Source organism: Klenkia terrae (genome assembly GCF_900491935.1).
In the GTDB taxonomy this organism is placed as follows: Bacteria; Actinomycetota; Actinomycetes; order Mycobacteriales; family Geodermatophilaceae; genus Klenkia; species Klenkia terrae.
The window spans coordinates 788,524-844,696 of the sequence record NZ_UEXK01000004.1 but is presented as its reverse complement, the minus strand read 5'-3'; the positions used below and the strand labels follow the sequence as shown (position 1 = coordinate 844,696).

The 56,173-nt window shown below is 74.3% G+C and carries 55 protein-coding genes, 1 tRNA gene and 2 pseudogenes (2 of these 58 running past the window's edge); 33 read left to right on the top strand and 25 right to left on the bottom strand.

The genetic code is table 11. The features are described from left to right. On the top strand, positions 1–249 hold the 3' portion of the coding sequence (locus tag LFA75_RS04340) for an LLM class flavin-dependent oxidoreductase (RefSeq protein WP_225232465.1). The gene continues 924 nt to the left of window position 1, outside the view; the window shows 249 of its 1,173 coding nt (coding positions 925–1,173); the start codon falls outside the window, past its left edge; its stop codon occupies positions 247–249. Then, the gene (locus LFA75_RS04335; RefSeq protein ID WP_225232464.1) at positions 246–1,655 is read left to right on the top strand and encodes an amidase family protein; all 1,410 of its coding nucleotides are present in this window, start codon (positions 246–248) and stop codon (positions 1,653–1,655) included. The genes LFA75_RS04340 and LFA75_RS04335 overlap by 4 nt, the downstream gene beginning before the upstream one ends. Here the strand turns inward: LFA75_RS04335 and LFA75_RS04330 are convergent. The 5 genes from LFA75_RS04330 to LFA75_RS04310 form a co-directional block, all read right to left on the bottom strand. After that, positions 1,630–2,700, bottom strand: coding sequence for an acetamidase/formamidase family protein (locus tag LFA75_RS04330; RefSeq protein ID WP_225232463.1), 1,071 nt, complete (start codon positions 2,698–2,700; stop codon positions 1,630–1,632). The genes LFA75_RS04335 and LFA75_RS04330 overlap by 26 nt on opposite strands. Then, a complete protein-coding gene (locus LFA75_RS04325; protein WP_225232462.1) occupies positions 2,697–4,073 on the bottom strand; it encodes an amidohydrolase family protein in 1,377 nt (458 codons plus the stop codon). Before LFA75_RS04325 ends, LFA75_RS04330 begins: the two co-directional genes overlap by 4 nt. Next, complete coding sequence (locus tag LFA75_RS04320) at positions 4,070–5,152, bottom strand: Rieske 2Fe-2S domain-containing protein (RefSeq protein ID WP_225232461.1); 1,083 nt, start codon at positions 5,150–5,152, stop codon at positions 4,070–4,072. The genes LFA75_RS04325 and LFA75_RS04320 overlap by 4 nt, the downstream gene beginning before the upstream one ends. An 85-nt stretch (positions 5,153–5,237) precedes the next feature. Further along, a complete protein-coding gene (locus LFA75_RS04315) occupies positions 5,238–5,759 on the bottom strand; it encodes a hypothetical protein (protein ID WP_225232460.1) in 522 nt (173 codons plus the stop codon). Next, positions 5,660–6,799, bottom strand: coding sequence for a phytoene desaturase family protein (locus tag LFA75_RS04310; protein WP_225232459.1), 1,140 nt, complete (start codon positions 6,797–6,799; stop codon positions 5,660–5,662). Before LFA75_RS04310 ends, LFA75_RS04315 begins: the two co-directional genes overlap by 100 nt. 128 nt (positions 6,800–6,927) lie before the next feature. Here LFA75_RS04310 and LFA75_RS04305 point away from each other — a divergent pair, with 128 nt between their 5' ends. After that, complete coding sequence (locus LFA75_RS04305) at positions 6,928–7,899, top strand: isopenicillin N synthase family dioxygenase (RefSeq protein WP_225232458.1); 972 nt, start codon at positions 6,928–6,930, stop codon at positions 7,897–7,899. 81 nt (positions 7,900–7,980) lie between these two features. On the opposite strand, the gene LFA75_RS04300 is transcribed toward LFA75_RS04305, so the two are convergent. Beyond that, positions 7,981–9,264: an amidohydrolase family protein gene (locus LFA75_RS04300; RefSeq protein ID WP_225232457.1), complete on the bottom strand. Its 1,284-nt coding sequence runs from the start codon at positions 9,262–9,264 to the stop codon at positions 7,981–7,983. Positions 9,265–9,357: 93 nt separating this feature from the next. On the opposite strand from LFA75_RS04300, the gene LFA75_RS04295 reads away from it, so the two are divergent. Genes LFA75_RS04295 through LFA75_RS04275 form a run of 5 tightly spaced genes read left to right on the top strand, consistent with a single transcriptional unit; the run spans position 9,358 to position 13,679 of the window. After that, on the top strand, positions 9,358–10,137 hold the full coding sequence (locus LFA75_RS04295) for a creatininase family protein (RefSeq protein WP_225232456.1): 780 nt from the start codon (positions 9,358–9,360) through the stop codon (positions 10,135–10,137). Further along, positions 10,134–10,889 carry an SDR family NAD(P)-dependent oxidoreductase gene (locus LFA75_RS04290; RefSeq protein ID WP_225232455.1) on the top strand — a complete coding sequence of 252 codons (756 nt, stop codon included), beginning with the start codon at positions 10,134–10,136 and terminating at the stop codon, positions 10,887–10,889. Before LFA75_RS04295 ends, LFA75_RS04290 begins: the two co-directional genes overlap by 4 nt. Before the next feature lie 17 nt (positions 10,890–10,906). Further along, positions 10,907–11,626, top strand: coding sequence for a cysteine hydrolase family protein (locus LFA75_RS04285; RefSeq protein ID WP_225232454.1), 720 nt, complete (start codon positions 10,907–10,909; stop codon positions 11,624–11,626). Positions 11,627–11,634: 8 nt separating this feature from the next. After that, the gene (locus tag LFA75_RS04280) at positions 11,635–12,072 is read left to right on the top strand and encodes a cupin domain-containing protein (protein WP_225232453.1); all 438 of its coding nucleotides are present in this window, start codon (positions 11,635–11,637) and stop codon (positions 12,070–12,072) included. Continuing rightward, positions 12,069–13,679: an AtzH-like domain-containing protein gene (locus tag LFA75_RS04275; RefSeq protein WP_225232452.1), complete on the top strand. Its 1,611-nt coding sequence runs from the start codon at positions 12,069–12,071 to the stop codon at positions 13,677–13,679. Before LFA75_RS04280 ends, LFA75_RS04275 begins: the two co-directional genes overlap by 4 nt. Positions 13,680–13,683: 4 nt before the next feature. On the opposite strand, the gene LFA75_RS04270 is transcribed toward LFA75_RS04275, so the two are convergent. Continuing rightward, a tRNA-Arg gene (locus tag LFA75_RS04270) sits at positions 13,684–13,759 on the bottom strand. A 176-nt stretch (positions 13,760–13,935) separates the two neighbouring features. Between LFA75_RS04270 and LFA75_RS04265 the strand changes: the two genes are divergently transcribed. Both LFA75_RS04265 and ettA read left to right on the top strand, forming a co-directional pair. After that, positions 13,936–14,409 carry a single-stranded DNA-binding protein gene (locus tag LFA75_RS04265; protein WP_225232451.1) on the top strand — a complete coding sequence of 158 codons (474 nt, stop codon included), beginning with the start codon at positions 13,936–13,938 and terminating at the stop codon, positions 14,407–14,409. Between the two features lie 148 nt (positions 14,410–14,557). Then, positions 14,558–16,228, top strand: coding sequence for an energy-dependent translational throttle protein EttA (gene ettA, locus LFA75_RS04260; protein WP_225232450.1), 1,671 nt, complete (start codon positions 14,558–14,560; stop codon positions 16,226–16,228). A gap of 80 nt (positions 16,229–16,308) precedes the next feature. Here the strand turns inward: ettA and LFA75_RS04255 are convergent, their stop codons facing one another. After that, positions 16,309–16,716, bottom strand: a complete 408-nt coding sequence (locus LFA75_RS04255; RefSeq protein ID WP_225232449.1) for a protein-tyrosine phosphatase family protein — start codon at positions 16,714–16,716, stop codon at positions 16,309–16,311. Between the two features lie 42 nt (positions 16,717–16,758). On the opposite strand from LFA75_RS04255, the gene LFA75_RS04250 reads away from it, so the two are divergent. The 3 genes from LFA75_RS04250 to LFA75_RS04240 all read left to right on the top strand — a co-directional run bounded on the left by LFA75_RS04250 (position 16,759) and on the right by LFA75_RS04240 (position 19,401). Continuing rightward, the gene (locus LFA75_RS04250) at positions 16,759–17,175 is read left to right on the top strand and encodes an acyl-CoA thioesterase (protein ID WP_225232448.1); all 417 of its coding nucleotides are present in this window, start codon (positions 16,759–16,761) and stop codon (positions 17,173–17,175) included. After that, complete coding sequence (locus LFA75_RS04245) at positions 17,172–18,182, top strand: acyl-CoA synthetase family protein (protein WP_225232447.1); 1,011 nt, start codon at positions 17,172–17,174, stop codon at positions 18,180–18,182. Before LFA75_RS04250 ends, LFA75_RS04245 begins: the two co-directional genes overlap by 4 nt. Before the next feature lie 136 nt (positions 18,183–18,318). Further along, a complete protein-coding gene (locus tag LFA75_RS04240) occupies positions 18,319–19,401 on the top strand; it encodes a thiolase family protein (RefSeq protein WP_225232446.1) in 1,083 nt (360 codons plus the stop codon). A 2-nt stretch (positions 19,402–19,403) separates the two neighbouring features. Here the strand turns inward: LFA75_RS04240 and LFA75_RS04235 are convergent, their stop codons facing one another. The 3 genes from LFA75_RS04235 to LFA75_RS04225 are packed head-to-tail and all read right to left on the bottom strand — an operon-like array spanning position 19,404 to position 21,315. After that, positions 19,404–20,021 carry an energy-coupling factor transporter transmembrane component T gene (locus LFA75_RS04235; RefSeq protein ID WP_225232445.1) on the bottom strand — a complete coding sequence of 206 codons (618 nt, stop codon included), beginning with the start codon at positions 20,019–20,021 and terminating at the stop codon, positions 19,404–19,406. After that, positions 20,018–20,752 carry an energy-coupling factor ABC transporter ATP-binding protein gene (locus tag LFA75_RS04230; RefSeq protein ID WP_225232444.1) on the bottom strand — a complete coding sequence of 245 codons (735 nt, stop codon included), beginning with the start codon at positions 20,750–20,752 and terminating at the stop codon, positions 20,018–20,020. The genes LFA75_RS04235 and LFA75_RS04230 overlap by 4 nt, the downstream gene beginning before the upstream one ends. Beyond that, on the bottom strand, positions 20,749–21,315 hold the full coding sequence (locus LFA75_RS04225) for a biotin transporter BioY (protein WP_225232443.1): 567 nt from the start codon (positions 21,313–21,315) through the stop codon (positions 20,749–20,751). Before LFA75_RS04225 ends, LFA75_RS04230 begins: the two co-directional genes overlap by 4 nt. A gap of 414 nt (positions 21,316–21,729) precedes the next feature. Here LFA75_RS04225 and LFA75_RS04220 point away from each other — a divergent pair, with 414 nt between their 5' ends. Then, positions 21,730–22,098 carry a hypothetical protein gene (locus tag LFA75_RS04220; RefSeq protein ID WP_225232442.1) on the top strand — a complete coding sequence of 123 codons (369 nt, stop codon included), beginning with the start codon at positions 21,730–21,732 and terminating at the stop codon, positions 22,096–22,098. 127 nt (positions 22,099–22,225) lie between these two features. On the opposite strand, the gene LFA75_RS04215 is transcribed toward LFA75_RS04220, so the two are convergent. From LFA75_RS04215 to LFA75_RS04190, 6 genes are all read right to left on the bottom strand, one after another. Then, positions 22,226–23,758 (bottom strand): ATP-binding cassette domain-containing protein, encoded by a 1,533-nt coding sequence (locus tag LFA75_RS04215; RefSeq protein ID WP_225232441.1) that lies wholly within the window; start codon positions 23,756–23,758, stop codon positions 22,226–22,228. 112 nt (positions 23,759–23,870) lie between these two features. Next, positions 23,871–25,448 (bottom strand): glycoside hydrolase family 13 protein, encoded by a 1,578-nt coding sequence (locus tag LFA75_RS04210; RefSeq protein WP_225232440.1) that lies wholly within the window; start codon positions 25,446–25,448, stop codon positions 23,871–23,873. A 25-nt stretch (positions 25,449–25,473) separates the two neighbouring features. Continuing rightward, the gene (locus LFA75_RS04205; protein ID WP_225232439.1) at positions 25,474–25,899 is read right to left on the bottom strand and encodes a globin; all 426 of its coding nucleotides are present in this window, start codon (positions 25,897–25,899) and stop codon (positions 25,474–25,476) included. Beyond that, a complete protein-coding gene (locus LFA75_RS04200; protein WP_225232438.1) occupies positions 25,896–27,131 on the bottom strand; it encodes an MFS transporter in 1,236 nt (411 codons plus the stop codon). The genes LFA75_RS04205 and LFA75_RS04200 overlap by 4 nt, the downstream gene beginning before the upstream one ends. 53 nt (positions 27,132–27,184) lie before the next feature. Continuing rightward, the gene (locus tag LFA75_RS04195) at positions 27,185–28,135 is read right to left on the bottom strand and encodes a mechanosensitive ion channel family protein (protein WP_225232437.1); all 951 of its coding nucleotides are present in this window, start codon (positions 28,133–28,135) and stop codon (positions 27,185–27,187) included. A gap of 149 nt (positions 28,136–28,284) precedes the next feature. Beyond that, positions 28,285–30,366 (bottom strand): prolyl oligopeptidase family serine peptidase, encoded by a 2,082-nt coding sequence (locus LFA75_RS04190; RefSeq protein WP_225232436.1) that lies wholly within the window; start codon positions 30,364–30,366, stop codon positions 28,285–28,287. Positions 30,367–30,565: 199 nt separating this feature from the next. Here LFA75_RS04190 and LFA75_RS04185 point away from each other — a divergent pair, with 199 nt between their 5' ends. Next, positions 30,566–31,090, top strand: a complete 525-nt coding sequence (locus LFA75_RS04185; RefSeq protein ID WP_225232435.1) for an HNH endonuclease — start codon at positions 30,566–30,568, stop codon at positions 31,088–31,090. Between the two features lie 4 nt (positions 31,091–31,094). Here the strand turns inward: LFA75_RS04185 and kynU are convergent, their stop codons facing one another. After that, a complete protein-coding gene (kynU, locus tag LFA75_RS04180) occupies positions 31,095–32,360 on the bottom strand; it encodes a kynureninase (protein ID WP_225232434.1) in 1,266 nt (421 codons plus the stop codon). Positions 32,361–32,418: 58 nt separating this feature from the next. Between kynU and ctaJ the strand changes: the two genes are divergently transcribed. After that, a complete protein-coding gene (gene ctaJ / locus LFA75_RS04175; protein ID WP_225232433.1) occupies positions 32,419–32,733 on the top strand; it encodes an aa3-type cytochrome oxidase subunit CtaJ in 315 nt (104 codons plus the stop codon). Positions 32,734–32,821: 88 nt separating this feature from the next. Continuing rightward, positions 32,822–33,262, top strand: coding sequence for a DUF5130 family protein (locus LFA75_RS04170; RefSeq protein ID WP_225232432.1), 441 nt, complete (start codon positions 32,822–32,824; stop codon positions 33,260–33,262). 117 nt (positions 33,263–33,379) lie between these two features. On the opposite strand, the gene pepN is transcribed toward LFA75_RS04170, so the two are convergent. After that, complete coding sequence (gene pepN / locus LFA75_RS04165; RefSeq protein WP_225232431.1) at positions 33,380–35,938, bottom strand: aminopeptidase N; 2,559 nt, start codon at positions 35,936–35,938, stop codon at positions 33,380–33,382. A 146-nt stretch (positions 35,939–36,084) separates the two neighbouring features. Here pepN and LFA75_RS04160 point away from each other — a divergent pair, with 146 nt between their 5' ends. The 4 genes from LFA75_RS04160 to LFA75_RS04145 are packed head-to-tail and all read left to right on the top strand — an operon-like array spanning position 36,085 to position 38,582. Continuing rightward, the gene (locus tag LFA75_RS04160; RefSeq protein WP_225232430.1) at positions 36,085–36,750 is read left to right on the top strand and encodes a DsbA family oxidoreductase; all 666 of its coding nucleotides are present in this window, start codon (positions 36,085–36,087) and stop codon (positions 36,748–36,750) included. A gap of 26 nt (positions 36,751–36,776) precedes the next feature. Further along, positions 36,777–37,538, top strand: coding sequence for an SDR family oxidoreductase (locus LFA75_RS04155; RefSeq protein ID WP_225232429.1), 762 nt, complete (start codon positions 36,777–36,779; stop codon positions 37,536–37,538). 20 nt (positions 37,539–37,558) lie between these two features. Further along, positions 37,559–38,026, top strand: coding sequence for a ribose-5-phosphate isomerase (locus LFA75_RS04150; protein ID WP_225232428.1), 468 nt, complete (start codon positions 37,559–37,561; stop codon positions 38,024–38,026). A 1-nt stretch (position 38,027) separates the two neighbouring features. Next, positions 38,028–38,582: a hypothetical protein gene (locus LFA75_RS04145; protein WP_225232427.1), complete on the top strand. Its 555-nt coding sequence runs from the start codon at positions 38,028–38,030 to the stop codon at positions 38,580–38,582. Between the two features lie 19 nt (positions 38,583–38,601). Here LFA75_RS04145 and LFA75_RS04140 read toward each other — a convergent pair whose 3' ends face one another. Further along, positions 38,602–39,867, bottom strand: coding sequence for a GNAT family N-acetyltransferase (locus tag LFA75_RS04140; RefSeq protein ID WP_225232426.1), 1,266 nt, complete (start codon positions 39,865–39,867; stop codon positions 38,602–38,604). Between the two features lie 137 nt (positions 39,868–40,004). Here LFA75_RS04140 and LFA75_RS04135 point away from each other — a divergent pair, with 137 nt between their 5' ends. Further along, a complete protein-coding gene (locus LFA75_RS04135; RefSeq protein WP_225232425.1) occupies positions 40,005–41,498 on the top strand; it encodes a hypothetical protein in 1,494 nt (497 codons plus the stop codon). 13 nt (positions 41,499–41,511) lie between these two features. After that, positions 41,512–42,540 (top strand): sigma-70 family RNA polymerase sigma factor, encoded by a 1,029-nt coding sequence (locus tag LFA75_RS04130; protein WP_225232424.1) that lies wholly within the window; start codon positions 41,512–41,514, stop codon positions 42,538–42,540. A 25-nt stretch (positions 42,541–42,565) separates the two neighbouring features. Here the strand turns inward: LFA75_RS04130 and LFA75_RS04125 are convergent, their stop codons facing one another. The 3 genes from LFA75_RS04125 to LFA75_RS04115 form a co-directional block, all read right to left on the bottom strand. Then, complete coding sequence (locus LFA75_RS04125) at positions 42,566–43,453, bottom strand: cytochrome c oxidase assembly protein (RefSeq protein WP_225232423.1); 888 nt, start codon at positions 43,451–43,453, stop codon at positions 42,566–42,568. Positions 43,454–43,744: 291 nt separating this feature from the next. After that, positions 43,745–45,283 (bottom strand): apolipoprotein N-acyltransferase, encoded by a 1,539-nt coding sequence (gene lnt / locus LFA75_RS04120; RefSeq protein ID WP_225232422.1) that lies wholly within the window; start codon positions 45,281–45,283, stop codon positions 43,745–43,747. Between the two features lie 466 nt (positions 45,284–45,749). Further along, complete coding sequence (locus tag LFA75_RS04115; protein WP_225232421.1) at positions 45,750–46,487, bottom strand: ZIP family metal transporter; 738 nt, start codon at positions 46,485–46,487, stop codon at positions 45,750–45,752. Positions 46,488–46,716: 229 nt separating this feature from the next. On the opposite strand from LFA75_RS04115, the gene LFA75_RS23775 reads away from it, so the two are divergent. From LFA75_RS23775 to LFA75_RS04090, 5 genes are all read left to right on the top strand, one after another. Continuing rightward, the gene (locus LFA75_RS23775) at positions 46,717–47,058 is read left to right on the top strand and encodes an ArsR/SmtB family transcription factor (protein WP_318249960.1); all 342 of its coding nucleotides are present in this window, start codon (positions 46,717–46,719) and stop codon (positions 47,056–47,058) included. After that, positions 47,055–48,020 carry a cation diffusion facilitator family transporter gene (locus LFA75_RS04105; protein WP_225232420.1) on the top strand — a complete coding sequence of 322 codons (966 nt, stop codon included), beginning with the start codon at positions 47,055–47,057 and terminating at the stop codon, positions 48,018–48,020. Before LFA75_RS23775 ends, LFA75_RS04105 begins: the two co-directional genes overlap by 4 nt. A 721-nt stretch (positions 48,021–48,741) precedes the next feature. Beyond that, the gene (locus tag LFA75_RS04100) at positions 48,742–49,365 is read left to right on the top strand and encodes a M23 family metallopeptidase (RefSeq protein ID WP_225232419.1); all 624 of its coding nucleotides are present in this window, start codon (positions 48,742–48,744) and stop codon (positions 49,363–49,365) included. Next, positions 49,362–49,613, top strand: coding sequence for a hypothetical protein (locus LFA75_RS04095; RefSeq protein ID WP_225232418.1), 252 nt, complete (start codon positions 49,362–49,364; stop codon positions 49,611–49,613). The genes LFA75_RS04100 and LFA75_RS04095 overlap by 4 nt, the downstream gene beginning before the upstream one ends. An 8-nt stretch (positions 49,614–49,621) precedes the next feature. Further along, complete coding sequence (locus LFA75_RS04090; RefSeq protein WP_225232417.1) at positions 49,622–50,296, top strand: class I SAM-dependent methyltransferase; 675 nt, start codon at positions 49,622–49,624, stop codon at positions 50,294–50,296. A gap of 242 nt (positions 50,297–50,538) precedes the next feature. Here the strand turns inward: LFA75_RS04090 and LFA75_RS04085 are convergent, their stop codons facing one another. Next, on the bottom strand, positions 50,539–51,189 hold the full coding sequence (locus LFA75_RS04085; protein ID WP_225232416.1) for a TlpA family protein disulfide reductase: 651 nt from the start codon (positions 51,187–51,189) through the stop codon (positions 50,539–50,541). Between the two features lie 401 nt (positions 51,190–51,590). Between LFA75_RS04085 and LFA75_RS04080 the strand changes: the two genes are divergently transcribed. Further along, the gene (locus LFA75_RS04080) at positions 51,591–52,910 is read left to right on the top strand and encodes a multicopper oxidase family protein (protein WP_225232415.1); all 1,320 of its coding nucleotides are present in this window, start codon (positions 51,591–51,593) and stop codon (positions 52,908–52,910) included. A 699-nt stretch (positions 52,911–53,609) separates the two neighbouring features. Continuing rightward, complete coding sequence (locus tag LFA75_RS04075) at positions 53,610–54,515, top strand: prolipoprotein diacylglyceryl transferase (protein ID WP_225232414.1); 906 nt, start codon at positions 53,610–53,612, stop codon at positions 54,513–54,515. A 14-nt stretch (positions 54,516–54,529) separates the two neighbouring features. On the opposite strand, the gene LFA75_RS04070 is transcribed toward LFA75_RS04075, so the two are convergent. Further along, positions 54,530–54,943 carry a rhodanese-like domain-containing protein gene (locus LFA75_RS04070; RefSeq protein ID WP_225232413.1) on the bottom strand — a complete coding sequence of 138 codons (414 nt, stop codon included), beginning with the start codon at positions 54,941–54,943 and terminating at the stop codon, positions 54,530–54,532. A 127-nt stretch (positions 54,944–55,070) separates the two neighbouring features. Between LFA75_RS04070 and LFA75_RS23990 the strand changes: the two are divergent. The 3 genes and pseudogenes from LFA75_RS23990 to LFA75_RS04055 all read left to right on the top strand — a co-directional run. Further along, a pseudogene (locus LFA75_RS23990) lies at positions 55,071–55,283 on the top strand (HAMP domain-containing protein); the annotation flags it as partial. Continuing rightward, positions 55,190–55,471: pseudogene (locus LFA75_RS23985) on the top strand (histidine kinase dimerization/phospho-acceptor domain-containing protein); the annotation flags it as partial. The pseudogenes LFA75_RS23990 and LFA75_RS23985, both read left to right, overlap by 94 nt. A 105-nt stretch (positions 55,472–55,576) precedes the next feature. Further along, positions 55,577–56,173, top strand: the 5' portion of a protein-coding gene (locus LFA75_RS04055) for a sensor histidine kinase (protein WP_225236123.1). It continues 351 nt past the right edge of the window; 597 of the gene's 948 nt are visible here — the first part of the coding sequence; its start codon is at positions 55,577–55,579; its stop codon lies off the right edge, out of view.

Below are 56,173 nucleotides of genomic sequence, written 5' to 3'. Positions count from 1 at the left end.
TGGACGTCGAAGCCGGTGGACTTCGCGCCCACGCTGGAGGAGTCGGTGCGGCAGCGGATCTGGGCGGTCGGCACGGCCGACGACGTCGCCGAGGTCATCGACGAGTACCGGCAGAAGCTGGGGATGACGACGATCTCGGTCGCCGTCGACGGCCCGGGCACCACCCGGGAGAGCGTCGAGGAGCAGCTGACGCTCGTGGCCGAGGAGGTCGCGCCGCGGCTCGGCGTCACCATGGCCGGCCCGGCGTGACCGCGACCGTCCCCGACACCCTCGCCGACGGGACGGCGATGCTGGCCGCCCTGGCCGCCGGCGAGGTGTCGGCGGTCGAGCTGACCCGCGCCCACCTGGACGCGATCGCCGGCCCGGGCGCGGTGCTCAACGCCGTGGTCGTGGTGGACGCCGAGGGCGCGCTGGCCGCGGCCGCGCAGGTCGACGCCGACCGGGCCGCCGGCCGGCCGGTGGGCCCGTTGGCCGGGCTGCCGATCACCGTCAAGGACTCCGTCGACGCCCGCGGGCTGCCCTCCTCGCACGGTCGGGCGGTGGACCGCCGGGTCGCGACCGCCGACGCACCGGCGGTCCGCCGGCTGCGGGACGCCGGGTGCGTGGTCCTCGGCAAGACCAACGTGCCGGTCTGGCTGGCCAGCATGCACACCGAGAACGAGCTGTTCGGCGCCACGCTCAACCCGTGGGACACCACCCGCTCCAGCGGCGGCTCCAGCGGCGGGGCCTCCGCGGCGGGGGCCGCCGGGCTGGCGGTGGCCGACCTGGGCAGCGACCTGGCCGGTTCGCTGCGGGTGCCGGCCGCCTGGTGCGGCCTGTTCGGGCACCGGCCCAGCAACGGGGTGGTCTCCAAGCTGGGCAACCTGCCCTGGCCGGACGGCGGCCTGCTCGAGCCCATGGTCTCGGCGATCGGACCGTTCACCCGGTCGGCCGCGGACACCGAGCTGTTCACCGAGGTGCTGATGGGCGCCGAGGGCCTGGAGGCCGTGGGCTGGCAGCTGCGGCTGCCGCCGTCCCGGGTCACGGCCCTGGCCGGCACCCGCGTCGCGGTGTGGACCGACGACCCCGCCTGCCCGGTCGACCCCGAGGTGCGGACGACGATCCGCGGCCTCGCCGACCGGCTGGCCGACGCCGGTGCCCGGGTCACCGAGCTGGTCGTGCCGCCGGTCGGCGGGGCCGAGGACCTGGCGCTGTACCAGCGGCTGCAGGCGGCGGAGGTCGTGCACGGCTTCTCCGCCGCTGACCTCGCGGACGCCCCCGAGCAGTACCACCAGACGGTATGGGCGGCGCTGCGCGACCTGGAGGCCCAGCGGGCGGCGACCGCGCGGTGGGCCGAGGTGTTCGGCGGGGTGGACGTCGTCCTGTGCCCGGCGGTGTCCCGGACGGCGACCGTCTACACGCCCGACCGGCACGCGCCGGAGCTGGTCGAGGTCGACGGCCGCCGGCTGCCGATCGACACGGTCTGCGACTGGGCCCGGCTGTCCAGCCTGGGTCGGCTGCCGGCCACCGTCGTCCCGCTGGGGCCCGGTGCCGACAGCGGGCTGCCGGTCGGGGCGCAGCTGCTGGGTGCCTACCTGGAGGACCGGACCCCGCTCGCCGTCGCCCGCCTCTCCGAGCAGGCCGGGCTGGTCAGCTTCCGAAGTCCGCTTTCCTGATGGTGGCGTGCACGCCCTTGACCACGTCGACGACCTGGCTGATCCGGAAGTCGGTGGCCGCCGACAGGTAGGCGTAGGCCAGCGAGGGGTCCATCCCGAACCGGGCCTGCAGCAGCGCCACGGCGGCCCGCACGCAGGCGGCCACCGCCAGGTCGAGGTCCTCGTCGAGCCCGGTCGGCACCAGGTGCTCGGTGGTCTCGGCCAGCGGACCGACCAGCTCGCCGAACCGGGTCAGCGCGTCCTCGCGCGGCACGACGTCGAACCGGACGGTGGCCCGCAGGCTCGCCTCCATCGCGGTCAGCGACACCTCGCCGTCGCCCTGTGCGAAGTGCGGATCACCGACGTAGGCCAGCGCGCCGTCGACCTGGACCGGCAGGTACAGCGTGCTGCCGGTGGTCAGCAGCGCGATGTCCAGGTTGCCGCCGTGCCGTCCCGGCGGCACCGAGTGCGGTCGCACCGACCCGGGGACGGCGACGCCCATGATCCCCAGGAACGGCCGCAGCGGGAACCGCACGGTGGCCGGTGCGCCGGGGGTCAGCGGCAGCAGCCCGTGCCCGCCGTCGTCCGAGACCGCGGCGAACGCGCTGAACACCGGAGCGCCGCCGAGCGGGTGCTCCCCGGCCAACGCCCCCTTGCCGTGCCGGTTGGAGATGACGCCGTAGGGCACCCGGGGCGTGGTGTCGAGCACCGTCATCGCGAGCAGGTCGCCGACCCGGGCGCCGTGCACCGCGACCGGGCGGCTGACCACGTGCGGGCCGTCCACGCCGAACCGGTGCGGGTGCGCGCTGGCGGCCAGGGCGACGGCGTCGTCCAGGACCTCGGTGACCCCGTGCCGGCCGAAGAAGGTGGCCGGGTCGCGGCCCTGGTCCTCCAGGATGCCCTCGTGGCTGACCGTGTCGAGGGTGACCGCCGTGCCGGGCTCGACGGTCAGCGCCGGTTCGTCGGTCGCGCACGGCAGGCGGCCCCACAGCACGTTGTCCGGGGTGGAGGGCAGGTAGGTCGCCGCGGCGACCGGACCGGACCCGGGCTGCAGCGCCGGCCTCACCCGGCTGCGACCTCGGCGGCCAGCCGGGCCATCCGCTCGTGCACCTGGTCGACGACCTCGTCGGCCTGCGGGTCGGTCAGCTCCGCGCCGTCGGCGACCATGCGGCCACCGACCCACACCGACCGCAGGTTCCTCAGCGAGCACGCCAGCACGTAGGTGCCCACGGCGTCCCAGACCGGCCCGGTGTCCGGACGGCGCGGGTCGACGACGCAGAAGTCGGCGAACCGGCCCACCCGCAGCGAGCCGACGTCGCCGTCCACGCCCAGGGCCTCGGCGCCGCCGCGGGTGTGCATCATCAGCACGTCGGCGACCGGGGCGGCCAGCGGGTCCTTGTACTGCGCGCGCAGCATCGCGATGCCGGTCCGCATGTTGTTCCACGGGTCGGCGACGTCGGTGCACGACTGGTCGTCCAGGCCCATGCCGACCCGCATGCCGGCCGCCCGCAGCTCGGGGATCGAGGCCACGCCGCTGGCCAGCCGGCCGTTGCTCATCGGCTGCCAGCTCATCCCGCAGCCCCCGGCCGCGGCGGCGGCGATGATCTCCGGCGTCGTCTGGATGAAGTGGCCGAACACCAGCTGCGGGGTCAGCGCCCCGGCCTCGGCGTACCAGGCGAACTTGGACCGCTGCAGGTCCAGCATCTCGGCGGTCTCCAGGAAGTGCGCCTGGTTGACCAGCCCGTACCGCCGCATCACCTCGACCTCCAGGGCCGCGGTGTCCGGGGTCGGCGCCCACTGCACCGCACCGCTGACCGCCACGCCGAGCAGCAGCGAGGGGTCGGCGTCCGCCGCGGCCGCGACGGTGTCCTCCACGTGCGCCAGGGCGTCGGCCCGCGGGACGTCGCCCTGGGCCAGCATCACCGAGTGCAGGCTGCGCAGGCCGGCGTCCAGCTTGGCCCGCAGCTGGGCCTCCTGCCGGGCCAGCGAGGGGATCCGGTCGCCGAAGCTGGCGATGGTCTTGTCGAACTGCAGGCCGCCGTCGGTGAAGTCGTAGGCGGTGGTGATGCCGTTGCGCAGGAAGTCCTGGGCGCCGTGCCGGGTGGACCAGTACATGTCCTCGGGCGTGGCCGGCATGACGTAGCGCAGCATCGCCTCGATCCAGCCGTACAGCGTCTCGTCCATGCCCAGGCCGCGGCTGCCCGAGGTGAACAGGTGGCTGTGGGCGCTGACGAACCCGGGTCCGACGAGCGTGCCGGTGGCGTCGAGGACCTGGTCGGCGGCGGCGAGCTGATCGGCGGTCGGCGTCCCCTCCTCGACGGCGGTCAGCCGGCCGTCGGCGCCGACGGCGAACCAGCCGACGAACGGGGCCGGCCGGTCGGGGTCGACGGTGAGCAGGGTGGCGCCGTGCACGAGCAGGGCGGTGGTCGGGCTGGTCATGCGGGGTCTCCCGGGGTCCACTGGCCGGTGACCAGTTCGGTGTACATGCGGCGCAGCAGCAGGCTGTTCTTGTCCGCCTTGGCGTGCGCGTTGAGGTGCTGGGCCAGCGGGAACCCGTCGGGCAGCCGGTCCAGCAGGGTCTTGTCCTCCAGCTCGACCTGGTGGTCGAAGGCACGGATGTCGGCGGCCGGGCGGTCGGCCTCGGTGTCGGTGCGCAGCACCACCTGGTGGATCACGCAGCTGCGGTCGTCGACCGGGGTGATGGCCTTGAGCATCACGTGCCCGAGCCCGTCGGGGTACCGGATCAGCAGGTGCATGGAGAAGGGCAGGTGCACCTGGCTCCAGGTGTGCCGCACCGTCGCGCCGGTCTCGCCCGGCCGGCCCTCGACCGGGACGTCGGTCCAGGTGATCAGCCCGTACGGGGTGCGCGCCACGTTCTGGTCGGTGAGCTCGGGGTTGTCCGGGTTGCCGAAGGAGTTCATGTGCACGAACGCCACGTGCCCGGGGTCGATGTTGTTCTCCACCAGGTGCATGGCGGTGCAGTCGAAGTCCCAGGACCCCTCGGGCACCCGCCGCCAGGCCGGGTCGTCCCACTCGGGCACCGCGGGGACGTCGGTGATCGGGCCGCCCTCGTCGGGTCCGGCCAGGCAGACCCAGACCAGGCCGTAGCGCTCGGTGCTGGCGACCATCGTGAGCCCGGACTTGGTGGGGTGCGGGGAGTCGGGGAACTGCGGGATCCGCCGGGTCGTGCCGTCGGCGTCCCACTCCCAGCCGTGGTAGGCGCAGACCAGGCGGCAGTCGGCCACCCAGCCCATCGACAGCGGGGCGTCCCGGTGCGCGCAGCGGTCGTGCGCCACGCTGACCGGCCCGGCCGGGTCGGGGCGCCACACCACGAGGTCGGTGCCGAGCACCTTGCGGTGCAGTGGGGCGGCGCCCCGTCGACCGGGTTCGGGCTCGGTGGTGACGTCGTCCACGGCGCACACCGCGTACCAGAACCGCCGGAAGACGGGGTGCTCGGACAGCACCAGGTGGTCGGGGCCGACGTGCCGGGTGGTGCGGGGTTCCTGCAAGGCGGTCATGGTCGTCCTGCTCGTGGCTGCGGGCCGCTCGCGCCGATCGCGCGGCCCCGGGGCCACCGTGCCGCCCGCGGGTTGCGGGGTCGTTTCAGGCCCGTTGCGCGTCCGCGAGGACGACGGCTGCCGCGTTGCGGCCCGACGCACCCCAGACCCCGGCACCGGGGAACGTGCCGGCGCCGGTGAGGAACAGCCCGCGCACCGGCGTCGCGTACCGGGTCAGCTCCCGGTCCCGGCCGACCAGGGCGGCCAGCGGTCCGCCGGAGAAGGACGGCGCCCACCCCCGCGGCATGCCCAGGTCGCGCTCGTAGTCCTCCGGGGTCACCACCCGCCAGCGCCGGACCCCGCCGGCGAACCCGGGCCCGACCTGGGCGGCCAGCAGGTCCAGCCAGCGCTGCGGCTCGGCCGAGCCCGCCCAGCCACCCGGCACGGCGTACGGCGTCCAGAGCACCTCCAGCGACAGCAGGTGGTCCGCGCCGACCCGCATCGTCGGGTCCAGCACCGACGGAGTGTTCACCAGCGCCATCGGCCGCGGTGCGACCACGCCGGTCGGCAGCGCGGCGTGCGCGGCCTCGACCGCGGCCAGGGACGGCGCGATCGTCGTCGTGGGCACGTGCGGGTCGAACGGCCCGACCCGCTCCTGCAGCCGCTGCACCTGCGGCAGCACCGGCAGGGTGCCGACGACGGCGTCGAGCTTGGACTCGTACCCGTCGGGCTGCCGATGCGCGGTCCACCGGGCGACCATCGACCCGGCGCCGGCGGGTGGGTGCGGCCCGAGCCAGTCCACGACCGTGGTCCGCGGGTCGACCGAGCTGACCACGACGTCGGCGGGCACCTCCTCGCCGTCGGACAGCAGGACCCCGCGGATCCGCGGCCGTCCACCAGCACCCGGGCGACCCGGGCGCCGGTGCGCACCCGGCCGCCCGCCGCCTCCAGCGCGGCCTGCAGCGCCGCGGGGAGCGCGCCGGACCCGCCGACCGGGCGACCGATGCCGACCAGGTGCCGCATCGCGATGCCGGTCGCGCCGAGGCCGGTGCCCGGGGTGGACGGCGCCACGCCCCACACGGCCGGCCCGGTGGTGAACGCCCCGGCGACCAGGAACGGGTCGGTGAGGTAGCGGCCCAGGACGTCGGCGACGCTGCGGCGGGACCAGTCCAGCAGGCGGGGGAGCGCCAGCGCCTTCCGGTCGGCGAGCTTCCGCAGCACCCGGCCGGGCGTCGGCGGCGTGGCGGTCAGCTCGACGAGCAGCCGGGCGACCGGGGTGGCGTCGGCCAGGTAGCGCCGGTAGCCGTCGACCTGGGTCGGGTGGGTGACCGCGAGGGCGGCCAGGGTGCGCTCGACATCGCGGAACTGGACGAACGCCGGGCCGGCCGCGTCGTCCCAGCCGACGTGCAGGGCCTGCGGGTCGACGTCGAGGTAGCGCAGCCCGTGCGCGGCCAGGTCCAGCTCGTCGGCGATGGCCGTCGTCCGCACCATCGTGTGGTCGCAGTTGCAGATGTTGACCCGGGCGCCGTCCAGCGCGTCGACGGTGGCCGCGCAGCCGCCGGTCGCCGACCCGGCCTCCAGCACGGTCACGTCGAGGCCGGCCCGGGCCAGGTAGGCCGCGCAGACCAGTCCGTTGTGCCCGCCCCCGACCACCACCACGCGCGTCATGCCCGGACTGTCCGTGCTGGGCGTGACGGAGGTGTTACGCCCGGCGCACCCGCCGGAAACGACCGCGGGCCACGCTGGTGGACCTCCCCGTCGGCCACCCTGTCGTCGGGTCCGAGGAAGGCACCACCATGCAGATCCCCGTCGTCGACGTCGCCCCCGCCCTGTCCGGGGGCGACCCCACCGCCGTCGTCGCGCAGCTCCGGCACGCGCTCACCGAGGTCGGCTTCCTCCAGGTCGTCGGGCATGGCCTGGACCCCGCCCTGGTCGACGCCGCCTACGCCGCGATGGACCAGATAGCCGCGCTGCCCGACGCCGAGCGCCGCGCGCTGGTCCGCCCCCGGGCCGGCTCCCGCGGGCTGTTCGAGGAGGTCGACGACCGCGGCCGGGTGCTCAACCGGGCACTCCAGTTCATCACCTACGACGACCTGGCCGCGGCCGAGGCCGACGACGCCGTGGGCGGTCACCCCGACTACTTCGTGCCCAACGTGTGGCCCGAGCAGCTGTCGGGCTTCCGGACCACCTGGAAGGCCTACGGGGACGCCGCCCGCACGGTGGCCCGCGAGCTCATGGGCCTGTTCGCACTGGCCCTGGACCTGCCGCGGGACTTCTTCGAGGAGCCCTTCAGCAAGGACGTCACGCTGTTCAGCGTCAACCTGTACCCGCCCCAGCCGGTGGACGAGGACTACTTCGAGGACGTGATCCTCAACCCGCACGCCGACTCCGGCGGGCTGACCGTGCTGCACCAGCGCGGCACCTACGAGGGCCTGCAGGTGCGGGAGGCCGGCGGCGGGTGGGTCACCGTGCCGCTGCGCGAGGACGCGTTCGTCATCAACATCGGCCACCTGATGTCCCGGTGGACCAACGGCCGGTTCCCCGCCACCGTGCACCGGGTCGTCGCCGGGCCGGACACCTCGGCGGAGCGGCAGTCGATCGCCATGTTCTTCCTGCCGAACGTGGACCAGGTCGTGTCGCCGGTGCCGACCACGGTGGGCGCGGAGGGTCCGCGGTTCGCCCCGATCAGCGCCTACGACTGGCAGCAGCAGTTCATGCGGGAGGTCGTGCTGGTCAACACCTACGCCGAGCCCGAGCCGGTGGCCTGACGCGTCCACCACCCCGGCATGGGAGCCCATGCACCCGGTTGTGGGCCCCGGGGGTGGGTGCATGGGTTCCCGTGCCGGGGGTCAGCGGCGGCGGGCGGCCAGCAGCGTGGTCAGCGCGCGGACGACGCCGGACTCCTCGCGGGTGACCAGCCGGCCGTCCCGGACCACCACCCGGCCACCGGCCACCACGTGCTTCGGGCGCCGTCCGGGCGACGCCCACAGCAGGCCGGCGACCGGGTCGGCGACGCCGGCGTCGGCGACCCCGGTGACGTCCCAGCACACCAGGTCCGCCCGCGCGCCGACGTCCAGGCGACCCAGGTCCGGCCGGCCCAGCCCGTCGGCGGACCCGGTGGTCGCCCAGCCGAGCACCTCCCGCGCGGTCACCGGTCGGCCCACCAGCGGGGCGACCTGCATCGCCAGCCGGGCGTCGGCCAGCAGGTGCCCGGCGTCGTTGGACCCGCCGCCGCTGGTGCCCAGCCCGACCACCACCCCGGCGTCGGCCAGCTCGGCCATCGGCGCGATGCCCCACCCCATCGGCAGGTCGCAGCCCGGGGCATGGGTGGCGGTCACCCCGGACCCGGTGACCAGGGCGACCTCGGCCGGGGTCAGCTCGCACAGGTGGGCCAGCGTGACGTCGGGGGCCAGCCAGCCCCACTCGTCCAGCAGCTCCAGCGGACGGCGGCCGTACCGCTCCACCGCGATCGCCACGTCGACCTGCTCGTTGGCCTGGGTGCGCCGGCGCAGGCCACGGGCGGCGGCGACCTCGGCCATCAGCGCGAACGTCTCGGGGGAGTCCGAGTGCACGCCGGCCGGGCCGACGGCGACCTGCAGCACGCCGTCGTCGGTCACCCCGCCGTGCGGCACCAGGGCCGCGGCGATCGCGTCGGCGGAGGCGGCCGCGGTGGCCGCGTCGTCCCGGGCGCTGCCGCGGACGAACACCACCCGGGCACCGAGCTCGCGGGCGGCGGTCGCCGTGGCCGAGGCGATGCCCACCCCGCCGTCGGTCAGCGTCGGCCAGGTCAGGTGGTGGTCGGCGACGGTGGTCACGCCGCACAGCAGCGCCTCGGCCAGCCCGGCCGACGCCGCGGCGTGCGCCAGCTCGGCGTCTACCCCGACCGCTCCGTAGGCGGCGGCCATCGTCGGCAGCCACTGCGCCATCGGCACGCCCCGGGTGCCCGGCAGCGTCCGGAACGCCGTCTGCAGCAGGTGGTGGTGGGCGTTGACCAGACCCGGGGTGACCACGCAGCCCGACGCGTCGAGCACCTCGCCGCCGGACGCCGTCCCTAACCTGCCGTCGTCCGCGCAGGTGATGTCCCCGGTCCCGGCCCGGCCCAGCACGGCCACGGCACCCCGCACGGTCAGCATGCGACGACCCTCGCAGCTGTGTGTTCCGGCCAGGTGACGGCTGGAACGCGGCCGTCACCGGCGCGCAACGAGCCGCCCCTAGCGTCCCGGCTCGTGACCGCCCGACTGCTCACCGAGCTCTCCGCCCCCGCCATCGCCGACGCCCTCGGCCCGGACTCGGTGCTGGTGCTGCCGACCGGCGCGATCGAGCAGCACGGTCCGCACCTGCCGGTCGCCACCGACCTGATCACCGCGAAGAGCATGGCCGAGCTGGCGGTCGCCGAGTTCGGCGAGGAGCTGGACCTCTGGCTGCTGCCGCCGCTGGCCTACACCAAGAGCAACGAGCACCACTGGAGCTGCGGCACCTTCTGGCTGTCGGCGCAGACGCTGCTCAGCGTGCTGCACGACCTGGGCGCCTCGATGACCAAGACCCCGGCCCGCCGGCTGGCCTTCCTCAACGGGCACGGCGGCAACTCCGCGCTGCTCCAGGTCGCCGCCCGGGACCTGCGGATCGCCCACGGCCTGCGCACCTTCACCCTGCACCCGTCGCTGCCCGCCGACCACGGCGGCAAGAGCCCGAAGAGCGAGCTCGGCCTGGGCATCCACGGCGGCCACGAGGAGACCTCGCTGATGCTGCACCTGCGCCCCGAGCTGGTGGACATGGACAAGGCGCAGCGCTGGGTGCCCGAGCAGCTCACCGAGTACCGGCACGTGCGATTCGGCGGCTCGGTGAGCTTCGGCTGGACGTCGGACGACTTCGGCCCGGACGGCGTGATCGGTGACGCGAGCACCGCTACCGCCGAGCACGGGAAGGAGAAGGCCGAGGCGATGCTGGCCTACCTCGGCGAGGCGTTCGCGGAGGTCGCGTCCTTCGACCCCGGTCCCCGCGCGTGAGGCTCGCCGGCAAGCGGGTCGTCGTCACCGGCGGGGCCCGCGGGATCGGCGCGGCGATGGTGCGCACCTTCGCCGCCGAGGGTGCGGTCGTCGCGGTGCTGGACCGGCTGGCCGAGGAGGCCGGCAAGCTCGCCGCCGAGGTCGGCGGGCACGCCGTCGAGGTCGACCTGGCCGACGTGGCGGCGACCCGGCAGGCCACCACGACGGCGATCGACGCCCTCGGCGGGATCGACGTGCTGGTCAACAACGCCGGCATCCTGCGCTTCGCCTCGCTGCTGGACCTGGAGCCGCACGAGTGGGACGAGGTCTTCGCCGTCAACGTCCGCGCGATGCTGGTGACCACCCAGGTCGCGGTCACCGCGATGGTCGCCCAGCGGGCACCGTCCTTCCCGGGCGAGGTGGTCGGCAAGGTGGTCAACACCGCCTCGATGGGCGGCAAGGCCGGCGGCGCCGGGCAGGCGCACTACGCCGCGTCCAAGGCCGCCGTCATCGGCCTGACCCGGGCCACCGCCGAGGAGCTGGGTCCCCTGGGCATCACCGCGACCTGCCTGTGCCCGGGGTACGTGCTCACCGAGATGGGCGCCGGCACCCGGACGGCGGCCGACGTCGCCCGGTGGGCCACCAAGTCACCGCTGGGTCGGCTCGGCGAACCGGAGGACGTCGCCCGGGTCGCGCTGTTCCTGGCGTCGTCGGACTCCGACTACCTGACCGGCGACGCGCTCAACGTGGCCGGCGGGATGGTGACCCACTGACCCGCAACGCCTGGGGGTTGTCCCGGGACGCCGTCGACCTGCGCCGCCCGGTGCTCGAGCCGCGCCCGGTCGAGGTGGCCGCGCTGCCGCAGCAGCTGACCCTGGACCTGTCCCGGACCGCCGTCGTGGCGGTCGACCTGCAGAACGACTTCTGCCACCCCGACGGCTGGCTGGCCTCGATCGGCGTCGACGTCTCCGGGGCGGCCGGGCCGATCGGTGCGCTGGCCGCGACGCTGCCGGCGCTGCGGGCGGCCGGGGTCCCCGTGGTCTGGGTGACCTGGGGCAACCGGCCCGACCGGGCGAACCTGCCGCCGGGCGTGCGGCACGTCTACGACCCCGACGGCGCCTCCACCGGCATCGGCGACCCGCTGCCCGGTGGCTCGCACGTCCTCGAGCTGGGCTCGTGGTCGGCGGGGCTGGTCGACGAGCTCGTGCCCGAGCCGGCCGACCTGCAGGTCGCCAAGTACCGGATGAGCGGCTTCCCGGACACCCCGCTGGACTCGGTGCTGCGCAACCTGCGGGTGGACACCCTCCTGTTCGCCGGGGTGAACACCGACCAGTGCGTGCTGGCCACGCTCACCGACGCCGCGAACCTCGGTTACGACGTCGTCCTGGTGGAGGACCTCTGCGGCACGACCTCACCCGACTTCTGCACCGCCGCGACGCTCTACAACGTGCGGCAGTGCTTCGGCTTCACCACCACCTCGGCCGAGCTGCTCGCCGGCCTGCACCCCTAGGAGGACCCGTGGCCCTGGCCCCCGTCGTCAAGTCCCTGGCCGACATCACCCCGCACTACATCGGGGACAACCGCACCGTCCGGCTGGCCGTGCTGTCCGGCCCCGCCGACGGTTCGGGCACCACCGTGGTGCTGGAGATCTGGGAGCCCGGCGGTTCCCAGCCGGACAACTCGCACGAGGAGTCGACCGAGACGTTCGTGGTGCTGCGCGGCACGGCGCGGGCGCACAGCGACGAGCACGTCGCGGACCTCGGCCCCGGTGACGTCATCGTGCTGCCGGCGACCTCGGTGCACCACATCGTGAACTCCTCGGTCACCGAGCGGCTCTACACGCTGACCGTGATGGAGAACGACGGCGGCTTCGCCGACCTGATCCTCACCGGCCCGGAGGCGTTCCTGGACGCCGCGGACGCCGCGGTGCTCGGCACCGTCCTGACCGCGGCGTGACCCTCGCCGACGTCGGGGGCTGGGAGGTCGAGGACGAGGTCCGGGCCGCGGTCGCCCGGTACGAGGCCGCGCTGGCCGCCGACGACCTCGCCGAGCTCGACGCGCTGTTCGCCCCGGGGAGCACGACGCTGCGGGCCGACGCCGGGGAAGTGGTCGTCTCCCACGCCGCGATCAGCGACTTCCGGCGGGGCCGCGGCGGCGCACCGGCCCGCACGGTGACCGCGCTGCACGTGATCGTGCACACCGCGGGGCTGGCCACCGCGGTCGCGGAGACGCTGCGCCCGGACGGCACCCGCGGTCTGCAGACCCAGGTGTGGGAGCAGGGGGCCGCGGGCTGGCAGGTCCGGGTGGCGCACGTCAGCTCGGGCGCCGCGCCCTCCGCGCCCGCGCCCTCGACCCGGACGGCGGCCGACGCCGCGCTGGAGCGGGCCGACCCGGCGACCTGGCGGGTGGTGGGCTCGCCGCTGGTGGCCCCGACCTCGACCGGTCCGCTGGACGGGGTCTCGGTCGCGGTCAAGGACCTGCTGGACGTCGCCGGGCACCCGGTCGGCGCCGGCAACCCGGTGCGGTTGGCCCAGGCCGAGCCCTCCGCGGCGCACGCCCCGGTGCTGGCGCAGCTGCTGGCCGCCGGGGCGCACGTGCGGGGCATCGCGCGGACCGACGAGCTGGCCTACAGCCTGTCGGGCACCAACGTGCACCACGGCAGCCCGGCCAACCCGTGGGGCGCCGGGCTGGTGGTCGGCGGGTCCACCAACGGACCGGCGTCCGCGGTCGCCCGGGGGACGGCAGACCTCGGCCTGGGCACGGACACCGCCGGGTCCATCCGGGTGCCGGCGTCCTACTGCGGGCTGCACGGGCTGCGGCCCACCCACGGTGTGCTCCCGCTGGACGGCGTGCTGCCGCTGGCACCGGCCTTCGACACGGTGGGCTGGCTGACCCGGGACGCCGGCCTGCTCCACCGGGTGGCGTCGGCCCTGCTGCCGGGGTCCGCCCCGATCACCTCGCTGGTGCTGGCCACGGACCTGGTGGCGCTGGCGGACCCGGCGGTGGCTACGGCGCTGACCGCTGCTGCTGGCGATCTGGCCGCCGTCTCAGGGCTGTCCATGACGCGCGAGGACCTGCTGACGCCGGAGGAGCACGAGCGGTGGTTCACCGCGTTCCGGACGGTGCAGGGCGCGCAGGCGTGGGCGGCGCACGGGGCGTGGATCCAGGCCAACCCGGGGGTGCTGGGGCCGGGGATCGCGCAGCGGTTCGCCGACGGGTCCCTGGTCTCGCCGGACGCGCTGGCCGAGGCGACCGCGGTGCTCGCCGCCGGCCGGGCCGCACTGCGGGCCCGGGTGGGGGAGGGGACGGCGGTGCTGCTGCCGCCGGCCAGCTCGACCGCGCCGCCGGTGTCCGCGCCGGCCGAGCGGAAGGCGGTCTACCGGGCGGCGACGCTGCGGCTGACCTGCCTGGCCGGGGTCGGCGGGCTGCCCTCGGCGGTGGCCCCGGCGGCGCTGGTCGACGGGTTGCCGGTCGGGCTGGCGGCGCTGGGCGCCCCGGGCGCCGACAGCGCGCTCACCGGGCTGCTGGCCGGGTGGGACCGGCGGCTCGCCCCGCCCGCCTGAGCTCTGGTGCGCCCGGCAGGAATCGAACCTGCGACCAAGGGATTAGAAGGCCCCTGCTCTATCCGCTGAGCTACGGGCGCTCGGCGGCGCCGATCATCCCATCCGCCGTAGCCGGTGCGGGCGCGACGTGCTCCCCGCCGTCCACATCCGGGGTGCCCGTCCACAGATGGATCGGGTCCGGCCCAGGGAGGCCCGTCCGGACCCAGGGTCGTGGGCAGCCGGCGGCCGTCGCCGGTGACACCTCCCGGAGGACACCATGAGCCAGAGCCAGATCACCGTCGTCGGCAACGTCGTCGACTCACCCGTCCGCCGCCGCGCCGGGTCCGGTGAGGTCACCAAGTTCCGGATGGCCGCCACCGACCGCTACTTCGACTCGGCCGCCGGCCAGTGGGTCGACGGGGACACCTTCTACGTCGACGTCGACGCCTGGAACGCCCTGGGCGCGAGCATCTCGTCCTGCGTCGTCAAGGGCGACCCGGTCGTCGTCACCGGCAAGATCGCCACCTCGGAGTACGAGGTGGACGGGGCCAAGCGCAGCCGTCCGGTGATCAAGGCGGCCGCGGTGGGGCACGACCTGAGCCGCGGCAGCGCGGTCTTCAAGCGCACCCCGCGGACCGTCGTCGACACCGCACCGGCCGTCGAGGACCCGGGGTACGTGCACACCGAGGACGGCGAGACGGTCGACGCCCGCACCGGCGAGCTGGCCGACGCGGTCGCGGCCCCGTTCTGAGGCGGGTGCCGGGGCCGGGCGCGATCCCGGTCCCGGCGCCACCGGGGTTGCCCGGGGCTGGGAGACTGGGGGACGGCGCGCCGTGCCGACCAGTGGGTCGCCCGCGCCATCCGGACCAGCACGATCCCCGAACCGACGGAAGGCTCCCGTGGCCCAGTACATCTACTCCATGGTGCGCGCGCGCAAGGCGCACGGCGACAAGGTCATCCTCGACGACGTCACGCTCGCGTTCCTGCCCGGCGCCAAGATCGGCGTCGTCGGCCCCAACGGCGCCGGCAAGTCGACCGTCCTGAAGATCATGGCCGGCCTGGAGCACGCCTCCAACGGCGACACCACGCTGGCCCCCGACGCGACCGTCGGCATGCTCCAGCAGGAGCCGCCGCTCAACGAGGACCTCGACGTGCGCGGCAACGTCGAGGAGGCCGTCAAGGAGCTGCGCGGCGCGCTGACCCGCTTCGAGGAGGTCAGCGCGGCGATGGGCGAGCCCGACGCCGACTTCGACTCGCTGCTCACCGAGCAGGGCGAGCTCATGGAGGTCATCGAGAACGGTGACGGCTGGGAGCTCGACAACCGCATCGAGCAGGCGATGGACGCGCTGCGCTGCCCGCCCGGCGACGCCGACGTCCGCGTCCTGTCCGGTGGTGAGCGGCGCCGCGTCGCGCTGTGCAAGCTCCTGCTCGAGGCGCCGGACCTGCTGCTGCTCGACGAGCCCACCAACCACCTGGACGCCGAGTCCGTGGCCTGGCTGGAGGCGCACCTGGAGAAGTACGCCGGCACCGTCGTCGCCGTGACCCACGACCGGTACTTCCTGGACAACGTGGCGCAGTGGATCCTCGAGCTCGACCGCGGCCGGGCCTACCCCTACGAGGGCAACTACTCCACCTACCTGGAGACCAAGGCCGCCCGCCTGAAGGTCGAGGGCGCCAAGGACGCCAAGCGCGCCAAGCGCCTCAAGGACGAGCTGGAGTGGGTGCGCTCGGGCGCCAAGGCCCGCCAGGCCAAGAGCAAGGCCCGCCTGGCCCGCTACGAGGAGATGGCCGCGGAGGCCGACAAGTTCCGCAAGCTCGACTTCGAGGAGATCCAGATCCCGCCGGGCCCGCGGCTGGGCAGCGTGGTCATCGAGACCGACAAGCTGGTCAAGGGCTTCGGCGACCGCGTGCTCATCGACGGGTTGTCGTTCTCGCTGCCGCGCAACGGCATCGTGGGCATCGTCGGCCCCAACGGCGTCGGCAAGACCACCCTGTTCAAGATGCTCGTCGACCAGGAGACCCCCGACGGCGGCGACATCAAGATCGGCGAGACGGTCAAGATCGCCTACGTCGAGCAGAACCGCAGCGGCATCGACCCGACCAAGAGCCTGTGGGAGGTCGTCTCCGACGGCCTGGACCACATCAAGGTCGGCAACGTGGAGATGCCCTCGCGGGCCTACGTCTCCGCGTTCGGGTTCAAGGGCCACGACCAGCAGAAGAAGGCCGGCGTGCTCTCCGGTGGTGAGCGCAACCGGCTGAACCTGGCGCTGACCCTCAAGCAGGGCGGCAACCTGCTGCTGCTCGACGAGCCCACCAACGACCTGGACACCGAGACGCTCACCAGCCTGGAGAGCGCCCTGCTGGAGTTCCCCGGCTGCGCCGTGGTGGTCAGCCACGACCGGTGGTTCCTGGACCGGGTGGCCACCCACATCCTCGCCTACGAGGGTGACTCGAAGTGGTTCTGGTTCGAGGGCAACTTCGACGACTACGAGAAGAACAAGATCGAGCGGCTCGGCGCCGACGCGGCCCGTCCGCACCGCGCGACCTACCGCAAGCTCTCGCGCGACTAGCAGCTGCAGCGGGTCACCCGGCGGTCATCGGGTCGCGTCACGACGCGACCCGATGACGGTGGGGTGACCCGCTGCCGTCGTCACGCGCGCCAGGCGGCGACGAAGCGGCGCTGGGCGGGTGTCTCCACCGCCCGGCGCCGGTAGTGCGTGCGCACCCAGGCCACCGCGTCGGCGGCGGGCACCCCGTCCAGGACGGCGAGGCAGGCCAGCGCCGTCCCGGTCCGGCCGTTGCCCCCGCCGCAGGCCAGCTCCACCCGCTCGGTGCCGGCCCGCACCAGCAGCTCGTCCAGCGCCGCCCGCAGGTCACCGCGCGGCAGCCGGAAGTCCGGCCAGGGCACCCAGCGGTGCGGCCACGCCGTCGGCCGGTCCCGACCCAGCAGCACCAGGCCGAAGTCCGGGTCGGGCAGGTCCTGGCGCAGCCCGCGACCGCGCACCCGCCGGCCCGAGGGCAGCTCCACGAGACCGGGGTCGCCCGCCGTCCAGGTCACCGCCTCACCGTAGGACGCCGCCGTACGGCAGGGTGTCCCCTCGTGAGGTTCTCGGTGCAGGTCCCGATGCGCTGGTCGGACATGGACGCCTACCAGCACGTCAACAACGTCGCGTTCCTCGGCTACTTCGAGACCGCGCGCGTGGCGCTGTTCTTCGACCAGCCCACCCACGACGCCGAGACCGGCATGCGCCGCGGCCTGGTCGTGCACTCCCACCAGGTGCAGTACCGCCGGCCAGTCGTCTACGACGCCGCACCGCTGACCGTCGACATCTGGCTCTCCACCGTCCGGGCCGCATCCCTGACCTGCCACTACGAGCTCTTCGACCACGGCACGCTGGCCGTCACCGGCAGCACCGTCCTGGTGCCCTTCGACTTCGCGCTGAACCGGCCCCGGCGGATCACCGCCGAGGAGAAGATCTGGGTGCAGCAGTGGCTGGACGAGCCGGCGGCGGGATGACCTCCCCGGTCGACGTGCTGGGGGCTCCCGACCCGGTCGGTGCGGTGCTGACCGCGCACACCGCGGGGACGCCGATCGCCGTCCGCACCTCGGGCACGACCTCGAGTCCCCGCCTGGTCGTGCGCAGCACCGCGTCCTGGGTCGGCTCCTTCCCGGCGGTCACCGCGCTGACCGGGCTGGACGCCGGGTCCCGGCTGTGGCTGCCCGGTCCGCTGCACGCCTCGATGAACCTGTTCGCCGCCGTCCACGCCCGGTCGGTCGGTGCCGAGGTGCTGGACCGGCCCGACGGCGCCGGCCACGCCGTCCTCACCCCTGCTGCCCTGGCCGGCGCACTCGCCGACGGCACGCCGCTGGCGGGGGTGCACCTGGTGGTGGCCGGCGACCGGCTGCCCCGGGCGCTGGCCGACCGCGCGGTCGCCGCCGGGGCCCGGACGGCGCACTACTACGGGGCCGCCGAGCTGTCCTTCCTCGCCTGGGGCACCGCCGAGGACGACCTGCGCGCCTTCCCGGGCGTCGAGCTGGCGCTCCGCGACGGCGTCGTGTGGGCCCGGTCGCCCTACGCGTCGACCGGGTACGCCGCCGGCCAGGACGGGCCGCTGCGCACCGCACCGGACGGCTGGGCCACCGTGGGCGACCGCGGGACGCTGACCGCGGACGGCGTCCTGCTGGTCGCCGGGCGCGGCACGGACGCGGTCACCACGGCCGGCGCGACCGTGCTGGTGGCCGAGGTCGAGCAGGCGCTGCGCCGGGCCGGCAGCGGCGACGTGGTGGTGGTCGGGGTGCCGCACCCCCGGCTCGGCCAGCTGGTGGCCGCGGTCGGGACGGACCCGGTCGCCCTGGCCGCCGCCCGGGCCGGCGCGTCCGAGCTCACCGCCGCGCAGCGCCCCCGCCTGTGGCTGCACCTCGAGCGGTGGCCGCTGACTTCCGCCGGCAAGGTCGACCGCGCCGCCGTGGCCGAGCTCGCTACGGCCGGCCACCTCGCCCACCTGCCGGCAGCCGTCGCATGACGCCCAGGACCCACTCCGGGCCCCGAACGGGTCCCAGCCGTCACCTGACGCCCGCCGGGGCGTCGATCGACGGCAGCCGACCAGATCCCACCTCGAGTGGTCGACCAGCGTCGATCGACGCCCGTGGCGGGCGGCCGTGAGCGGCGAACCCGTCGTCGTCGCTGCGCTGCGGAGCGCGATCGGCACCGCCGGGCGGTCGTTCGCCGACGTGCCGGCCGCCGACCTGGCCGCGCCCGTGCTGGCCGCGGTCGCGGCAGCGGTCCCGCAGCCGCCGCAGGAGGTGCTGCTGGGCAACTGCACCGGACCCGGCGGCGACCTCGCCCGGGTCGCCGCGCTGACCGCCGGGCTGCCGGTCGGGGTGCCCGCGCTGACCGTGGACCGGCAGTGCGCCAGCGGGCTGGCCGCCGTAGTCCTGGGTGCTCGCCTGCTCGCCACCGAGCCCGGGCTGGTGCTGGCCGGCGGGGTCGAGTCGGCGTCCACCTCGCCGCGGCCGGGTCGGGCCGCCTTCGCCCCCGCCGAGCTCGGCGACCCCGACATGGGTCCGGCCGCCGATGCGCTGGCCCTCCGGCACGGCATCACCCGGGCGCAGCAGGACGCCTACGCCGCGCGCTCCCACGCCCGGGCCCACGCGGCGCAGCAGGCCGGGGCCTTCGACGCCGAGGTCGTACCGGTCCGCGGCGTGGTCCGCGACGACCGACCGCGCCCCGGGCTCACCGAGCAGCGGCTGGCGCGGCTGCGCCCGGCCTGGGGCGGCACCGGCACCGCCGGCAACTCCTGCGGGGTCAACGACGGCGCGGCGGTGGTCGGCCTGGTCGACGGGGACACCCACGCCCGGCTCGGCGTCCCCGGGCTGCGGGTGCTGGCCACCGCGACCGCCGGCGCGGACCCCGCGCTGCCCGGCGCCTCGCTGGTGCCCGCCGTCGCGACGGCGCTGGACCGGGCTGGCCTCGGGCTGGCCGACCTGGACGTCGTCGAGCTCAACGAGGCCTTCGCCGGCCAGGTGCTGGCCTGCTGCGCGCTGCTGGACCTGGACCCCGCCCGGGTCTGCCCGCAGGGCGGTGCGATCGCGCTGGGGCACCCGTGGGGAGCGTCCGGCGCCGTCCTCGTCGTCCGGTTGTTCAGCCAGCTGGTCCGGGCCGGGGGAGGGCGGTACGGGCTGGCCGCCGTCGCGGCCGGGGGCGGCCAGGGCGTGGCCGTGGTCGTGGAGGCGGTGCGCTGAGCTCAGGCGGTGTCGGCGCCGCGGGCGTCCAGGGCCTCGCCGACGGTGTGCGCCAGCTGCAGCACCGAGACCAGCAGCGGCACCACCAGCAGGACCAGCGCCCGGGGCCCGCGCACCCGACCGCCGCGGGCGGCCTGCGCCTCCCGGATCCGGTCGGCCCGCTCGGCCACCAGCGGGACGAACCGCAGCGCCATCGCCACGGCCAGCCCGATCCGCGCCGGCCGGACGCCGACCAGCCGCAGCGGGGCGCACAGCCGCTCGACCACGGCGACCAGCGCGGTCACCCGGGTGGTCGCGGTGACCACCGCGGCCGCCAGCACCAGGGCCACCAGCCGGACGGCGGTGGTCAGCCCGGTGAGCAGGTCGGTCGCCAGGGCGTGGAAGACCAGGATGGCCACCGCCCAGACCGCGACCACCCGCACCTGGCGGACCAGCAGCCGTCCCGGCAGGCGGGCCACCACCAGCCCGACGAGGACGACGCCCACGAGCACCCCTGCCGCCACCGGCAGGGTGGGGACGACGAAGACCACGACGCCCAGCACCAGCAGCGCCAGCAGCTTGACCCCGGCCGGCGTCCGGTGCACCGGGCTCGGGCCGGGGACGTAGAGGGCCAGCGTCACCGGTCGGCCACCAGCGCGCGGTAGGCCGCCACCGCCGGTGCGGGCCGGTCGTCGGCGACCACCCGACCGCCGTCGACGACGAGGACGCGGTCGAACCCGTCCAGCAGGGCCAGGTCGTGGGTGACCACGACGACCGCCTGCTCCAGGCCCTCGACCAGCCGGGCGATCCGGCGGGTGTTCACCAGGTCCAGCAGCGTGGTCGGCTCGTCGAATACGATCCGGGCCGGCCGCATGACCAGCACGCCGGCGATCGCCAGCAGCTGCTTCTGCCCGCCGGACAGCAGGTGGGCCGGGTGGTCGGCGTGCCCGGCCAGCCCGTAGCGGTCCAGCACCTCGGCCACCCGCTCGGCGCGCTCGGCCGCGGGCACGCCCTGGTTCTCCAGCCCGTACCCGACGTCCTCGGCGACCGTGGGGTGCACGATCTGGGCGTCGGGGTCCTGGAAGACGAAGCCGACCCGCCGGCGCACCTCGCGGGCCGCGGTCGCGGTGTCCAGCCCGTCGACCAGCACGCTGCCGACGGCGGGGACGACCAGGCCGTTGAGCAGCCGGGCGAACGTCGACTTGCCCGACCCGTTGGTCCCCACCACCCCGATCCGCTGCTCGGTGAGCCGCAGGTCCAGGCCGGTGAGCACGGTCCGCTCGCCGTAGGTGTGGCCGACCCCCTGGAGCTCGATGCCGCGGGACGGGTCGGCCACCGCGGCCGCGGCAGCGGGCCCGCGCCGCAGCCTCACGGGGTCGCGGCTGCCCGCCGGGGCCGCTCGATCACCGGGTAGGCGCGCCGCACGGCCACCGCGAGCACCGCCGCGACCACGGCCTTCACCAGGTCGCCGGGCACGAACACCAGGCTGCCGGTGGCCGCCGCGGCCAGCGAGGTGTCGGCGTACAGGCTGATGAACGGGATGCCGATCGCGTAGACCACCCCGATGCCCCCGACCACCGTGGCCAGCAGGGCGGTGGCCACGTTCAGCCGTCGCCAGAGCAGCTCGACCAGCAGGCCGGTGACGAAGGCCGCGACCGGCCACGAGTAGAGGAACCCGGCGCTGGGGCCGACGAAGACCGACAGCCCGCCGCGCCCGCCCGACAGCACCGGCAGCCCGACGGCGACCAGCACCAGGAACAGCAGCAGGGCCAGGAACCCGCGCTTGGCGCCCAGCACGGCCCCGGCCAGCATCACGCCGAGCGTCTGGGCGGTGATGGGGACGGGGAGCGCGGCCACCGGGATCGCCGGCAGCAGCCCGAGCGCCGCGGTGAGGGCGGCGAACAGGGCGACGTAGGCCAGGTCGCGGGTCTTCATGGGGTCCTCCGGCAGGCACGGGGTGTCGACCGCGGAAGGTATCCGGTGGGTGCCCGGCGGCCGGGCGGGGGGCCTGGCGGACGGCTGAGCTGCAGTGACGGAGCCGGGTTGCCCGGCTGCTGAGGGTGAGGTTGGCTGGGGGCACGGGGTCCGCGACGAAACGGCGAAGGAATGGCATCCGGAAGGTGGTCCTCGTGGTGGCAGCGCCTGCTGTCGGCACCCGCGGAGCCCGAGCGCGTGGTCCGCCCCCCACCGGGCGACACGGCCCTGGGCCCGGAGCCGGAGGAGAGACCGGCACCGCAGGACGCCGTCCCGACGCCGAGGAGCGCATCCCCGGCCGCCCCCCGCGGTGCACCACCGCACGGCGGTGACACGACCGCACCACCCCCCGCAGACACGACAGGAGTTCCACCCATGGCTCAGCTCGACAGCGTCATCGCCTCACTGCTGGAGATCGAGGGTGCCAACGGTGCCGCGATCGTCGACATCGACAGCGGCATGGCCCTCGCGGCCGGCGGCAGCCCCGGCTTCGACCTCAACGTCGCCGCGGCCGGCAACTCCAACGTCGTGCGGGCCAAGCTCCGCACGATCAACGACCTCGAGCTGGACGACGAGATCGAGGACATCCTCATCACGCTCAAGGGCCAGTACCACCTGATCAACGTGCTCAAGGGCTCCGGCAACACCGGGCTGCTCATCTACCTGGTGCTCAACCGCAGCACGGCGAACCTGGCCCTGGCCCGCCACAAGCTCCGCTCGGTCGCCGGCACCGTCAGCGTCTGACCCGCCGCCCCCTGGCGCAGCGTCGATCAGGGGAGTGCCGCGACGTCCGTCCTCCTGCACCAGATCTGGTGCAGGAGGACGGACTTCCGTGCACCCCCCCTGATCGAAGCTGAGGGGCCGGGAGGGCTCAGGCGGCGGCGAGGATGCGGGCGCGGACGTCGACCGCGGACATCTCGTGGGTGTCCAGCCACTCGTCCACCCGGCCGTCGGTGACCACGCCGATGCGGTCGCAGCACTCGGTCAGCTCGTCGGGGTCGACCGACACGACGACCACCGAGCGGCCGTGCGCCGTCGCCTCGTCCAGCAGGGTGCGGACCTCGCGCCGGGACCGGGCGTCCAGGCCGCGGGTGGGTTCGTGCACCACGACCACGTCGCTGGGGTGCGCGGCCAGCCACCGGGCCAGGGCCAGCTTGTGCTGGTCGCCGCCGGACAGCGCACCGAAGACGGTCTTGATGCTCAGCGTCGCCACGTTCATCCGGTGCACGGTGTCGATCACCCCGCGCAGGCTGGCGATCTCCGAGCGGAGGTCGGAGGGCCGGCCCCACTCCTCGTCGGTCAGCGTGCGGGCGATGGTGGCGCCCGGGTCGACCCCGTAGGCGTCGTCGTCGGGCCGGTAGGCGTCCAGCCGCAGCGCGGCCGAGCCGGTCGAGGACGGCACCGGGCGGTCCTCCCCGTGCAGGGTGACGGCGTCGCACTGCGCCGGGATCTCCCCGGTCAGGGCACCGGCGATCTCGCGCAGGCCCGAGCGCCGGCGCCCGGTCAGCCCCAGCACCTCTCCGCGCCGCACGCGCAGGTCCACACCGGTGGTCGCGCCGGGGACGCGCAGGTTGCGCACCTCCAGGGCGACGTCGGCCGAGGGCTGCGGGCGGGTCGTGGTGACCGGGACGTCGTCGGGGGCGGTGCGGGCCACCGGGATCCGCACGGGCGGTGCGGACGCGGTGGACCGGGGCAGGGCGCCGTCCAGCGTCGCCACCACCAGCCGGGCCGGGTCGAGCTCGGACGCGGGGGCGTCCAGGGCGATCCGGCCGTCCCGCAGCACGAGCACCCGGTCGACCACCTCGAGCATCTCCGGCAGCCGGTGGCTGATGTAGAGGACGCCGCGGCCCTCGCTGCGCAGCCGGCGGGCGACCGCGTGCAGGCCCGCGACCTCGGCGGGGGTCAGCGACGCCGACACCTCGTCCATCACGATCAGCTTGGTGTCCTCGGCGAGCACCCGGGCGGCCTCGACGAGACCGTGCACGAACCGCGGGATGTCGGCCACGAGTGCGTCGGGGTCCAGGTCGAGCCCGATCTCGGCCAGCACCGCCCGGGCCCGCGCACGGACCCGGGCCTCGGGTGCGTCGGCCAGCGGGGTGCCGCGCAGGACGGCCCGGGCCACGGTCAACCGGGGGTCGATCCGGATGAGCTGCTCGACCACCCCGACCCCGAGGTGCCGGGCGTCCTCGGCCGACAGCGGCGCGTAGGCGTGGCCCTGCACGGTCATCCGCCCGGCGTCCGGGGCGTAGATGCCCGCGACGACGTCGCCCAGCGTCGACTTGCCGGCACCGTTCGCGCCGACCAACCCGACGACCTCGCCGGCGTCGACGCTGAACGACACGTCGCGCAGCACCCGCCGACCCTCGAAGGCCTTCGCGAGACCGTCCACCTGCAGCACGGACATCAGTGCTCTGGCCTCCCGTGCCGGGCCGCCCCGGAGGGTTCCCGACGTCGTCCCCGTGACGGTGAGTGGTCAGATGGAGACTACCCGCGGACGGCGGGCGCGCCTCCCGGGATCAGACGGCCAGCCACACCGCGGCATCGACCGGCAGGGCGCCCTCGGCGAGCTCGGCGCTGACCAGCAGGACCTCGCCCGCCGGCACCCGCACCGGCTCCCCGCCCAGGTTGACCAGCACCAGCAGCTGCCGGTCGCCCAGGTCCCGGCGGAACGCCAGGCAGTCCTCCGGGGCCTCGTCCCAGGTCAGCTCGCCGGTGACCTCCCGGCGCAGAGCGAGCGCACGTCGGTACAGCGACAGCATCGAGTCGGGGTCCCCGGCCTGGGCCTCGACGGTCAGCCCGGCCCACCCGGCCGGCATGGGCAGCCACGTCTGGGTGCCGTGGCTGAAACCGTAGGGCGGCTCCTGGCCGCTCCAGGGCAGCGGGATGCGGCAGGCATCACGCCCCCGGTCGGTCCCGCCCGAGCGGAACCAGACCGGGTCGGTCAGCGCCTCGTCGGGCAGGTCGACGTCGGGCATGCCGACCTCGTCGCCGTTGTAGACGAACGCCATGCCGGGCAGCGCCAGCTGCAGCAGGGCCGCTGCCCGGGCCCGCCGGGTGCCGATCTCCCCGCCGCCGTAGCGGGTGACGTGCCGGGGCCGGTCGTGGTTGGACAGCACCCAGCACGCCGGCGCCGGCGTGGTGGCCACCGCGGCCAGGGAGTCCACGACGGCGGCGCGCAGGTCGGTCGTCGTCCAGTCGGCGGTGAGCAGCCGGAAGTTGAACGCCGAGTGCAGCTCGTCCGGGCGGAGGTAGCGGGCCAGCCGCTCCTCGCTGGACACCCACACCTCGCCGACGGTCATCGCGCCGGGGTAGCCGTCGACCACCCGGCGGACCAGGCGGTGGATGTCGTGCACGCCGTCCTGGTCCAGCCGGGGGTCGTCGGGCCCGTGGTCGTCGAACAGCCCGGTGTCGGAGTCGAAGGCGACGTCGGGCAGCCCGGGCGCCTTGGCCATCCCGTGCGCGACGTCGATCCGGAAACCGTCGACCCCGCGGTTCAGCCAGAACCGCAGCGTCTGCTCCAGGTCGGCCAGCACCTCGGGGTGGGTGAAGTCCAGGTCGGGCTGCTCGGGCGCGAACAGGTGCAGGTACCACTGGCCGTCGGGCACCCGGGTCCACGCCGGGCCGCCGAAGATCGACGGCCAGTTGTTCGGCGGGGTGGCGCCGTCGGGGCCCTGCCCGTCGCGGAAGACGTAGCGCGCCCGCTCCGGGGACCCGGGGCCGGCGGCCAGGGCGGCGACGAACCAGTCGCGCTGGTCCGAGGTGTGGTTGGGCACCAGGTCGATGGTCACCCGGATGCCCAGGTCGTGCGCCTGCGCCAGCACCGCGTCGAAATCCGCGAGGTCGCCGAAGACCGGCTCCACGTCGCGGGGGTCGGCAACGTCGTAGCCGTGGTCGGCCATCGGCGAGGGGTAGAAGGGGTTGATCCACAGCGCGTCGACGCCGAGCTCGGCCAGCTGCGGCAGGCGGTCGCGCAGACCGGCGAGGTCGCCGACGCCGTCGTCCCCGCCGTCGGCGAAGGACCGGATGTAGACCTGGTAGAAGACCGCGTCCCGCCACCAGTCGGTGGTCGGCGGCGCGGGCGGGGTGGTGGTCACGCGGGCGCTCCGGGGAGTCGGTGGGTCAGGGTGCGAGGTCGGTGGGTTCGTCCCACCGGTTCTGCATGCTGCGGGCGGCCATCTCCAGGTAGCCCCACAGCGTGGCGTCCTGCTCGGCCGGCAGGGCCAGCGAGTCGACAGCGGCACGCATGTGGTGCAGCCAGGCGTCCCGCTCCCGGCCGCCGATGGCGAACGGGGCGTGCCGCATCCGCAGCCGCGGGTGCCCGCGCTGCTGGGAGTAGGTGGTGGGCCCGCCCCAGTACTGCTCGAGGAAGCCGCGCAGCCGCTCCTCGGCGTCGTCCCAGTCGTCCTGCGGGTACAGCGGGGCCAGCACCGGGTCGCTGCGGACGCCGGCGTAGAAGTGCGCCACCAGGGCGCGGAAGACCGGTTCGCCACCGACCTCGGCGTAGAACGTGCGTGCCGAGGGCAGCGGGCGGCTCGACTCGCTCATGTACCCGATGGTCCCGCAACGGCGCGGCCGGCGGGCGCCCGGGTGCGCAGCAGCGCGAGCAGCGGGACGACGACCAGCGGCAACCCGGCCAGCCCGGTGACGAGCACCACCGTCCCGGCCGGGACGACGTCGGCGGCGGCACCCGCGGCCAGGGCGCCGAGCCCCTGGACGGCGGAGATGCCCGCCATCGCGATGCCGATGGCCCGGCCCCGCGCCGCCGGCGGGACCGCCGCCACGAAGGCGACGTTGAGGGGGACGGTCCAGGCCGTGGCGAAGCCGGCCACGGCGAGCGCGGCCACGAAGGCCACCGTGGCCACGCCACGGTCCGGGATGCGCGCGGCGAGACCGGCCACGGCGGTGGCGGCCACGGACAGCAGCACCAGCGGCACCACGAGGCGGTCGCGCAGCCGCGGCGGGCAGAACCTGCCGACCAGCAGCATGCCCACGACGGCGCCGGCCGGGTGGACGGCGAGCACCACCCCGACGAGGCCCTGGCTGTCCGAGAGCTCCTCGGACAGCCCCGTCCCGATGCCCTCGTGCGCGTTGTTCAGCAGGACGCCGATCCACAGCAGGGCGACGATCGCCGCCAACCGCCGGTCACCCAGCACGAGGCGCAGCCCGGCCGCCGTGTCCCGCCACACCGACTGCACCGCGGCGCCGGCCTCGACCAGGGCCGCGGGCCGGGGTCGCAGACCCACCAGCAGCCACCCGCCCGAGACGGCGAAGGTGGCTGCGTTGAGGAGCAGCCCGACCGAGGGGTGCAGCGCGGTGACCAGCAGCCCTCCCAGGAGGAACCCGACCACCTGGGCGAGCTGGAGCACGATGCCGGTCACCGAGGTGGCGACGGCGTACCGGTCGCCGGTCAGGACGTCGGCGGCCAGCGCCGCGCGGGCCGCCTCGTAGGGGGGTGCGGCGACCGACACGAGCAGCAGCAACCCGAGCAGGGCCGGCAGCGGCATCCCGGGGACGGCCATGGCCGCGACGAGCGCAGCCCGGGCCAGGTCGCTGACCACCATGACCCGCTGCCGCGGGAGCCGGTCGGCCAGCGCGGCCAGCACCGGGCCGCCGACCACCCAGGGCAGGTAGCTGATCGCGAACGTCAGGGCGCTGAGCAGCGGCGAGCCGGTGCGCTGGAAGACCAACACGGTCAGCGCCAGGCGGGCCAGCTGATCGCCGACCGTGGCCAGCACGTAGGAGCCGAACAGCGGCCGGTACTCGGCCACCGCGAACACCGAGCGGAAGGTGGCCGGTCGCTCCGCGGCGGTCTCGGTGGGGCTCCGGTGGCTCAGCTGGGCCCCACCGCGGCCGGGGTCACCATGACCGGGATCCGGATGTCCTCGGTGGCGAACCGCTCCTGCAGCCGCATCCGCAGCTCCCGGCCGACCCGCCACTGGTCGGCGTTGGTCGTGCGCACCTGCAGGCGCATCACGATCGCCTGCGGGGTGATGGCCTCCACGCCCAGCGACTCGGGCTCGCCGAGCAGCACCTCGGCCCACTCGGGCTCGGCGTAGACGGCATCCCCGACCTCCTGCATCACCGTGCGGCAGCGCTCGAGGTCGGTGTCGTGCGCGACCGGCATGTCGATGACCACCTGGGCGTAGCCCTGGCTCTTGTTGCCCACCCGCAGCACCTCGCCGTTGCGGGCGTACCAGACCACCCCGTTGACGTCGCGGAGCCGGGTGATCCGCAGCCCGACGGCCTCCACCGTGCCGCTGGCCTCACCGAGGTCGACGACGTCGCCCACGCCGTACTGGTCCTCCAGGATGATGCCGATCCCGGCGATGAAGTCCTTGATCAGGTTCTGCGCGCCGAAGCCGAGGGCCACCCCGACGACGCCGGCGGACGCCACGATCGGGGCCAGGTTGATGCCGAGCTCGCCGAGCACCAGCACCACCGCGATGAAGAACACGACGATCGAGGCGAAGCTGCGCAGCACCGAGCCGATGGCCTCCGCGCGCTGCGTACGACGGGCGGCCACCTGCTCGACCACCTGCTGGTGGTTGGTGGCGCCCTTGGTCCGGCGCGGCTTGAGGATCGTCGGGACCTGGCCGCTGGCGGTGCGCTCGGTCAGGCGGCGGATGGAGCGGTTGATCAGCACCCGGGCGACGGCGGCGACGACGATGATCAGCACGATCCGCAGTGGGGTGGCCACGAACGCCTGGGCGTTGTCGGCCAGCCAGTCCAGGCCGAACCACTCGTAGACCCGCGCGCACAGCGACGTCGAGTCCGCGGTCACGCAGCTCGGCACGTCGGCGGCTGTCACGGACAGTGCAGAAGTCATCACTCAGGAGTCTCCCATGTCGATCATGGTGGGAACCAGTGCCTCGACGCGGTCGTGCTGCGGCAGGGCGGTGCGGCGCGGGGCGCCGAGGGACCGGTCGACGGTCAGCGGGCCGTGAGCCCGGTACGGGCCGCCAGGAAGGCGAGCTGGTCGGCGGCCAACCCCACCGTACGGCTCACCGCGCGGGCGCCGTGGCCCACCGCCAGCTCGCGCCGCAGCACCACCGGGGCGTCCGAGGAGGTCGCGTGCTGCAGCGCCGCGGCCAGCTTGCGCGCGTGCAGCGGGTCCACCCGGGTGTCGGACTCGAAGGTCGTGAAGAGCACCGCCGGGTAGGCCGTGCCCTCCACCACGCGGTGGTAGGGCGAGTAGCCCAGCAGCCAGCCCAGCTCCTCGGGGTCCGCCGCCGTGCCGTACTCGTCGTTCCAGGTCCGGCCCAGCCCGAACAGCTCGTACCGGACCATGTCCAGCAGCGGGGCGCTGCACACGACGGCGGCCACCAGGTCGGGCCGCTGGGTGGCGGTGGCCCCGACCAGCAGGCCGCCGTTGGAGCCGCCGAAGACCCCGAGCTGCGCCGGGGTGGTCCAGCCCTCGGCGACCAGGTGCTCGCCGGCGGCGGCGAAGTCGTCGAAGACGTTCTGCTTGTGCTCCCGCATGCCGGCGCGGTGCCACTCCTCGCCGTGCTCGGACCCGCCGCGCAGGTTGGCCACCGCCCACACCCCGCCCGCGGCGACCCAGGCCAGCGCCTGCGCGCTGTAGCCCGGGGTCAGCGAGACGTTGAACCCGCCGTAGCCGTAGAGCACGGTCGGCCGCGGTCGGCTGGGCGCGCCCTCCAGGGACAGCACGAACAGGTGGACGGCGGTGCCGTCGGCCGAGGTGGCGTGGGTCTCGGTGACCACCACGTCGGGGACGGCGCCGGCCACCGGTGCCTGCTCCCACGGCGTCAGCGCACCGGGGTCGCCGGCGTCCCACCGCAGCACCGACGGCGGCGTCGCGTGGTCGGTGTAGCCGACCCAGGCCGTCGTCCCGCCCTCGGGCGGTGCGCTGACCCCGGCGATGCTGCCCGGCGGCACCGCCACGTCGGCCAGCCGGCCGGAGCCGTCGGCCGCCCACACGGAGAGCCGGTCGGTGGCGTCCACGGCGTGCACGGCGAGCAGTCGCAGGTCCCCGTCGGGGCCGTCGACCAGGGCGAGGTCGGACAGCACCGCGCCCTCGGCCTCGGGCACGACCGTCGTCCAGGCGGCCGGGTCCCAGGTGGCCGGGTCGGCCGGGTCGGCGACGGCGACCAGGCCGCGCGGGGCGTCCCGGTCGGTGGAGATCCACAGCCGCCCGTCGCGGGCCACCCAGGCATTGGTCTGCGCGTCCACCCCGACCTGCAGCGGGGCCAGGCGGCCGTCGCCGTGCAGGTCGGCCAGCCAGACGTCGTCGCGGGGGGCGGTGCCCGCCGACGCCGAGACGACCAGCCAGCGGCCGTCCCGGGACAGCCGGACGCCGTAGTAGTTGGTCGGGTCCAGCCCGTCGCCGTGGACCAGGACGTCGGTGGCCGGGTCGGCGCCGACCCGGTGCCGGAACACCCGCCGGTGGAACTGCTCCTCGCCGGCCGGGACCTGGTCGGGGGCCAGCCGGCGCACGTAGTACAGCTCGTCGCCGCCGGGCAGCCAGGCGACGGGGGAGTAGCGGCAGCGGTCGACCGGGCCGTCCAGCAGCTCGCCGGTGGCCACGTCCAGCACGAACAGCTGGGACTCCTCGTCGCCGCCCACCGACACCTGGTAGGCGATCCGGTCGCCCTCCCAGGACGGCGACCAGGCGTCGAGCGTGGTGGTGCCCGCCGGGTCCAGGGCCATCGGGTCGACCAGCACCCGCTGGGTGCCGTCGAGGTCCCGGACCCGCAGCACGGCGTGCTCCTGGCCGGGGTCGCGCCGGGTGGAGAAGGCCCGCCCGGACCGCCAGACCGGGATGCCCACCGAGCCCGAGCGCATCAGCTCGCCCAGCCGGGCCGCGAAGGACTCCCGGTCGGGGAGGGCGCCCAGCAGCGCGGCGGCGTACTCGTCCTGCGCGGCCGCCCAGGCCGTCGTCCGCGGGTCGGCGGCGTCCTCCAGCCACCGGTAGGGGTCGGCGACGACGTGCCCGTGCAGCTCCTCGACGAGGTCCAGGCGGGGGGCGAGCAGCGGGTCCGGGGTGGCGGTCACCACCCGACGGTAACCAGGACGTCGGACAATCTCCCTTGCCCCGGGTGGGTGGATCCGGGGCACTATGGCGGTGCCCGTGGGTCGCAGCACCCCGGCGGTCCGGGGCGCATGGAGGTACCCCGTGTCGCTGACCGCACTCGGGTCGTCGTCCGCAGCCGGCCCGCCGGGCCCGCGGCGCGACCCCCGCCCGGGTTCCCCGGTGCCCGCAGCCGCCGCCATGACCGCGGCCTGCCTGCTGCTCAACGCCACCTACGAGCCCCTCGGCGTGGTGTCCAGCCGGCGGGCCGTCGTGCTGGTGCTGGCCGCCAAGGCCGAGCCGGTGGACGTCTCGGACGTGCTCTGCCACGCCGAGCTGGTCGCCCTGCCGGTGCCGGTCGTCGTCCGGCTGACCCGGTACGTCCGGGTGCCCTACCCGGCCCACGTGCCGCTGTCCCGGCGCGCGGTGTTCACCCGCGACGGGTCGACCTGCGTGTACTGCGGGGCGGCGGCCACCAGCATCGACCACGTGTGGCCGCGCAGCCGCGGCGGCACCCACACCTGGGACAACGTCGTGGCTGCCTGCCGGCGCTGCAACCACACCAAGGCCGACCGGTCGCTGGCCGAGCTGGGCTGGTCGCTGCCGCAGCCGCCCCGGGCGCCGTCGGGCTCGGCCTGGCGGCTGCTGGGCCACCGCGCCGTCGACCCCCGCTGGCGCGCCTGGCTCGGCCTGCCCGACGTCGCCTGAGTCGTCAGGTCACCCGCGAGCGCTCGGCGGGGTAGCCGAGGTGGGCGTCGGCGTCGACGATCTCGGCGAGGCGTTCGACTGCGTCCCAGACGTCGACGAACCGGGTGTACAGCGGCGCCGTCCCGAACCGGACGCGGTCCGGGGTGCGGAAGTCGGGCACCACGCCGCGGTCGACCAGCGCCTGGGTCAGCTGCCACGCCTGCGGGTGCTCGAGGCTGACGTGCGCCCCGCGCCGGGCGGCGTCCCGGGGAGAGGCCAGCCGCAGCTGCGGCAGCCGCTCGTCGGCCAGGGCCACCAGCAGGTCGGTGAGCGCGCGGCCCTTGGCGGCGACCGCGGCGATCCCCGCCTCGGCGGTGAGCGCCACGCCGACCTCGACCGCCGCGGTGGCCAGCACCGGCGGGGTGCCGACGGCGAACCGCTCGATCCCGTCGACCGGCTCGTAGGCCGGCCCCATGTCGAACTGGTCGCGGGCGCCGAACCAGCCCTGCAGCGGCTGCCGGAGCCCGTCCTGCAGCTCGCGGCGGACGTAGAGGAACGCCGGCGCACCCGGGCCGCCGTTGAGGTGCTTGTAGGTGCAGCCCACCGCCAGGTCGGCGGCCGACAGGTCCACCTCGACCGCGCCGGCGGCGTGGCTGAGGTCCCACAGCACGAGCGCGCCGTGCTCCCGGGCCAGCTCGGTGACGGCGACCAGGTCGGCCAGCGCCCCGGAGCGGTAGGCCACCAGCGACAGGACGACGACGGCCACCCGCTCGTCCAGCACCGCCACCAGGTCCCCGAGCGCCAGGCCCTCGTCGACGTGGGAGGCGAGCTCCCGGACCTCCAGGCCGCGTTCCTGCGCGACGCCGGCCACGAGGTACCGGTCGGTGGGGAAGTCGTCGGCGCTGCACACCAGCACGTCCCGGCCGGGCCGGGCGTCGATCCCCGCCCGCAGCAGCTTGTAGAGGTTCACCGAGGTCGAGTCCGAGACCAGCACCTCACCGGGCCGGGCGCCGAGCACCCCGCCGGCCAGGGCGTCGCCCACCCGCGCGGCCTGGGACACCCACCCGGCCCAGGACCCGACCAGGCCCTGCCCCCACTCCTCCTGGACCACCCGGGCCAGGGCGGCGGGGGTGGCCCGCGGCAGGCGGCCCAGCGAGTTGCCGTCCAGGTAGATCCGGCGGTCCGGGCCGTCGTCCCAGGAGCCGTCCGGGCCGTCGCCGGTGAAGCGGTCGCGGAACGGGGCCAGGGGATCGGCGGCGTCGAGCTGCTGGGCATCGGAGCGGGTGGCCACGGGCCCATGCTGCACGGCTGGCGAGCCCGGGGGCACCGGCCCCGGTAGATTCGACGTCGTGACCGTCGTCGAGACCCTGCTCGTCTTCGTGGTGGCCCCGCTGGCCGTCGTGCTGCTGGCCTACGGGCTGGTGCTGCTGCCCGCGCTCAAGGAGCGCGCCCGCTACAAGCCCGGCACCCCCTGGGGCCACGCCGCGGTCTGGTACGAGCCGCACCCCGAGGGCGGGGCGCACGGCGGTGGGCACGAGGAGGTCGAGCACACGACCGGTGCGCAGGCCGCGGCGCTGACCATCGGCGAGACCGCCGGCCACCCGCGCGACACCGTGGGCAACCCGCGCCGGACCGCGTCCGGCGGAGCCCGCGGTACCTGGTGATCGACCCGGTGATCGACCCGGTGAGCACCGCTCCCCGTCCCGCACCCACCCGTCGCCGCACCAGCGCCGCGCAGAGAGGCACCCACTGATGGCCACCGAGCTCGAGGACACCCGCGAGCCCATCGTCGACGACCAGGAAGGCGCGCAGGCCCCGCCGTTCAGCCCGGCCGAGCTGGCCCGGCTCGACGAGGCGCTGACCATGTCCTCCCGGGAGACCGGCCTGCGGTTCACCCTCTACATCGGCGAGCTGCCCACCGACACCCGGGCCGGGGCCGAGGAGCTGCACGCCCGCTCCGGCGGCGACGCCGCCGAGTCGGTGCTGGTCGCGCTGGCCCCCGACCAGCGGGTGCTGGAGATCGTCACCGGCTCCGCCGCGGCCCGCCGACTGCCCGACCGGGCCTGCGCCCTGGCCGTGCTGACCATGACCGGTCGCTTCGGCGCCGGCGACCTGGTCGGCGGCATCGTCAACGGCCTGCGCCAGCTCTCCGACCAGGCTGGCCACCCCGCGGCCAACCGCCCCCGGCACTAGAAGGGCCTGACCGCCCCCCACCAGACGCTGCGCGCCCGGCGGGACCCTGCGGTCAGGCCGTTCCGGCAGCTGCGGTCCCGGAGGCCCACCCGGTTCGCCGGGTGGGCCTCCGTCGTCTCAGCTGCGGGCGCCGGCCTCGCGGTCGCGCTGCTGGGCGTGCAGCGAGCGGGCGACGCCGTCGCGGCCCTCGCTGACCAGCCGGCGCAGCGGGGCCGGGTGGCCCGGGTCGGCCAGCCAGGCGTCGGCGGCCCGGACGGTCTCCTCGGACACCTGCTTCGGGAACAGGTACTCCACCGCGTTCTTGGCGATCTCGCCCGGGCGCCGCTCCCACATCGGGGCGATCTCGGCGAAGTAGCGGGTCACGTAGGGCGCGGTGAGCCCGCGCTGGGCCGGGTGCCAGAACCCGGCCACCATCGCCTCGTGCGTCGAGTTGGCGATCGACTCGTCGCGGAAGGCCCGCTCCCAGGTGTCGGCCTTGGCCGCCTCGGTGGGGCGCAGCGCCCGGGCCGTCGCGACGCGTCGGGCGCCGGTCGCCGTGGCGTCCCGGTCGGCCTCGGCGTCGATCTCGGCGTCGCCGGCCGCGCCCACGGCGACCAGGCCGTGCAGGAACGCCCAGCGCGCGTCGGCGTCCACCTCCAGGCCGGGCACCTCGAGCGAACCGTCCAGCAGCCCGCGCACCGCGGCGACCTGCTCCTCGGTGCGGGCCGCCGAGGCCAGCGTGCGCGACCACTGCAGCTGGGCGTCCGAGCCCGGCTCCGCCGCGTGCAGCGCGGCCAGCGCCTTGTCACCGAGCGCGGCCCAGCCGCTGTCGGCCCAGGCCGGGTCGACGTAGTTGGACAGCGCCGCCTGCACCCGGGCCAGCAGGGACTGCACGACGGAGATCTCGGTCTCGGCGTCGACGCCGGCCAGCACCAGGGCGACCCAGTCCCGCGCGGCCAGCTCGCCGTCGCGGGTCATGTCCCAGGCGGCCGACCAGCACAGCGCGCGGGGGAGCGGGTCGGCCAGGTCGCCGATCCGGGACCGCAGCGTGGCCAGCGACCGCTCGTCGAGCCGGATCTTGGCGTAGGTGAGGTCGTCGTCGTTGACCAGCACCAGGTCGGCGGCGGGGTGGCCGAGAAGCTGGCCGACCTCGGTGCGGGCACCCCGGACGTCGAGCTCGACCCGGTGCGTGCGGGTCAGCCCCTCGGGACCGGCGGTGTAGAGGCCGACGGCCAGCCGGTGGTCGCGCAGCACGGGGTGCTCGGCCACGGCGGTCTGCTCGATGGCGAAGGAGCGGTACCGGCCGTCCTCGTCGGTCTCGAACACCGGCCGCAGCGTGTTGACCTGGCTGGTCTGCAGCCACTGCTGCGCCCAGGCGGTGAGGTCGCGCCCGGTGGCCTCCGACAGCGGGCCGAGCAGGTCGGCCAGCGTGGTGTTGCCGTACTCGTGGGTGCGGAAGTAGCGGCGCACGCCCGACAGGAACGCGTCCTGCCCGACGTAGGCCACCAGCTGCTTGAGCACCGAGGCGCCCTTGGCGTAGGTGATGCCGTCGAAGTTCACCTCGACCGCGGCCACGTCGACCATGTCCGCGGCGATCGGGTGGGTGGAGGGCAGCTGGTCCTGGGCGTAGGCCCAGGACTTCTCGGTGTTGGCGAACGTCGTCCAGGCCGTCGTGTACTCGGTGGCCTCGGCCTGGCACAGCGTGGAGATGTAGGTGGCGAAGGACTCGTTGAGCCACAGGTCGTCCCACCAGCGCATGGTCACCAGGTCGCCGAACCACATGTGCGCCAGCTCGTGCAGGATCGTCTCGGCGCGCCGCTCGTAGCGGGCCCGGCTGGTGCGCGACCGGAAGACGTAGTCCTCCAGGAACGTCACGCAGCCGGCGTTCTCCATCGCCCCGGCGTTGAACTCGGGCACGAAGAGCTGGTCGTACTTGTCGAACGGGTACGGGTAGTCGAAGACCCGGTGGTAGAAGTCGAAGCCCTGCTTGGTCACCTCGAAGATCGCGTCGGCGTCCAGGTGCTGGGCCAGCGAGGCCCGGCAGTAGATGCCCAGCGGCAGGCCCTCGTGGGAGTCGGTGACCTTGGCGTAGGGGCCGGCGACCAGGGCGACCAGGTAGGTGGAGATCCGCTTGGTGGGCTCGAAGTGGACCAGCTGGGAGCCGGCCGCGCCGGCCTCGATGGTGCGGCCCCCGGTGTTGGAGACGACCTGCCAGTCGAAGGGCGCGGTCACGTGCACGGCGAAGGTGGCCTTGAGGTCGGGCTGGTCGAAGCAGGCGAACATCCGCTTGGCCTCGGCCGGCTCGAAGTGCGAGTACAGGTAGACCGCGTCGTCCTCGGGGTCGACGAACCGGTGCAGGCCCTCGCCGGTGCGGGAGTACCGGCACTCGGCGTCGACCACGAGCTCGTTGGTCGCGGCCAGGCCGGGCAGCGCCAGGCCGCCCTCCTCGGTGTACCCGGAGACGTCCAGCGCGGTCCCGTTCAGGGTCGCGGAGTGCACCTGCGCGGCCACCAGGTCGACGAACGTGTCGCTGCCTGGTGTCGCCGCGTCGAAGCGGATCGTCGTCGTCGACCGGAACGTCTCGGCACCGGCGTGGCCGGAGCCGTCGGTGACGTCGAGCTGGAGGTCGTACTCGTGCACGGTGAGGAGCTGGGCGCGCGCGGCCGCAGCATCGCGGGTCAAGTTGGGAACAGCCACGCGGGGCAGCTTCCCACGTCGGTCGGACATCCCCGGGTGGGCGGGGGACTGGTGTGGACCAGCGGGTCCGGTGGGAATGCCGGGACCGAGCCCGCCCTTGAGCGCGTCAGCAGCCCCATCGCCGTCCCGAACCCGAAGGAGATCGCATGACCGAAGCCGTGCAGAGCGCCCCCACCGCAGCCAAGGTGGACGTCTACGTCGACCCGCTGTGCCCCTGGGCCTGGTTGACCAGCCGCTGGGTGATCGAGGCGTCGAAGGTCCGTGACCTCGACGTGCACTGGCACGTGATGAGCCTGGCCGTCCTCAACGAGGGCCGGGACCTCCCGGAGCAGTACGTCGAGATGATGAAGCAGGCGTGGGGCCCGGTCCGCGTGCTGATCGCCGCCGCGCAGCAGCACGGCGAGGAGGTCCTCGGCGACCTCTACACCGCGATGGGCACCCTGCGGCACCAGGAGGGCCAGGAGCTGGCCGACGTGATCGCCCCGGCGTTGGCGAAGGTCGGCCTGCCGGCCTCGCTGGCGGAGGCCGCGGACTCCACCGAGTACGACGAGGCCCTGCGGAAGAGCCACCACGAGGGCATGGACCCCGTCGGCGAGGAGGTCGGCACCCCGGTCCTGCACGTGGACGGCGTCGCCTTCTTCGGCCCGGTCATCAGCCGCGTGCCCACCGGCGAGGACGCCGGCAAGGCCTTCGACGGCGCCGTCCTGCTGGCGAACATGCCCGGCTTCTGGGAGCTCAAGCGGACCCGCACCGAGGAGCCCGACTTCTCCACGGTCCCGGCCTCCGCGCTGGAGATCGGCACCAAGGCCTGAGCACCGGGTGCGGCATGCTCGAGGGCATGCCGCACCCCCGCCGCCAGCGCATCCTCATCACCGGCGCCAGCTCCGGCCTCGGCGAGGGCATGGCCCGTCGCTGGGCCGCCGCCGGCCACGACCTGGCCCTGGTGGCCCGCCGCACGGACCGGCTCGACGCCCTCCGGCGGGGGCTGACGGCGACCGGTGCGACCGTGCTCACCGCGGCGCTGGACGTCGACGACCCGGATGCGGTCGCCGAGATCGTGCCGCGGCTGGCCGGGGAGCTCGGCGGGCTGGACCGGTTCGTGGCCAACGCGGGGCTCGGCAAGGGCGTACCGGTCGGCACCGGCGGAGCCCGGCCCAACCGGGCCGTGCTGACCACCAACGTGCTGGGCACCCACGCGTGCTGCGAGGCCGCCGTCGCGCTGTTCCGGGCCCAGGGCCACGGCCACCTGGTGGTCATCAGCTCGGTCGCCGGCGTGCGGGGCATGGGCGGCACCCGCACCGCCTACGCCACCTCCAAGGCCGCCGACGCGGTCCTCGCCGAGGGCATCCGGGCCGACCTGCTGGCCTCCCGCGCCACCCGGGGCATCCGGGTGACCACGATCCACCCCGGCTTCATCGAGACCGACATCAACACCGGCCGCCGGGGTCCGTTCACCGTCGACCTGGACACCGGCGTCGACGCCCTGGTGGCGGCGGTCGACCGCGAGCCGGTGCGGGCCTACGTCCCCGAGTGGCCCTGGCGCGCGGTCTCGGGCCTGCTGCGGGTGCTGCCGCTCCCGGTGGCCGCCCGCCTGTCGTAGCCGTGCGATTGGATGGGGCCATGCGCGTCTTCCTCGGCACCGACCACGCCGGACTCGAGCTCAAGGCCCACCTGATGCAGGCCGTCGCCGCCGCCGGCCACGAGCCGGTCGACTGCGGGGCCTTCGACTTCGACCCCCAGGACGACTACCCGCCGTTCTGCATCGAGGTGGGCGAGCGGGTGGTGGTCGAGCCGGGCTCCCTCGGCATCGTCATCGGCGGCTCGGGCAACGGCGAGCAGATCGCGGCCAACAAGGTGCCCGGGGTGCGCGCCGCGCTGGTCTGGAACACCTCGACCGCCGAGCTGGCCCGTCAGCACAACGACGCCAACGTGGTGGCCGTCGGCGGCCGGCAGCACACCGTCGAGGAGGCCACCGAGCTGGTGCTGACCTTCCTGCGCACCCCGTTCAGCCACGACGAGCGGCACGTCCGGCGGATCGGCCTGATCGCCGAGTACGAGCAGGAGCGCCACCACCCCGCGGGGGGCTGAGATGGGCGGCGACGACGTCCGGACGGCGGTCGACGAGGCCGTCGCCGTGCTGTCCCGGGTGCCGGACCCCACGGCGCCGGTCCTGGACACCGACGTCGCCGGCGTCGTCTGGCACATCGGTGAGTGCCTGCACTGGTACGGCCACGACCTGCTGCTCGGCCGGGTCGACCTCACCGCCGGCCGCTACGAGCGCGACCCCGACGCCGGCTACGGCCGCCTGGTCACCGGGCTGACCACCTGGGGCGAGGTGCTGGCCCGGGTGCTGGACGCCGCCGACCCGGGGGAGCGCGGCTTCCCCCCCTTCGGCTCGCCCGCCCCCGCCGGGTTCGCCGCGATGGCCTGCGCCGAGGTGCTCGTGCACACCGGGGACGTCGTCGAGGCGGTCGGGCTGCGCTGGTCCCCGCCGGTCGACGTGGTCGTCGCGACGCTGGCCCGGGTGTTCCCCGACGCCCCGACCGACACCGACCCGGCCACCACGCTGCGCTGGGCCACCGGCCGCGCCGACCTGCCCGGTCGCCCGCGGCCGACGTCCTGGCGCTACGCCTCGGCACCCTGAGGGGTGCCCCGACCGCGGCTCAGAACGAGTCGGGGCTCTGCGGGGCGACCGGCCAGGAGAACGACGTGGAGGCCAGCGCCACCGCGCCGGGGCTGACCTCGGTGATCCGGCCGGCCCGCAGCAGCGTGCCCAGCGAGACACCGCCCAGGTAGGCGGCGCCCAGCTCCTCGATGCCCAGCACGAAGTCCGGGTCGCGGTCGGTGCGGGCGCAGTGCCCGCCGGCCGGGTGGCCGGTGAGCCGCCAGCGACCGTCGTTCCACGGGCAGAACGGGTCGCGCACCTCCAGCACCAGGTCGATCGGCGCCGGGTAGCGGCGGGCGGCCAGCGCGCGGTCCACGTCGACCAGGCGCACCCAGAGGGCGTCCGAGGGCGTGGTGGTGACCGAGCGGGGGTCGGCGACCATCGCGCGCAGCGGGTCCTCGGCGCCCAGCGACCACGAGGTCAGCTCGCGCACCAGGTCGTGGCCGAGCAGGAACCGCCACAGCGCCACCCGCACCACCGGGTCGGCGGCGACCAGGTCCACCACCTGCAGCTGGCTCTGCGGGTCGTCCCGCAGGGACCACTTCTCCTTCTGCCGGTAGCTGGCGTACCCGGTGACCTGGCCGTCGTCCGCCGTGTGCAGCGCGTAGCGCCGCTCGGTCCAGCCGTCGCGGTCGTCCTTGTCGTCGCGCAGCCGGCGGTCCCACCACCGGCCGTCGCGGGCGAGGTGGCCGGGCACCTCGCGGCGCAGCCGGTCGTAGAGCGGGACGGCGGCGGCGCGGTACCCGTCCAGGTCGGTCATGGTGACCCGGCCGGTGGACACCGGCAGGTCGCCGCGCAGCCGGACCCGCGAGGGGTCCAGGGAGAGGTTTCCGCGCCACACCGCCGGGGCGTAGCCGAACCGGCCGTAGATGCCGCCCTCCGCGGCCCACAGCGCGGCCACCGGCTCGCGGCCGGCGGCGTGCACCTCGTCGAGCTGCCGACGCATGATCGCGGTGAGTACACCGCGCCGGCGGTGGGTGGGCGAGACGGTGACCCAGGTGAGGCCCGCGGTCGGGACGACGCCGCCGGGCACGGTCAGCTCGAGGCTGTAGATGCCGGCGGTGGCCGCGACGAACCCGTCCTCGACCAGGGCCAGCGACCGGTCGAGCTCGGCGGTCGGCCGTGGCTCGTCGACGTAGGGGCCGGTGGGGTCCTCGCCGAAGACCCGCCTCATCGCCCGGCCGAAGGCCGGCCACTCGGGGGCCTCGATCGGGCGGAGGGCGGCGACGAGGTCGGGGTCGGCGGACGGGACGGAGGCGGTCACCCCTCCTCTCTACCGGTCGGCGGCTCCCGGGGCGACCGCTCTCCGTCGTCACCGGATGGTGACGACGCGACCGCCGCGGGGCCGTTAGCCTCGTGAACGGCCTGCGTACCGACGCGGGCCCCGACGAGAGAAGGTCCATGCGCTCCGCCCCCGTCCCCGTCCTCGCGCTCGCCGGGCTGCTCGTGCTCTCGGCCTGCTCCGGCTCCGACGGGGGGTCCGACCCGGCTGCGGCCGAACCGGCGGCCGGGCAGCCGGTGACCAGCACGCCGGGCGCCGCGGTCACGATGGTCGCCGACACCGACCCGGTGGCCGCCGCGATCTCCACCAGCCGGGCGCTGTACGAGTCCTCCCCGGTGGCCGCGGTCGCCCCCGACGAGGACCCGCTGCCGGGCGACGCCGTGGACGCCGCGCAGGAGCTGGGGGTCCCGCTGCTGCTGGTGGGCGAGGACCCCGCCGCGGTGCGGGACGAGCTGGACCGGCTGGGCGCCGACCAGGTGGTGCTGGCCGACGGCGCCGGCGTCGCCGACGGCGAGCTGGGCGACCGGGACGTCGTCGACGTCGGCGGGGAACTGCCCGAGGTGGCGGCGCCCGAGGCGCTGGCCGACGTCGTCGTCCTGGACAGCGGTGCCCCCGAGGCGGCCGCCGGTGCGGTGACCGCCCGCGCGGCCGGTGCCACCGTCGTCGACACCGCCGGGCAGACCGACCCCCGAGCCTCCGCCGACGTCGTGACCGCCCTGGACGGCGCGGCGCCGGCCGCCGTGCTGGCGCTGGGCGCGGCGTTCGCCGGCGTGCAGGGGCTGGACTGGAAGACCGCGACCGCCGCGTCGGGCACGCAGCTGCCCGGCGGGGGCCAGCTGCTGTTCCCCGAGCACTTCCTGGTGGCCATGTACGGGTCGCCCGAGGGCCCGGCGCTGGGCGTCCTGGGCGAGCAGGGCCTGGACGAGTCGATCGCCCGGGCCGGCGAGTTCGCCGCCCCCTACGACGCGCTGCTGCCGGACAAGACCGTCGTCCCCACGTTCGAGATCATCGTGACGGTGGCCTCGGCGTCGGCAGGACCGGACGGCAACTACTCGACCGAGACGGACCCGGCGGCCCTGCGGCCCTACGTGGAGGCCGCCGGCGCCGCCGGGCTCTACGTGATCCTCGACCTGCAGCCCGGGCGGACCGACTTCCTCACCCAGGCGCAGCAGTACCAGTCGTTGCTCGAGCTGCCCTACGTCGGGCTGGCGCTGGACCCGGAGTGGCGGCTGCAGCCCGACGAGACCCACCTGAACCAGATCGGGTCGGTCGGCGTCGACGAGGTCAACTCGGTCGTCACCTGGCTGGCCGACCTGACCCGGGCGAACGCGCTGCCGCAGAAGCTGCTGGTGCTGCACCAGTTCCAGCTGCGGATGATCACCGACCGCGAGCGGCTGGACACCTCCCGCGAGGAGCTGGCGATCATGGTGCACGTGGACGGGCAGGGCAGCCAGCCCGCGAAGCAGGGGACGTGGAACGCCCTTCACCAAGGGGCCCCTTCTCCGATCTACTGGGGCTGGAAGAACTTCATCGACGAGGACGAGCCGATGCTCACCCCCGAGCAGACCGTCGCGCAGGCCCTCCCGTTGCCGGAGCTCGTCACCTACCAGTGAGCTGAGGACCGCCATGACCGAGCTGCTCGAACCCACCGCCGTGCTCGATGCCACCGCCGTGCCCGCGCCCGTCGGCCGGGACGAGCTCGAGGCCCGGATGGCCGAGCACCGGCGGGAGCTGACCGGCTACTGCTACCGGATGCTGGGCTCCTCGTTCGACGCCGAGGACGCCGTGCAGGACACGATGGTCCGGGCGTGGCGCTCGCTGGACAAGCTGCAGGGCCCGGGGGCGCTGCGCTCGTGGCTCTACCGGATCGCGACCAACGTCTGCCTGGACCTGCTCGACGGCCGCAAGCGCCGGGCCCTGCCGGTGGACATGTCCGACGAGCCCTACGCGCCGGTCGAGGCCTCGCTGGCGCAGACCCTGCCCGACGGCGCGTGGGTGGAGCCGGCCCTGACCGGGACGGTGCTCGGCGGGGACCCGGCCGACGCCGCCGTCCTGAAGGACTCCGTACGGCTGGCGTTCGTGGCCGCGCTGCAGGTGCTCCCGCCGCGGCAGCGGGCGGTGCTGGTGCTGCGGGAGGTACTGCGCTGGCGGGCCGAGGAGGTGGCCGGCCTGCTGGACACCACCACGGCCGCGGTGAACAGCGCCCTGCAGCGGGCCCGGGCCACGCTGGCCGGCCACGACGGCAAGGCCCGCCCCGGCGAGGTCGACGCCGACCAGGCCGAGCTCCTCGCCGCCTACGTCGACGCGTTCCAGCGCTACGACATGGCTGCGTTCGTCAAGCTGCTGCACGACGACGCCGTCCAGGACATGCCGCCGTTCGCCATGTGGCTGCGCTCGGCCGAGGACGTCGTCGCCTGGATGGTCGGGCCGGGCTCGGGCTGCCGGGGGTCGGTGCTGATGCCGGTGGAGCTCAACGGGTCGACGGCGTTCGCGCAGTGGAAGCCCGACGGCTCCGGTGGCTGGGCGCCCTTCGCCCTCCAGGCACTGGAGGTGCACGACGGGAAGATCAGCCGGATCACGTCGTTCCTGGACACCGGCCTGTTCGACCTCTTCGGCCTGCCCCCGACCCCGCCGGCAGAGCTGCTCCGCGGATGATGCCCGCCCACCGGTCGGCCGTGCTTCAGCGCGGGTGCGAGCGAGCGAGCTCGGCCAGACGGGCGTTGTAGGCCTCCAGGTCGGCCTCCACACGACGGTCGGCAGTGGGGCTCCGACGGTCTTCCGAGCTGGCCCACTGCCAGAAGACGATCGTGAACGCCAGGATGGTGGGCACCTCCCCGAAGCCCCAGACGACGTTGCCCGCCGCCAGCTGGTCGGTCATCACGTCGATGTCCCAGTCCGCCGGAGGGGAGGCGAAGGCGTGCACCAGCGGCCTGCTGGCCATCATGACGATGACCGCGAAGAACGCGTGGAGCGGTCCCGGGGCAGCGAGCTCCACCAGCCGCATCGGGAACGACGCCCGGTGCGGCCACGGTCCGATGGCGAACGTGCCGCCGAAGGCGATCAACCCGCTGGACAGGAAGAACACGAGCATGACGAGGTTGCCCTGCCACGTGCGCATGAGCACGTCGAAGAGCTCGGTGAAGTAGATGCCGTACAGGCTCCCGATGAACAGGGCGGTGGAGACAGCTGGGTTCGCGATGACCCGGGCCGCCCGGCTGCGCAGGGTCCGCAGCAGCACCGCTCGCAGGAAGACCGCCCGACCTCGGCGGGGGAGCGCCCGCACCGCCAGGCTCACCGGTCCGCCCAGCATGATCAGCGCCGCCGACAGCACACCCAGCACCATCTTCTGCACCATGTGCACCGAGAACAGCGCCATCGCATAGCCCGCCATCTGCGTGGCGGTCACCAGCCAGACGGTCCCGATGCCGGTGACGAAGCTCGCCGTGCGGTACCAGGCCCACCGCATCCCGCGGCGCCGCAACGTCCACACCCCGAGGAGGTAGGCGACGAGGGCCACGAGGGCGATCGCCGGGAGGACCGACGTCCGGTCCAGGTGCGGTGTCAGCATCCGGGCCAGCGTCGGTGCGGCCTCCGGCATCCACATCAGACGGCCCCGGAGCAGGTCGGACGGTGGTGCTGATGCCGACCACGCCGTCCGTGGTGCGCAGCAGCGTCGGTCGTCCCGGTCGGCCGGGCGGTCCCTCCCGCGTCGCCGTGGCTCAGCGGCGCCGCTGGCACCGCAGGGATGAGGTGGACCAGGTAGATCCGCTCCAGGTCTCTCCTATGCACGATAGGAGCTTAGGCGACCGCCCCGGCCAGCGGCGTCCCCGGACGGCCAGCTCGCCGGGCAACGGCACACTCATGGTCGCCCGCGCCGCGGTCGCCGCGGCAGCCAGCGCACGGCCGGTCCGACCAGGAGCGCCGCGGCGACGGCGAGCAGGACCGGGAGGTCGCCGGTCCGGGCGTAGGGGGTCAGGCCGGTGCGCAGCGGGACGGCGCCGGTGAGGAGTTCCGGTGTCCCGAGCCCTCCCTGCGCGACGACCCTCCCGTCGGGCAGCACGATCGCGGTGTAACCGGTCGGTGCCGCCTGCAGGACCGTGCGGTCCAGCTCCCGGGCCCGCATCCGGGCAGCGGCAACCTCGGTCGCGGGTACCTCCTCCGTCGTGTACGAGGCAGCGTTGGTCGGGACCAGCAGGAGCTGGCCGCCGGCGGTGACGGCGGCGCGGGCGCGGTCGGAGAAGAAGACCTCGTAGGAGATGACCACCCCCAGCGCCCCCGCCGGGGTGGCCAGCGATCCGGGACCCCTGCCCGGGATCGCGTCCCGCGGGACGAGCGCGGTCATCTCGGAGATGAGCTCGAACAGACCACGTGCCGGGATGTACTCCCCGAAGGGCACCCGGTGCACCTTCTCGTAGCGGTCGACGATGCGGCCGTCGGGTCCCCAGGCGACGGCCGCGTTGCGGAAGGTCGTCTCCCCGGACTCGGTGACACCGGCGACGACGGTGGCGCCGGTGCGCCGGGCGAGCGCCGCGACCCGGTCGGCCTCGGCCGTGCCGGCCACCGGACCGGTCACCAGGATGCTGCTCTCCGGCCAGAGCACGAGATCGAGGCCGGCGGGCAGCTCCTCGCTGACGTCGAACAACCGCTCGGTCACAGCCTGCTCGTCGGACTGGACAGCAGGGACGCCGCGGGGTCCCCCGCCCTGCACGAGGGCGACCTGCAGGTGGCCCGCGGCTGCGTCGTCCGGCGCTGCGAGCGCGACGGCGGACGCGCTGAGCGCCACCAGTGCCGCGACCAGCACCAGTGCGCGGGCGCGTTGGTGGGCCACGGCGAGGCCGGTCGCAGCAGCACCCGCGCCGATGGCGAGCCCGACGACGAGGAGGGATCCGCCGAGAGGTGCGGCCGCCGCCAAGGGGCCGTCCACCTGGCCCAGGGCCGTCCCCGGGAGGGGGAAGCCGCCGAAGGGAAAACGGGCCCGCACGCTCTCCAGCGCCACGAACGCCGCCGGGACCGTCCACCAGCGCCCCCGGCCGGGATCCACCACCAGCATCGCCGCGGCGAAGAGGGCAACCTCGAGCACGAGGACGGCCGCGAAGCCGGCCGGGTGGAAGTCGGTGAGCCAGGACAGCGTCGGCGCGAAGAAGGCCACCCCGGCCACCATCCCCAGGAGCAACCGCTGTCGCCATGGCCGGCCGAGCAGCGCCCAGGTGAGGGCAGCGGCGCCCAGCGGCGCCAGGTACCACGCCGACCGAGGCGGCATGCTGCCCGCCAGCAGTGCTCCGGCGGCCAGTCCCGCGGACAGCTGCTGCCAGCCGGGCAGCCATCGACCACGTCGTCCGTCGGCCGCCGTGGCCTCGCGCTGCGCGGCGGGGGACGGCGCGGGCTCGTCGCGGGTCACGACGCAGCGCCGACGGAGCGCCGGGATGCGACCTCGCCGGGCCGCGCGTCGGCCGGTACCGGGACCCGGTGGGAGTCGGGCCGGCCGACCGCCGCGACACCGCAGACCGGCGCACGTGCCCGAACCGGGTCCGGCACCCCCGCCGCCGCGTCTGCGGGAGCGGTGACGCCCGTCGACCTCGGGCGCCTGGGAGACGTCGGTGCGGTGCGGGCCGGCCGGGTGGGGGACACGCCCCAGCCTAGGAGACGGGCGCCGTGGCCGGGGACGGGGCTGCGCCCGGACTCGTCGCCACGCCGAGGTCCATGCCCCGGTGACGGTGTGGGGCGCACGAGTCGGCGGGGTCGGCGGCGCTGCGGGGGTGCACCCCGCGACCCGTCCTCGCCCGGGTGACCGAGCAGTCGGCCGAGATGACCGCTGCCGCGACCTGCACCGCCCGTGCGCCCCGACGGACCCGGCGACGTGGGTGTCAGGCCAGGGTCTCCAGGCCGTAGAGGGCGATGAAGCCCACGAAGAACATGGTCGTCATCAGTGCGGTCTCCCGGCCGCTCTCGTGCGCCTCCACGAGCAGTTCCTCGACCACCAGCCACAGGAGCGCCGCGGCGGCGAACGCCAGGACCAGAGCCTGTGCTCCGTCCGACGCCCCGTCCAGCAGCACGGCTCCGGCGACCGCGCCGACCGCCACCCCCAGGGACAGGGCCGACGTGGTCGCCGCTGCGCGCACGCGACCCACACCGGCCCGGGTGAGCTGAGAGGTGACGGCCAGCCCGAGGAAGAGGACCTCCAGGGTGAGAGCGACCGTGAGGACCAGCCCAGCGCCCTGGCCGAGCGTCACGCCGACCCCGACGAGCAGACCGTCCACGAGCAGGTCGATGCCGACGACGACCACGAGACCGGTGGGGAACGCCGCGCGGCCGCCGCCGCCGGGTGCCGGCTGGTCCGCAGGCTCGAGGCGCTGCACGAGCAGCAGGAGTGCCACCCCGGCGGCGAAGCCCAGGACGGTGATGCCGTAGCCGCCGCGCTCGCGCAGGTCGGGGAGCACCTCGCCGGCGACAGCAGCGAGCACCACGCCGGCGGCGAAGTGCTGGATGACGCTGGTCGCGCGTCGACCCGGGGGGCGCAGGACAGCCAGTACCGCTCCCGCGACCGTGGCCAGCACCGGGAACAGCACCAGGAAGCCAGCTTGTTGCAGTGCGCCACTCTCCACGCCCGGACCATGCCGCATCGCCGGCAGGTGCGCCCGGCGGACGGGTGGAACCGCTGACCGAGGGACCCCGGACGACGGGCTGGCGGTGACGTGTGACCCCTGGCGCTTGACAACTCGGCTGTCCTCGGCGAACTCTGCACATATGAGCAGTCGTTCACAAGTGGCCCCCGCGAGGGCGAGCCTCCATCCAGGTGGCAGCGATCACGTCCACGAACGGGACACCGACCGGGTGGAGGCCGTCCGGGCCGACCTGCCCGATGCCGAGGCGGTCGAGGAACTGGGGGCCACCTTCGGCCTGCTCGCCGACGCCAGCCGGCTGCGGCTGCTGATCGCCTTGCTGGACGGCGAGATGTGCGTGTGCGATCTCGCGGACGCGTGCGGGCAGAGCGAATCCGGGGTGTCGCACGCGCTGCGGCTGCTGCGGGCCCACCGGGTCGTGGCGGTGCGCCGGAGCGGCCGGCGGGCCTTCTACCGGCTGGCCGACGCCCACGTCCGGATGCTGCTGGACCTGGCCCTCGCCCACCATGCCCACGCCACCCCGCTGGGCACCATCGACGGAGACGCACGATGAGCCGCACGGACGACGCCGCAGACCACGCCCACGACGACGGGGACGAGCACGACAGCGGTGGGGGGCATTCGCACGGGCCGCGGATCGGCAGTGCCGGAGCCGAGCACCAGCGGCCCCTGGCGATCGCCTTCGGGCTCACCGCGACCTACGCCCTGGTAGAGGTCGTCGGTGGCGTCCTCAGTGGCTCGCTCGCGCTGATCAGCGATGCGGCCCACATGGGCACCGACACGTTGGGTCTCGGGCTGGCGTTGGCAGCGATCCAGCTGGCCAAGCGGCCGGCTGCCGGAGGCCGCACGTACGGCACCTACCGGCTGGAGGTGCTGGCGGCGGTCATCAACGGACTGTTGCTGTTCGGCGTCGCCTTCTACGTGCTCTTCGAGGCGTATCGCCGGTTCCAGGAGCCGTCGGAGGTTCTGGGGGTGCCGATGCTCATCGTGGCGGCCGTCGGACTGATCGTGAACCTCATCTCCTTCCGGCTGCTCATGGCCGGGTCCAAGGAAAGCCTCAACCTGAAGGGCGCCTACCTCGAGGTGATGGCCGACATGCTCGGCTCCGTCGGTGTCATCGTCGGTGCCATCGTCATCGCCGTGACCGGCTTCCGCCAGGTCGACACCATCGTCGGCGTCGCCATCGGACTGTTCATCCTGCCGCGGACCTGGCAACTGATGCGCCAGGCCCTGCGCATCCTGATGGAGGTCGCCCCGCCCGGGGTGGACGTCGACGCCGCCACCAGGGAACTGGCGGGTGTGCCCGGGGTCAAGGAGGTCCACGACCTGCACATATGGACGCTGACCAGCGGGATGGAAGCGGCCACCGTGCACATCGTGGTCGACGACCGCGGCGTCGACTGGCACGGCATCCTCGACCGGACCCGGTCGATCCTCATGGAGAAGTACGGGGTCACCCACCCGACCATCCAGTTGGAGCCGGAGGAGCACGTCGAGCAACCGGCGGGCTTCTGATGGTCCAGCAGGCGCTGGCGGGGGTGCCGTGGCGGGTGTCGTGGGTGTCGAGCAGGCGCACCGTCACCGGCGGCGCAGCCATTGCCGGGGTGACGTGATCGACTGACGCCGCGTGGGCGGTCGCCAGCCCACCCGATGGGTGCCCGCGACTTCGGGCACCGTCCGGCCGGAGCGCGCAACCGTGCGATCCAGCTCGGTGCGCCGCCGCACCGCGAGCCGGCGCAGGCCGGGATCGCAGGCGCCGACTTGATGGACGTCGCCCGACCGCGCGCGAACTCGGTGCAGCGCTAGCAGAGCTTGTGCTGCACCACAGACAGTTCGGCCTTCTCGCACAGGGATCGGCTGGCCGTCGTCGATTCCGAGGGAAACCGCCTCGGCCTCGTGCTCTGCGGCGGAGCTACATCGTGTCGATCCCCCACGTGGGGCGTCATCGCACAATGATCATTGAAGCGGGAACGGTCGACCTGTGGACGTCGGGGGTGTCGGCGTGGGGGGCGGGCCGCCGGGTCACCGGGCAATAGGGCCCTGTCGCCAGCGTGTCGAGGTCCTCCACTGCTCGATGGCCCTAAGCTCCTACCCGTCGTAGTAGCGGAAGGGTCGCGTTGAGGGCTGAACAGCCGAGCAGGTACAGCTGATGAGCGCTGGTCACCGAGCAGCCTCCATGCCGGCCACTTCGATGACCGCCTACGGACGGCGACCGCCCGCACGTCGTCCGGCTGCCTTGCTCGCCGCCCTCGTCCTTGGGGGAGCGGTAGCCACTCAAGTCTTCACGCCCCCTGACACAGCTGGGGGCAGCTCGTTCGCCGAGAGCCAGGACGTCGCTGTCTCCTTCGCGGAGGGGCCCGACGCGGGTACCGATCTGCTCGCCCAGGCCCAGATCACTCTTGAGCAGGCACGCCTGCGGCTGGAAGAGGTGGCAGCCAGCCGGCGCACCCGCGAAGAGCTCGAACGGTCGGCCGCGGTCATGCCCTTCCTCGGGGTGGTGACCAGTGCATACGGATCCCGTTGGGGAACAATGCACGCGGGCATGGACATCGCCGCACCCATGTTCACCCAGGAGGTGGCAGCCGCGGACGGAGTGGTGCTCCGGGCTGGGCCCGCAACGGGTTTCGGGCTCGCGGTCTACATCCAGCACGAGAATGGAGATGTGACCGTCTATCGGCACATGGACTCCGTCCAGGTGGCAACCGGGGATGTCGTCTCCGCGGGAGACCCGATCGCGCTCGTCGGGAACCGTGGTCAGTCCACCGGGCCGCACCTGCATGTTGAGCTACAGCAGGGCGGGATGAATGGTCCGCGGATGGATCCCGTCCGATGGTTGGCCGAGCGCGGCGTCAGCGTGTGACGACGGCTTCGGAGAAGAGCGAGGACGAGACCGTCGCGATGTCCTCCATCTTCATGGCCGGCTACGCACCGACCGACGGTACCGTCGTCGGGCTCAGCCTTGCGCTGCATGCCGTCCAGGTGGGGCCGCTCGTCGACGGCATCCCGCACATCCAGGCCGGCAGCGGCCCGCGCACCGTCCAGCCGGAGCTCACCTCCGTGGCGCGCACCGAGGATGCAGTCACCGTAGGAGTTGCTGGTCGACCGTGACGGGATCCATGGCGAACGGACCGGGGGCGTACACCGACGACGGCTGCGCCGTCGAGGTGTATCGCCGGCTCCCGGTCGGTGAAGACCTCCACGTCATCCACCTCGTCGCAGGGGAAGGTGCCACCATCCTCGACCTCGGGGCCGGTGCAGGACGGCTCGCCGATCCGTTGAGTCTTCTGGGGCACCGCGTCGTCGCAGTCGATGACTCCGCCGAGATGCTGACCCACGTCACCCATGCCAGGACGGTTCGAAGCCGCATCGAGCACCTTGATCTCCCGACGACCTTCGACGTCGTGGTGCTGGCCAGTCACCTGATCAACAATCCCTGCGAACGACGTCGACACCAGTTGCTCCTCACCGTCGCACGCCACCTCGCCGCGGGCGGGCGAGCTCTGGTCCAGTGGCACCCGCCCGTCTGGTTCGACTCCCTCAGCGCGGGGGATGTGTGGGACGAAGCCCTCGGTGACATGAACATCCAGGTTGCGGTGTCCGCCGTGCGCGAGGACGGCGCCCTGCTGGATGCGGTCGTCAGATATGTCTTCCGCGGCACAGCCTGGACGCACGGCTTCACCACACGGAGAATCTTGCTGCGGGACCTTCAGCTCGAGGCTCGAGCCGCCGGACTCGCCATTCATCCACCTGACGACCCAGCTGTCACCTGGTTGCTGGCCACCATCAGCTGACCCTCGGTCGTTCAGGTAGTCCATCTGTGTCGTACTGGCGGTGCACGCCGAGGCTCGCCTGATCGTCTTCGCCCGCACCCTCACCCGGTGGTCGGCCGGTTGGCCCCAGGCGCACTGTCCCGTCCCTGGTTCCACGTCTCCATCACATTCGGGTCGGCACATGCTGCCCAGGGTGGGCGCCCGTCCTCGGCGGTCGTGGCAGTCGCCTGCGGGAGACGCGCAGGTAGGACCGCCGACCGCGGTCACGGTGGGGAGGTGGCGGCATCCGTCACCAGCAGGGAGATCATCTCCTCGAGGCGCTCGGCCGATGCCTGACCGACCTGCCGGTCCAGGATCCGCCCATCGGCCGCGACGGCCAAGGTCACCGGCAGGCCGGGCACGCCAAGCTCGTTCAGCAGTCTCTTGTCCCGGTCGACGACGTGCGCGTAGGTCACGTCGAGGTCGGCGAGCAGTGAGGCCGCGGCCGACGGTGTGTCCTCCGTGTTCACGCCGAGGACGCCGACCCGGCTGCCGTAGCGTTCGTACACGTCCTGCAGCAGGGGCATCTCCTCCCGGCAGGGCGAACACCAGCTGGCCCACAGGTTGACCAGGACCGGCCGGTCGCCGAGGTCGTCGAGTGCGACGTCCCCGCCGGGCACCAGGCACGGCAAGGTCAGGGTTGGGAGCGTGTTCCCCCTTGGCGCTCCCTGGCCGTCGGCGGCGAAGGAATCGCACCCGGCCACGTCGCCGGGGACGGCGACCGCGGTGGGCTCGGTGTTGCCCGACGACGGCGCGGCAGCGCCGCAGCCGCTCAGGGCCAGGACGGCCACCAGCACGCCGGCCGAACGGCGTAACCGGGTTCCTGTGGCGCAGCGCGACGTCATCCGGCCTCCACAACTGGTGGTGTCGTCCATCGGTCCACCTCGCGCCCCCGGCCAGCCTACGAAGCCGGGCGGACACATCCCACGGTGGACGCCATGAGGACCAACTACGACACAACGTACTATTTGTCGTAGTATATAACTCTGCACGCGGCGGAGCGTCCGATCGGTGGGAGCGGCGGCTCCTGCGGACTCCCACTGAGCAAGGGAAGGAAGGCATGTCGCACCCGACTGGCCGGTGGAGTTCTGCCGCAACCGGAGTGAGCCGGCGGCGCTTCCTCCAACTCGGCGGTGCCGGTGCCATCGCACTGGGAGGCGGCCTTGCGGGCGTGCGGCTCTTGGGCGACGGCCCACGAGCGGTCGTGTCGCCAGTGGGTCCGTCGTCGGCCGCAGTCGCTGAGGCGGAGGCGGCCCGCGCGACCACCGGGCAGGTCGTGCGTCGCACGCTGCGGGCTGCGCCCGCGACCGTGGACCTCGGCGGGGCCACCGTGCAGACGTGGGCGTACGACGGCACGGTGCCGGGTCAGGAGATCCGCGCCAAGGTCGGTGACGAGCTGCGGGTCAGGCTCATCAATGACCTGCCCGAACCCACCACCGTCCATTGGCACGGCCTCGCGCTGCGCAACGACATGGACGGCGTCCCCGAGGTGACGCAACCGGTGGTGGCGCCCGGAGAAACCTTCGAGTACCGCTTCGTCCTGCCGCACCCCGGCAGCTATTTCTTCCACCCGCACGTCGGTGTCCAGCTCGACAGGGGGCTGCAGGCTCCGCTGATCATCGAGGACCCGACGGAGCCGGGCGACTACGACGAGGAGGTCGTCCTCGTCCTCGATGACTGGACCGACGGACTGGGCCCCGGCCCGGACGATGTCCTGGCCGGGCTGCGGCGCACGGGCATGAGCATGGGCGGCATGTCCATGGGCGGCATGGCGGTCGACCCGGCGAACCCGCTGGGGGACGACACCGGCGACGTCGCCTACCCCGGACATCTGATCAACGGTCGCCTGGCTTCAGCGCCGTTCACCGTCGCATCGGCTCCCGGGCGGCGCGTCCGGTTCCGCATGGTCAACTCCGCAGGGGACACCGCCTACCGGTTCGCCATCGGCGGCCACCGTATGACCGTTACGCACTCCGACGGGTTTCCGGTTCGCCCCGTCGAGGTCGACACGTTGATCATCGGTATGGGGGAGCGGTACGACGTCGTCGTCACGGCCGGCGACGGTGCGTTCCCGATCGTGGCGGTTCCCGAGGGCAAGGACGACGCCGCCGGCTTCGCCGTCCTGCGGACGGCGTCCGGCGACGCGCCAACAGCTGACACGCGCCCGGCCGAACTGGGCGGCGGGCTGCTGAGCTACGCCGACCTCGCACCGACCGAGGGAGTGACCCTGCCGGCCCGGCGCCCGGACCGGACCGTGGAGCTGCTGCTCGAGATGGCGGATGGCGGACGGCGCTGGCTGATCAACGGCAAGGCGTTCCCGGACCACGATCCGCTGGACATCCGAGCCGGGGAGCGGGTGCGGCTGGTGATGAGCAACCAGTCGATGATGTTCCACCCCATGCACCTGCACGGGCACACCTTCGCCGTGGCCGACCGCGCCGGCCGCGGGCTGCGCAAGGACACGATCAACGTGCTGCCCGGTCAGAAGCTCTCGGTTGATTTCGAGGCCGACAACCCGGGCCAGTGGCTGGTCCACTGCCACAACGTCTACCACGGCGAACTGGGGATGATGACCGTCGTCTCCTACGTCGCGTGAGCACGAGTAGTCCCTTCCGTCTTCTCCTGACCGCTGCTACCGAAGGTGACTCCGATGTCGGCGAAGTCCTCGCGCAACAAGAAGCGCACCCCTTCAAGGAAGGGCGGCGCATCGGCGATGGGCGCTCCTCCCGCGGGGGACGGAGGCCTTGTGCACGGGGTGCATGGCCAGGCCGCACCAGCTAGGAGCAGCGACCCGGCCACCCAGGCGCCGGCAGGCGCTGCCTCTCCGCTGAGCGCGTTCCGGCCACCGATACCGATGCCGCCGTCCCGGGCCTTTCCTCCGTCGCGGACGGCGGCGGGGTCCCTCAGAGTGCAGCCGGGTACCGGGCGGGGGGCCGCCCCCCGGCCCGCTGCCGCACCGGTGGCGAAGGCGCCCGCTCCGCCGCGCGCGGGCGTGCCGTCGCCCGTCGCAGCTCCCGCCGGAGGGACGGAACCGGGGGGTGGGACGGCCGTTGCAACCGCGCCGTCCTTGGCTCCGGCTCGCCCACCTTTCCTGGCCGGGGACATGCCAGATGGTCCGGTCCAGGTCATGTCGTGGAACTGCTCCCAGGTCGAGGGCATGGAGCCGCAGGGCCTGGGAATGACGTACTGGTTCGACGCCGCACCGGCGGGCGACGCGTATCCGGTGAGTGTCCGCTTCACGGGACGCCGGGTGTCCGGTGAAGGGAATGGAGGAGGAAAGACCACCTTCGAAACCGTGCGGACGATCCAGCGAGTTGTACCCGGTAGCGGCCGGGTGGCGCTGACCAGCCGGGTCCCCGAACTCTCCGCGGGGACGTGGGAAGTCACCGCCACGCCGGTCGTGCTGACGGGCGCGGACGGGTCGCCGGCCCAGCCGCCCCCACCGATCCCGATGCCCCAGGGGTCGTCCTCCGGGGCGACGGCCTTCCTGCCCGTGGTGAACGTCCGTGCACCCGGTGTCCGGATCGGCGCGTGGCCCGCTCTCGTCGGCCTGGGCTTCGTGGCCGCCGTGATCCTCCAGTGGGTCCTGGGGGTGCAGCGGGACCTCCCCGTCGGCCGCATCCTGCTCGTGTCCTTGCTGGCGGGTCTCGTGGGGCTGGTGGGCGCCAAGGTCTACTACCTGCAGACACACCGTGCGGAGAAGAAGCGGACCTTGACCGCCGGCATGTCGGTGCAGGGATTCGTCATGGCTGCGGTCTCCGTCCTCGTGCTGGCCGGATGGGTGGCGGGCATCGCGGTGGGTGCCATGCTCGACGTCACCGCACCGGGTCTCCTGCTCGGGATGACCATCGGCCGGCTGGGCTGCTTCTTCGGCGGCTGCTGCGTCGGACTGCCGACCGCGTCGCGGTGGGGGATCTGGTCCTCCGACCGGGGGGTCGGCGTACGCCGGGTCCCGGTGCAGCTGTTCGAGTCCGCCATGGCGGGCACCGTCGCCACTCTGACCCTGCTCGCCGTGCTCCTGCTGGACCCGGCCGTCGACGGACTGCTCTTCCTCGCCGGGCTGTCGGCCTACACACTCGGCCGCCAGGTGCTGTTCCCGCTCCGGGTTGTCCCGCGGAAGACGGCGAACGGCCGGGTCATCACCGCGATGGTCACCGGGCTGGTGCTGGTGGCGTCGGTCGTCGGCCTGCTGGTCAGTTGAAGCGAGGGATGGACTCAGCCGGCGGCCGGGAGCAGCACCCGGCCGCCGGCGGCCCAGGCGCCCATCCCGCCGTGCAGCTCGACGACGTCGGTGTATCCGAGGTCCCGCAGGTCGGCGGCCGCCTGCGCGCTCATGCGGCCGCTCTCGCAGTACACCGCCAGCGGGGCGCCCAGGTCCTGCGGCAGCTCCGCGGATCGGCGACGGACCTCGTCGAACGGGATGGCGACGTCCGTACCCGCGATCGAGCCCTCGTCCGGCACGTGCACATTGATGACCAGCACGTCGTCATCGGCGAGGACGGTGGCGAAGTCCGCTGGCCGCAGTGATATGACCGTCGCGGCGTCCGCCGCTGCAGCCGAATCGGATCCGGCGGTCGTGGTGGACGGCTCGACCCCGGCGCAGGCCGCGGTCGCCAGGCCGATCGCCACGACCGTCACGGAGAACGGGGGCGGCTGGTCCTGCGGGACCTGACCCCGAGGTACGTCGTCGAAGGCGGGGCAACCTTCACATGTTCGTCACCGCCGGCATGCGGAGTGGCCGTCGTACACCACCTTGGTGGACACCACTCCCGAGGGCAGCATCCCGGTGGCCGACCAGCAGTTCCGTACCGGCGTGAACCGGCTGCTGCTTGCCGGGGGCGTGGTGGTCGCCGTGGTGGCCTCCACACTCGGACTGTGGCTCGCCGGCCGGGTCACCCGGCCGGTGGAGGAGCTGACCGCCGCCGCTCGGGATCTGCGTGCTGGCAACCGCGACCGCCGTGCCGCGATCACCGGGCGGGACGAGGTGGCCCAGCTGGGCCAGGCCTTCGACGAGCTCGCCGAGTCCGCCCACGGCAGGAGGCGCTCCGGCAGTCTTTCGCCGCGGACGTCGCCCACGAACTGCGGACGCCGGTCGCGATTCTGCGCAGCCAGCTTGAAGCCGTCCAGGACGGCGTCCTGGACCTCACCCCGGCGCTCGTCGCCTCCCTGCACGAGGAGAGCCTGTGCCTGGGCCACCTCGTCGCGGATCTCGAGACGTCGACCACCGCGGAGGCGGTGTCGTTCTCCCCGGAGCGGGCGCCCGTGGACGTCGCCGACGTCGTCCGGTCGGTCGTGCGCGGCCTCGGGCCGCGCCTCACCGACGCGGGGCCGGCTCTGGGTCTGCGGCTGGCCCCCGCGCCGGTGTGCGGCGACCCGACCAGGTTGGCGCAGGTGGGCACCAACCTGCTGACCAACGCGGTGAAGTTCATCCCGGTGGGTGGTCGCGTGGCGGTCACCACCGACGTCGTCGCCGACTCGGTGCGGCTGACCGACGGGGACGGCGTCCCCGGAATCTCGGACGGCGAGCTGCCCCGCGTCTTCGACCGGTACTTCCGCGGCAGGGGTTCGGCCGCCAACGATGGTGCCGTCGAGGCCGCCAACGCCTGTTGGGGGGGCGCCCCGGTCGGGTCGCCCGGACGCGCCGTCGAGGACGATGCCGCCACGGTGCCGCGCGGATCGAGGGAAGCGGGCACGAGGGCGCAGCGGCACGGACCGCTCTCCTGGGTCGCGGTCCTGCTTGCCGGCTCGGTGTGCATCGCGGTGGTGGTCGCCGTCGAGTCGGTCGCGCGGGTTCCCGACAGCGGACATGCGGCCCTAGACGAGTGGGTGCCCTGGCTGCTGCCGGCCGCTCGGTTGGCC

Bases quoted from the DNA above. Each gene is read 5' to 3' on its own strand.
- LFA75_RS04325 (WP_225232462.1), bottom strand. From the start codon at position 4,073: ATGACCAGCCCGACCACCGCCCTGCTCGTGCACGGCGCCACCCTGCTC.
- LFA75_RS04320 (WP_225232461.1), bottom strand. From the start codon at position 5,152: ATGACCGCCTTGCAGGAACCCCGCACCACCCGGCACGTCGGCCCCGAC.
- LFA75_RS04310 (WP_225232459.1), bottom strand. From the start codon at position 6,799: ATGACGCGCGTGGTGGTGGTCGGGGGCGGGCACAACGGACTGGTCTGC.
- LFA75_RS04305 (WP_225232458.1), top strand. From the start codon at position 6,928: ATGCAGATCCCCGTCGTCGACGTCGCCCCCGCCCTGTCCGGGGGCGAC.
- LFA75_RS04300 (WP_225232457.1), bottom strand. From the start codon at position 9,264: ATGCTGACCGTGCGGGGTGCCGTGGCCGTGCTGGGCCGGGCCGGGACC.
- LFA75_RS04265 (WP_225232451.1), top strand. From the start codon at position 13,936: ATGAGCCAGAGCCAGATCACCGTCGTCGGCAACGTCGTCGACTCACCC.
- LFA75_RS04245 (WP_225232447.1), top strand. From the start codon at position 17,172: ATGACCTCCCCGGTCGACGTGCTGGGGGCTCCCGACCCGGTCGGTGCG.
- LFA75_RS04225 (WP_225232443.1), bottom strand. From the start codon at position 21,315: ATGAAGACCCGCGACCTGGCCTACGTCGCCCTGTTCGCCGCCCTCACC.
- LFA75_RS04220 (WP_225232442.1), top strand. From the start codon at position 21,730: ATGGCTCAGCTCGACAGCGTCATCGCCTCACTGCTGGAGATCGAGGGT.
- LFA75_RS04215 (WP_225232441.1), bottom strand. From the start codon at position 23,758: ATGTCCGTGCTGCAGGTGGACGGTCTCGCGAAGGCCTTCGAGGGTCGG.
- LFA75_RS04205 (WP_225232439.1), bottom strand. From the start codon at position 25,899: ATGAGCGAGTCGAGCCGCCCGCTGCCCTCGGCACGCACGTTCTACGCC.
- LFA75_RS04170 (WP_225232432.1), top strand. From the start codon at position 32,822: ATGGCCACCGAGCTCGAGGACACCCGCGAGCCCATCGTCGACGACCAG.
- LFA75_RS04160 (WP_225232430.1), top strand. From the start codon at position 36,085: ATGACCGAAGCCGTGCAGAGCGCCCCCACCGCAGCCAAGGTGGACGTC.
- LFA75_RS04155 (WP_225232429.1), top strand. From the start codon at position 36,777: ATGCCGCACCCCCGCCGCCAGCGCATCCTCATCACCGGCGCCAGCTCC.
- LFA75_RS04150 (WP_225232428.1), top strand. From the start codon at position 37,559: ATGCGCGTCTTCCTCGGCACCGACCACGCCGGACTCGAGCTCAAGGCC.
- LFA75_RS04145 (WP_225232427.1), top strand. From the start codon at position 38,028: ATGGGCGGCGACGACGTCCGGACGGCGGTCGACGAGGCCGTCGCCGTG.
- LFA75_RS04135 (WP_225232425.1), top strand. From the start codon at position 40,005: ATGCGCTCCGCCCCCGTCCCCGTCCTCGCGCTCGCCGGGCTGCTCGTG.
- LFA75_RS04130 (WP_225232424.1), top strand. From the start codon at position 41,512: ATGACCGAGCTGCTCGAACCCACCGCCGTGCTCGATGCCACCGCCGTG.
- LFA75_RS04125 (WP_225232423.1), bottom strand. From the start codon at position 43,453: ATGCTGACACCGCACCTGGACCGGACGTCGGTCCTCCCGGCGATCGCC.
- LFA75_RS04105 (WP_225232420.1), top strand. From the start codon at position 47,055: ATGAGCCGCACGGACGACGCCGCAGACCACGCCCACGACGACGGGGAC.
- LFA75_RS04090 (WP_225232417.1), top strand. From the start codon at position 49,622: ATGGCGAACGGACCGGGGGCGTACACCGACGACGGCTGCGCCGTCGAG.
- LFA75_RS04085 (WP_225232416.1), bottom strand. From the start codon at position 51,189: ATGGACGACACCACCAGTTGTGGAGGCCGGATGACGTCGCGCTGCGCC.